At 64.4% G+C, this 56176-nt stretch carries 55 protein-coding genes (1 of these 55 cut by a window edge); 21 read left to right on the forward strand and 34 right to left on the reverse strand.

The features are described from left to right. The first annotated feature begins 143 nt into the window (after positions 1–143). Positions 144–1430: a DNA recombination protein RmuC gene (locus LB547_RS30025; protein ID WP_140582827.1), complete on the forward strand. Its 1287-nt coding sequence runs from the start codon at positions 144–146 to the stop codon at positions 1428–1430. A 19-nt stretch (positions 1431–1449) separates the two neighbouring features. Here LB547_RS30025 and LB547_RS30030 read toward each other — a convergent pair whose 3' ends face one another. Both LB547_RS30030 and LB547_RS30035 read right to left on the reverse strand, forming a co-directional pair. Next, positions 1450–1854 (reverse strand): GFA family protein, encoded by a 405-nt coding sequence (locus tag LB547_RS30030; protein WP_140491431.1) that lies wholly within the window; start codon positions 1852–1854, stop codon positions 1450–1452. Positions 1855–1977: 123 nt separating this feature from the next. After that, positions 1978–2931 (reverse strand): cation diffusion facilitator family transporter, encoded by a 954-nt coding sequence (locus LB547_RS30035; RefSeq protein ID WP_140524219.1) that lies wholly within the window; start codon positions 2929–2931, stop codon positions 1978–1980. A gap of 273 nt (positions 2932–3204) precedes the next feature. On the opposite strand from LB547_RS30035, the gene LB547_RS32445 reads away from it, so the two are divergent. Both LB547_RS32445 and sugE read left to right on the forward strand, forming a co-directional pair. Further along, complete coding sequence (locus LB547_RS32445; RefSeq protein ID WP_140491427.1) at positions 3205–3330, forward strand: hypothetical protein; 126 nt, start codon at positions 3205–3207, stop codon at positions 3328–3330. A 233-nt stretch (positions 3331–3563) separates the two neighbouring features. After that, entirely contained in the window at positions 3564–3878 is a 315-nt protein-coding gene (sugE, locus tag LB547_RS30040; protein ID WP_140491423.1) for a quaternary ammonium compound efflux SMR transporter SugE, read from the forward strand. A 182-nt stretch (positions 3879–4060) separates the two neighbouring features. Here the strand turns inward: sugE and LB547_RS30045 are convergent, their stop codons facing one another. After that, the gene (locus LB547_RS30045) at positions 4061–4489 is read right to left on the reverse strand and encodes a DUF6481 family protein (RefSeq protein WP_140491421.1); all 429 of its coding nucleotides are present in this window, start codon (positions 4487–4489) and stop codon (positions 4061–4063) included. A gap of 220 nt (positions 4490–4709) precedes the next feature. Between LB547_RS30045 and LB547_RS30050 the strand changes: the two genes are divergently transcribed. From LB547_RS30050 to LB547_RS30065, 4 genes are all read left to right on the forward strand, one after another. Further along, on the forward strand, positions 4710–5768 hold the full coding sequence (locus tag LB547_RS30050) for an LLM class flavin-dependent oxidoreductase (protein ID WP_140763976.1): 1059 nt from the start codon (positions 4710–4712) through the stop codon (positions 5766–5768). Between the two features lie 151 nt (positions 5769–5919). Further along, positions 5920–7086, forward strand: a complete 1167-nt coding sequence (locus LB547_RS30055) for an AI-2E family transporter (protein ID WP_140491417.1) — start codon at positions 5920–5922, stop codon at positions 7084–7086. Positions 7087–7159: 73 nt separating this feature from the next. Further along, positions 7160–7408 (forward strand): hypothetical protein, encoded by a 249-nt coding sequence (locus LB547_RS30060; protein WP_140763979.1) that lies wholly within the window; start codon positions 7160–7162, stop codon positions 7406–7408. A 23-nt stretch (positions 7409–7431) separates the two neighbouring features. Further along, on the forward strand, positions 7432–8433 hold the full coding sequence (locus LB547_RS30065) for an LLM class flavin-dependent oxidoreductase (protein WP_140628662.1): 1002 nt from the start codon (positions 7432–7434) through the stop codon (positions 8431–8433). Positions 8434–8481: 48 nt separating this feature from the next. Here LB547_RS30065 and LB547_RS30070 read toward each other — a convergent pair whose 3' ends face one another. Continuing rightward, on the reverse strand, positions 8482–9501 hold the full coding sequence (locus tag LB547_RS30070; RefSeq protein ID WP_140491411.1) for a LacI family DNA-binding transcriptional regulator: 1020 nt from the start codon (positions 9499–9501) through the stop codon (positions 8482–8484). Positions 9502–9721: 220 nt separating this feature from the next. Between LB547_RS30070 and LB547_RS30075 the strand changes: the two genes are divergently transcribed. From LB547_RS30075 to LB547_RS30085, 3 genes are read left to right on the forward strand one after another with little or no spacing between them, the layout of a single operon-like run. After that, complete coding sequence (locus LB547_RS30075) at positions 9722–11305, forward strand: sugar ABC transporter ATP-binding protein (protein ID WP_140764030.1); 1584 nt, start codon at positions 9722–9724, stop codon at positions 11303–11305. Further along, on the forward strand, positions 11302–12612 hold the full coding sequence (locus tag LB547_RS30080; protein WP_140559058.1) for an ABC transporter permease: 1311 nt from the start codon (positions 11302–11304) through the stop codon (positions 12610–12612). The genes LB547_RS30075 and LB547_RS30080 overlap by 4 nt, the downstream gene beginning before the upstream one ends. Continuing rightward, a complete protein-coding gene (locus tag LB547_RS30085) occupies positions 12609–13577 on the forward strand; it encodes a substrate-binding domain-containing protein (RefSeq protein ID WP_140551609.1) in 969 nt (322 codons plus the stop codon). The genes LB547_RS30080 and LB547_RS30085 overlap by 4 nt, the downstream gene beginning before the upstream one ends. A gap of 236 nt (positions 13578–13813) precedes the next feature. Here the strand turns inward: LB547_RS30085 and LB547_RS30090 are convergent, their stop codons facing one another. Genes LB547_RS30090 through LB547_RS30115 form a run of 6 tightly spaced genes read right to left on the reverse strand, consistent with a single transcriptional unit; the run spans position 13814 to position 20956 of the window. After that, on the reverse strand, positions 13814–14275 hold the full coding sequence (locus LB547_RS30090) for a MarR family winged helix-turn-helix transcriptional regulator (protein ID WP_140493433.1): 462 nt from the start codon (positions 14273–14275) through the stop codon (positions 13814–13816). Beyond that, positions 14272–14856, reverse strand: a complete 585-nt coding sequence (locus LB547_RS30095) for an amino acid synthesis family protein (RefSeq protein ID WP_140673666.1) — start codon at positions 14854–14856, stop codon at positions 14272–14274. Before LB547_RS30095 ends, LB547_RS30090 begins: the two co-directional genes overlap by 4 nt. Next, complete coding sequence (locus LB547_RS30100; protein ID WP_140764033.1) at positions 14849–15730, reverse strand: UPF0280 family protein; 882 nt, start codon at positions 15728–15730, stop codon at positions 14849–14851. Before LB547_RS30100 ends, LB547_RS30095 begins: the two co-directional genes overlap by 8 nt. 2 nt (positions 15731–15732) lie before the next feature. Further along, positions 15733–17274 carry a 6-hydroxynicotinate reductase gene (locus LB547_RS30105; RefSeq protein WP_140763982.1) on the reverse strand — a complete coding sequence of 514 codons (1542 nt, stop codon included), beginning with the start codon at positions 17272–17274 and terminating at the stop codon, positions 15733–15735. Further along, complete coding sequence (locus LB547_RS30110) at positions 17271–20096, reverse strand: molybdopterin-dependent oxidoreductase (RefSeq protein ID WP_140763985.1); 2826 nt, start codon at positions 20094–20096, stop codon at positions 17271–17273. Before LB547_RS30110 ends, LB547_RS30105 begins: the two co-directional genes overlap by 4 nt. Beyond that, positions 20093–20956, reverse strand: coding sequence for an FAD binding domain-containing protein (locus LB547_RS30115; RefSeq protein WP_140763988.1), 864 nt, complete (start codon positions 20954–20956; stop codon positions 20093–20095). The genes LB547_RS30110 and LB547_RS30115 overlap by 4 nt, the downstream gene beginning before the upstream one ends. A gap of 332 nt (positions 20957–21288) precedes the next feature. Between LB547_RS30115 and pncA the strand changes: the two genes are divergently transcribed. Next, positions 21289–21903: a bifunctional nicotinamidase/pyrazinamidase gene (gene pncA / locus LB547_RS30120; protein WP_140491392.1), complete on the forward strand. Its 615-nt coding sequence runs from the start codon at positions 21289–21291 to the stop codon at positions 21901–21903. Between the two features lie 73 nt (positions 21904–21976). Then, complete coding sequence (locus LB547_RS30125; RefSeq protein ID WP_140583056.1) at positions 21977–23359, forward strand: sodium:proton antiporter; 1383 nt, start codon at positions 21977–21979, stop codon at positions 23357–23359. A 49-nt stretch (positions 23360–23408) separates the two neighbouring features. On the opposite strand, the gene LB547_RS30130 is transcribed toward LB547_RS30125, so the two are convergent. From LB547_RS30130 to pncB, 7 genes are all read right to left on the reverse strand, one after another. After that, complete coding sequence (locus LB547_RS30130; RefSeq protein WP_140582849.1) at positions 23409–24131, reverse strand: ABC transporter ATP-binding protein; 723 nt, start codon at positions 24129–24131, stop codon at positions 23409–23411. After that, positions 24128–24853 carry an ABC transporter ATP-binding protein gene (locus LB547_RS30135; protein WP_140582852.1) on the reverse strand — a complete coding sequence of 242 codons (726 nt, stop codon included), beginning with the start codon at positions 24851–24853 and terminating at the stop codon, positions 24128–24130. Before LB547_RS30135 ends, LB547_RS30130 begins: the two co-directional genes overlap by 4 nt. Next, positions 24850–25812 carry a branched-chain amino acid ABC transporter permease gene (locus LB547_RS30140; protein ID WP_140582854.1) on the reverse strand — a complete coding sequence of 321 codons (963 nt, stop codon included), beginning with the start codon at positions 25810–25812 and terminating at the stop codon, positions 24850–24852. The genes LB547_RS30135 and LB547_RS30140 overlap by 4 nt, the downstream gene beginning before the upstream one ends. Continuing rightward, a complete protein-coding gene (locus tag LB547_RS30145; protein WP_140554619.1) occupies positions 25809–26690 on the reverse strand; it encodes a branched-chain amino acid ABC transporter permease in 882 nt (293 codons plus the stop codon). The genes LB547_RS30140 and LB547_RS30145 overlap by 4 nt, the downstream gene beginning before the upstream one ends. A 184-nt stretch (positions 26691–26874) precedes the next feature. Then, positions 26875–28179 carry an ABC transporter substrate-binding protein gene (locus LB547_RS30150; RefSeq protein ID WP_140514345.1) on the reverse strand — a complete coding sequence of 435 codons (1305 nt, stop codon included), beginning with the start codon at positions 28177–28179 and terminating at the stop codon, positions 26875–26877. 156 nt (positions 28180–28335) lie between these two features. Continuing rightward, positions 28336–29775 carry a hypothetical protein gene (locus tag LB547_RS30155; RefSeq protein ID WP_140763991.1) on the reverse strand — a complete coding sequence of 480 codons (1440 nt, stop codon included), beginning with the start codon at positions 29773–29775 and terminating at the stop codon, positions 28336–28338. Between the two features lie 200 nt (positions 29776–29975). After that, positions 29976–31280, reverse strand: coding sequence for a nicotinate phosphoribosyltransferase (gene pncB / locus LB547_RS30160; RefSeq protein WP_140514349.1), 1305 nt, complete (start codon positions 31278–31280; stop codon positions 29976–29978). Positions 31281–31474: 194 nt separating this feature from the next. On the opposite strand from pncB, the gene speB reads away from it, so the two are divergent. Then, a complete protein-coding gene (speB, locus tag LB547_RS30165) occupies positions 31475–32530 on the forward strand; it encodes an agmatinase (protein WP_140491375.1) in 1056 nt (351 codons plus the stop codon). Positions 32531–32578: 48 nt separating this feature from the next. On the opposite strand, the gene LB547_RS30170 is transcribed toward speB, so the two are convergent. Further along, positions 32579–33982 (reverse strand): MATE family efflux transporter, encoded by a 1404-nt coding sequence (locus tag LB547_RS30170; protein ID WP_140491373.1) that lies wholly within the window; start codon positions 33980–33982, stop codon positions 32579–32581. Between the two features lie 254 nt (positions 33983–34236). On the opposite strand from LB547_RS30170, the gene LB547_RS30175 reads away from it, so the two are divergent. From LB547_RS30175 to LB547_RS30200, 6 genes are all read left to right on the forward strand, one after another. Continuing rightward, positions 34237–35154, forward strand: coding sequence for an AraC family transcriptional regulator (locus LB547_RS30175; protein ID WP_140559037.1), 918 nt, complete (start codon positions 34237–34239; stop codon positions 35152–35154). A gap of 242 nt (positions 35155–35396) precedes the next feature. Then, a complete protein-coding gene (locus LB547_RS30180; protein WP_140524194.1) occupies positions 35397–36668 on the forward strand; it encodes an ABC transporter substrate-binding protein in 1272 nt (423 codons plus the stop codon). 155 nt (positions 36669–36823) lie between these two features. Then, entirely contained in the window at positions 36824–37690 is an 867-nt protein-coding gene (locus LB547_RS30185; RefSeq protein ID WP_140671577.1) for a carbohydrate ABC transporter permease, read from the forward strand. Positions 37691–37701: 11 nt separating this feature from the next. Next, on the forward strand, positions 37702–38514 hold the full coding sequence (locus LB547_RS30190) for a carbohydrate ABC transporter permease (protein WP_140491365.1): 813 nt from the start codon (positions 37702–37704) through the stop codon (positions 38512–38514). A gap of 15 nt (positions 38515–38529) precedes the next feature. Further along, on the forward strand, positions 38530–39576 hold the full coding sequence (locus tag LB547_RS30195; RefSeq protein ID WP_140559031.1) for an NAD(P)-dependent alcohol dehydrogenase: 1047 nt from the start codon (positions 38530–38532) through the stop codon (positions 39574–39576). 2 nt (positions 39577–39578) lie between these two features. Continuing rightward, positions 39579–40667, forward strand: coding sequence for an ABC transporter ATP-binding protein (locus tag LB547_RS30200; protein WP_140491360.1), 1089 nt, complete (start codon positions 39579–39581; stop codon positions 40665–40667). 8 nt (positions 40668–40675) lie between these two features. Here the strand turns inward: LB547_RS30200 and LB547_RS30205 are convergent, their stop codons facing one another. The 9 genes from LB547_RS30205 to gcvA form a co-directional block, all read right to left on the reverse strand. Next, the gene (locus tag LB547_RS30205) at positions 40676–42262 is read right to left on the reverse strand and encodes an FGGY-family carbohydrate kinase (RefSeq protein ID WP_140763994.1); all 1587 of its coding nucleotides are present in this window, start codon (positions 42260–42262) and stop codon (positions 40676–40678) included. After that, on the reverse strand, positions 42259–42942 hold the full coding sequence (locus LB547_RS30210; RefSeq protein WP_140491356.1) for an HAD family hydrolase: 684 nt from the start codon (positions 42940–42942) through the stop codon (positions 42259–42261). Before LB547_RS30210 ends, LB547_RS30205 begins: the two co-directional genes overlap by 4 nt. A 9-nt stretch (positions 42943–42951) precedes the next feature. Further along, a complete protein-coding gene (locus tag LB547_RS30215) occupies positions 42952–44430 on the reverse strand; it encodes a mannitol dehydrogenase family protein (RefSeq protein WP_140763997.1) in 1479 nt (492 codons plus the stop codon). A gap of 159 nt (positions 44431–44589) precedes the next feature. After that, positions 44590–45360 carry an L-iditol 2-dehydrogenase gene (locus LB547_RS30220; protein WP_140764000.1) on the reverse strand — a complete coding sequence of 257 codons (771 nt, stop codon included), beginning with the start codon at positions 45358–45360 and terminating at the stop codon, positions 44590–44592. Further along, positions 45357–46361 (reverse strand): ABC transporter ATP-binding protein, encoded by a 1005-nt coding sequence (locus LB547_RS30225; protein WP_140764003.1) that lies wholly within the window; start codon positions 46359–46361, stop codon positions 45357–45359. Before LB547_RS30225 ends, LB547_RS30220 begins: the two co-directional genes overlap by 4 nt. 60 nt (positions 46362–46421) lie before the next feature. Continuing rightward, entirely contained in the window at positions 46422–47246 is an 825-nt protein-coding gene (locus tag LB547_RS30230) for a carbohydrate ABC transporter permease (protein WP_140491348.1), read from the reverse strand. Positions 47247–47258: 12 nt separating this feature from the next. Then, positions 47259–48131, reverse strand: a complete 873-nt coding sequence (locus tag LB547_RS30235; protein ID WP_140491346.1) for a carbohydrate ABC transporter permease — start codon at positions 48129–48131, stop codon at positions 47259–47261. Between the two features lie 124 nt (positions 48132–48255). Next, the gene (locus LB547_RS30240) at positions 48256–49566 is read right to left on the reverse strand and encodes an ABC transporter substrate-binding protein (protein WP_140491344.1); all 1311 of its coding nucleotides are present in this window, start codon (positions 49564–49566) and stop codon (positions 48256–48258) included. A gap of 212 nt (positions 49567–49778) precedes the next feature. Next, complete coding sequence (gene gcvA / locus LB547_RS30245) at positions 49779–50684, reverse strand: transcriptional regulator GcvA (RefSeq protein WP_140655335.1); 906 nt, start codon at positions 50682–50684, stop codon at positions 49779–49781. 110 nt (positions 50685–50794) lie between these two features. On the opposite strand from gcvA, the gene LB547_RS30250 reads away from it, so the two are divergent. Continuing rightward, positions 50795–50980, forward strand: a complete 186-nt coding sequence (locus LB547_RS30250; RefSeq protein WP_140493424.1) for a hypothetical protein — start codon at positions 50795–50797, stop codon at positions 50978–50980. A 47-nt stretch (positions 50981–51027) separates the two neighbouring features. On the opposite strand, the gene LB547_RS30255 is transcribed toward LB547_RS30250, so the two are convergent. Continuing rightward, positions 51028–51987 carry a sugar-binding transcriptional regulator gene (locus LB547_RS30255; protein ID WP_140491340.1) on the reverse strand — a complete coding sequence of 320 codons (960 nt, stop codon included), beginning with the start codon at positions 51985–51987 and terminating at the stop codon, positions 51028–51030. A gap of 255 nt (positions 51988–52242) precedes the next feature. Here LB547_RS30255 and LB547_RS30260 point away from each other — a divergent pair, with 255 nt between their 5' ends. Beyond that, complete coding sequence (locus LB547_RS30260; RefSeq protein ID WP_140524182.1) at positions 52243–52875, forward strand: HAD family hydrolase; 633 nt, start codon at positions 52243–52245, stop codon at positions 52873–52875. 3 nt (positions 52876–52878) lie between these two features. On the opposite strand, the gene LB547_RS30265 is transcribed toward LB547_RS30260, so the two are convergent. From LB547_RS30265 to LB547_RS30290, 6 genes are all read right to left on the reverse strand, one after another. After that, positions 52879–53646 carry a class II aldolase and adducin N-terminal domain-containing protein gene (locus LB547_RS30265; protein ID WP_140524180.1) on the reverse strand — a complete coding sequence of 256 codons (768 nt, stop codon included), beginning with the start codon at positions 53644–53646 and terminating at the stop codon, positions 52879–52881. 77 nt (positions 53647–53723) lie between these two features. Further along, positions 53724–54365, reverse strand: a complete 642-nt coding sequence (gene ureG, locus LB547_RS30270) for an urease accessory protein UreG (protein ID WP_140491334.1) — start codon at positions 54363–54365, stop codon at positions 53724–53726. Continuing rightward, entirely contained in the window at positions 54362–54802 is a 441-nt protein-coding gene (locus tag LB547_RS30275) for a DUF3995 domain-containing protein (RefSeq protein ID WP_140563595.1), read from the reverse strand. Before LB547_RS30275 ends, ureG begins: the two co-directional genes overlap by 4 nt. Then, positions 54799–55479: an urease accessory protein UreF gene (locus LB547_RS30280; RefSeq protein ID WP_140764006.1), complete on the reverse strand. Its 681-nt coding sequence runs from the start codon at positions 55477–55479 to the stop codon at positions 54799–54801. Before LB547_RS30280 ends, LB547_RS30275 begins: the two co-directional genes overlap by 4 nt. Further along, a complete protein-coding gene (gene ureE, locus LB547_RS30285) occupies positions 55463–56035 on the reverse strand; it encodes an urease accessory protein UreE (RefSeq protein WP_140764009.1) in 573 nt (190 codons plus the stop codon). Before ureE ends, LB547_RS30280 begins: the two co-directional genes overlap by 17 nt. Further along, positions 56032–56176, reverse strand: partial view of a glutathione S-transferase family protein gene (locus tag LB547_RS30290; protein WP_140554598.1) — the 3' portion only. The gene runs 461 nt beyond the window's last position; only the last 145 of its 606 coding nucleotides appear in the window; its start codon lies beyond the right edge, outside the window; the stop codon is at positions 56032–56034. The genes ureE and LB547_RS30290 overlap by 4 nt, the downstream gene beginning before the upstream one ends.

A 56176-nucleotide genomic window follows, 5' to 3' on the forward strand; every position in this document is an offset into this window, starting at 1 on the left:
TGAACCGCTTCGACGCCAAAACAGAAGCGGACAGATCATGTGCTACCAAACCGGACAACTTGATTAGCTACCGACACCGGTACGCCGGGGGATCGTTCACGTTTTGATCTGTGCTGGCCGGCCGAATCGTCTATGCTATGTGCATGAACGACCTGACATCCATCCTTTCGGAACCTGTCGCCCGGCTTGGCGCGACCACGATCACGCTCGGCCATGCGCTGGCGTTCGGGGCCTTTGTGTTTCTTGGCATGTTCGTGGCGCTTGTCGTCGCGCTGTGGCGCTCGGCCAAGGCGCGCGCCGTGGCCGCTGCCGAAGCCGCCGACCATGCCCGCGACGCCGAGGCGCGGATGGCCGGCATATTGCAAAGCCAAGCCGAGATGCAGGGCCGCATGGGCGCCATCGCGGAAGTCTTCGGCGCGCGGCAGGCGGAACTGACGCAATCGATCGGCCAGCGCCTCGATGCCATGACCGGCCGCCTCGGCCAGACCATGACCGAGCAAACCAAATCCACTCATGAGAGCCTGGCCAAATTGCAGGAGCGGCTGGCCGTCATCGACACCGCGCAAGGCAACATCCAGTCGCTCGCCGGCCAGGTCGTGCAATTGCAGGCGATCCTCTCCAACAAGCAGACGCGCGGCGCCTTCGGCCAGTCGCGCATGGAAGCGATCGTCGCCGACGGTCTGCCGCACGGCGCCTACGAGTTCCAGGCGACCTTGTCCAACGGCAGCCGTCCCGATTGCCTGGTGAAGATGCCCAACGGCGCGCCGGCGCTTGCCGTCGACGCCAAGTTTCCGCTGGAAGCCTGGAACGCCATCCGCGCCGCCGAAGGCGCCGAACAGCAGAAGGTCGCGTCGCAGGCCTTCCGCCGCGACATCGAGGTGCATGTCCGCGATATCGCGGATAAATATCTGATCCAGGGCGAGACGCAGGATACCGCCTTCATGTTCGTGCCGTCGGAATCGGTGTTTGCCGAGATCCACGAAAATTTCGAGGCGGTGGTGCAGAAGGCGCACCGCGCCCGCGTCGTCATCGTCTCGCCGTCGCTCCTGATGCTGTCGATCCAGGTCATCCAGGCGATCCTGAAGGATGCCCGTATGCGCGAGCAGGCACACCTGATCCAGGGCGAGGTGATCCGGCTGATGGAGGATGTTTCGCGCGTCGACGAGCGGGTGCGCAAATTGCAGGGCCATTTTGCCCAGTCGGCCAAGGATATAGACGACATCCTCGTCTCGACGTCGAAGGTGACCAAACGCGGCCAGAAGATCGAAGCTCTGGAGTTTGGGGCGCAGCCCGGAGGCGATGCCGACCCTGACATGGCGTCACCAGCCCCTGCGAAGCCGGAACCCGGCCCGCGCGTTGTCGATTCCCCACGCGTTGCCGATTCAAAGACCGGCCAGCTCAGGCTGAGGGTCGTCGAAGGCGACGAATGAGGCGCCGCACCGGACGGCGCTACTGCTCCTCCACTGTGGTCATGCCGTGAAATTCAGGTAGCCAGTGAAGCGCCGAGCGGTGCCATTTTTGCAGTGTCGGAATCAAATCCTGGCGTTGCCGCGCGGTTCCCACTCGAATGCCGTAGACCTTTGGGCCATCTCCGACCGACGTGGCGTAAAGGTGCGAACCGCAGTCGGCGCAAAAGGCCTGGACGCGCTTGGCGCCGCTTGCCACGGTCTTGATGTAGACCTTCGGTGTACCCTTTGTGATCCGGTAGTGATCTTCAGGCGCCGGAACGGTGACGCGAAAGGCCGTACCGGTCAACTGTTGGCAATCGGTACAATGGCAGATCGAGGTCTTTTCCGGTTCGACCTCCGCCTCATAGGTGATGGCACCACAATGACAGCCGCCGTCGATCTTCATAATCAGTCCTCCAAAACTCGATCGGCTGATTTTAGCGGCGCAGCGTCGCAAGGCAACGACGCGACGCTGGTCCAAGACATAATCCCGAGGAGTGGAATGTGGTTTCGAGACCTGCTCAAAACTCTACTCGGATGCCGATTCGATCAGCTTGCGCCGCTGTTCCCAGGTGCCTGTCGTCTGCGGCTTGACGAACAGCCGGGTGATCTCGGGCATTTCCTTCCTTAGCCGCGCTTCGAGGCGCTCGACGCAGGCTTCGATTTCCGGCGCGGACAGATGGTCCTCGAATTCGATGCTCAGGCCGGCAACGATTTCTTCCGGCCCCAGGTGGACCGTCAGGACGCCGTTCGCCCGCTGCACCGCCGGATCCTGCTGCGCGATCGCCAGCACTTCTTTCTGCACCGCAGGCGAAGCAGGCTCGCCGATGAGCAGCCCCTTGCTCTCGCGCGCCAGGAAGGCCGCGGTCGCACCCAGGATCAGCGCAATGCCGATCGAGGCGGCGCCGTCCAGTTCCGGCATCTCGAAAATCTCCGCCGCCAATATGCCGGCAAAGGCGACGATCAGGCCGAGAAGCGCGGCACTGTCCTCGAACAGCACTGTGTAGACGCTTGGATCCTTGCTCGATTGCACGGCCTGCAGCCAGCCCTGCTGGCCCTTCTGCCGGCGGAATTCCCTCAGCGCCACCAGCCATGAGCTGCCCTCGAACAGAAACGACAGGCCGAGCACGATGTAATTGACCCTGACATTGGCGGCCGGTTCGGGCGCAATGATGTGCGTCACGCCTTCGTAGAACGATACGCCGGCGCCGAGCGCGAAGACGAGAAGCGCCACGATGAAGCTCCAGAAGTAGAGCTCGCGGCCATGGCCGAGCGGATGCGCGCGGGTGGCCGGGCGTGCGGCGCGATGCATGCCATAAAGCAGCAGGCTGCCATTGCCGGTATCGACCAGCGAATGCACGCCTTCCGAAAACATCGCCGAACTGCCGGTGAAGAAGGCTGCGACGAATTTGGTCAGCGCGATCGCGAGATTGCCGGCGAGCGCCGCGTAAATGACCGTTCGAGAGCCGCCATGCCCCGCCATTGCTTCCCTGTCGTCCTGTCCGACACGCGAAGTCTAGAGTAATTGCAGGAAAAGTGGGAGCCGATTTCCTTGAGATCATGCTGCGGGCCCGCCGAAATTCCGCGGCCATCGCGACGCACCAACACCCCGTCCGTTCAAGTCGCTGCGCGCCGGTTCGGATTCATAAGGCCGCCGAAACAGGTTGCCGGTTTTCGCGGCCGTCACCGCGAACGGCCCTTGCCTACAGGCATTTCTCTTGTTTCACTTCACTTCCCGCAACTGGAGGAACGAATCATGGCAAAAGGTGCGATGAAGGCAGGCAAGGAGGCCCGCAAGCCAAAGAAGGACGCCAAGAAGCCGGCCGCTGCTCCCACGCTCAAGGCGCCGCCGGTCAAGGCAACGAGGCTCAAGGAAAAATAGTCGCGTGCCTCGGATGGAGTTCGCCGGCGGCGTTCGGAACACCGCCGGCAGTTTGTTGATCGGGCGTTAAGACACCCTATATCTGGTGCGGGGACGACCCCACATCTCCTGAAATCCGGTCGGGACGACCCGCCCACTGTCTGATAGGGCATCGGCTGCCGCGGTGCTCGGTCGATCGCGCATTGCATCGTCCTGAACGGACGTCGGTGCGATGCTTGGATGGAGCGTTCCCCATGTCATGGATTTTTCTGTTTTTCGCCGGCCTGTTCGAGATCGGCTGGGCAATCGGCCTCAAATATACCGACGGATTCACCCGCCTCGTCCCGACCGTGCTCACGGTCGCCTCGATGATCGTCAGCCTCACGCTGCTTGGACTGGCGCTGAAAGCGCTGCCCGTCGGCACCGCCTATGCGGTGTGGACCGGCATCGGCACGGTCGGCACGGCGCTGCTCGGTATCTGGCTGCTCGGCGAGCCGGCGACCGTCATCAGGCTCGCCTGCATCGCGCTCATCGTCTGCGGCATTATGGGGCTGAAATTCGCGGCGTAAAGCAATCCAGGAAGCGAAGCGGTTTTCCATCCGGAATTGCGTCGAAGCAAACAGAGCAATTTTGCGAAAGTCGCATCACGAACGGCGTCGGCAATCGCATGAATTGGCGCGCGGACAAACGCATGCAGGGCCGCTTCGCAGCGACCCTGATCCTCGAAGCAGCTTGCTCCGGCGGTCTGAGGCTAGCGGCCGGTAAAGCCTGGCGGTGTCCTGCCGGTGCGCGCCTTGCGCGCCGCATAGCGCGCGTCGCGCTTCGCCTTGCGCTCGGCCTCGTCGGCCAGCAGACGCGCGATGCGCTCGGCCTCTTCGGCTTCCCGAATCCTGGCTTCCGCCTGCGCCGCCTCTTCGGCCGCGACCCGTGCGGCTTCGGCTGCGGCCTCGCGCTCGGCCTTCTCGATTGCCTCGCGTGCCAGCCTTTCCTGCTTCAGCCTCGCCTTCTCGGCCTCGCGTATCTCACGCGCCGCAAGGATAGCCTTGCGTTCGGCCTGTCGCGCCAGCACCGCGGGATCGTCCGCCGCCGGCTTCGACTTGAAGCGCTCCAGAAGCGCCTTCTTTGCCTCGTTCGCGGCGTTGCGCCGCTCGAAAATGTCTTTTTCCCTGTAGATAGCCAAGTCCACTTCCCTGAAGTCAATTCGCGACGCTTACATACGCGCGAAAACCGGGAGTTCAAGCGCCAAAACGGTATGCCAGCCATGAAATTCCGTGCTGTTGCAGCCGGGAGACGCCTTCGCGGCCGAAACGGACACGCACTGTTCGCAGTCAGACCCTCTGGTGGTGATACGGGCTGATCGCTACCTCTAGCGCGAAAATCAAACGCCAGGATGACACCAGATGGAACTCGGTCTCTACACTTTCGCCGACGTCAGCCCGCAGCCGGGCCCCGGCGCAATCGGCCCGCACGAGCGGCTGCGCAACCTGATCGAGGAGATCGAACTGGCCGATCAGGTCGGCCTTGACGTTTTCGGCCTCGGCGAGCATCACCGGCCGGACTATGCCGCGTCCGCGCCTGTCGTGGCTCTGGCCGCGGCGGCCGAGCACACCAAACGCATAAAACTGACCAGCGCCGTCACTGTCCTGTCCTCGGACGATCCGGTCCGCGTCTTCCAGCAATTCGCCACGCTCGACCTTCTTTCCGGCGGCCGGGCCGAAATCATGGCCGGGCGCGGCTCGTTCATCGAGTCCTTTCCGCTGTTCGGCTACAATCTTGAGGATTATGACGAGCTGTTCACCGAAAAGCTCGACCTGCTGCTCGCCATCCGCGATCAGGTGAAGATCACCTGGTCGGGCAATCTGCGCGCGCCGATCAACGATCGCGGCGTCTACCCGCGCCCCTTGCAGGAAAAACTGCCGATCTGGATCGCCATCGGCGGCACGCCGCAGTCCGCCGCCCGCGCGGGCGCGCTCGGCCTGCCGCTGGCGCTCGCCATCATCGGCGGCGAGCCGGCGCGGTTCGCGCCGCTGTTTGACCTCTACCGCGAGGCCGCCAGGCGCGCGGGCGCCGATCCGAAGGGTCTTGCCACCAGCATCAACGTCCACGGCTTCATCGCCGACACGACCGAGAAGGCGGCCGACGATTTCTATGGCCCACAGGCCGAGGTGATGAACCGCATCGGCCGCGAGCGCGGCTGGGGTCCGACCTCGCGGGCGCATTTCGACCAGTCACGCGGCCCGAGCGGCGCCTTGTTCGTCGGCAATCCCGAGCAGGTGACCGAGAAGATCGTCACCCAGCACAAGATCTTCGGCAACGACCGCTTCCTGCTGCAGATGGCGATCGGCATCATGCCGCATGCCAAGATCATGAAGGCGATTGAACTCTACGGCACCAGGGTGGCGCCGATCGTGCGCAAGGAAACGGCTGACGCCGTCCCGGCCCCGGCGCCTGCCGCGTAGTGTTGCACTTCCGCGAAAAATTGCGCGGGAACAATAACCGCGACGGCGGGCCTCGTGGGCTCGCCGTCAACGCCGGCTAACGGAACCTTGGAACGGCAGGGGCGTTTTCTCAGCGGTTGCGCCAATTGCGGTGCGCCGCCGAGGGACCGTGATGAAAGCTGACCCCACCGCTTCGGTCGCGGGCGTTTCCGAAGCAGAAGAGGCGCGCATCGCCGCCCGCGCCGACACGCATCTGATACGCTCGCTGCTCGTCGGCATCTTCATCTTCATGGCCATCTACGCGCTCTATTTCGCCCGTGCCTTCTTCATGCCGGTCATACTGGCCTTTCTGCTGGCATTGACGCTGACGCCGATCGTCAGGCTTCTGCGCAAGCGCGGCATCCCCGAGGTGATTTCGGCGACGCTTCTGGTGCTTCTGTCCCTCTGCCTCTTCGCCAGCGCCGGCTACCTGCTGAGCGGCCCGGTGATCGATCTCATCAACAACACTTCGTCGATCGGCCAGCGGCTGACCGAGCGGCTGGCGCATTTGCGGCCTCCGCTCGAGAGGATGATGGAGGTTACACATCAGATCGAAGGCCTCACCGAGACGTCGCAGGAACCGGGCATACAGAAAGTCGCGGTAGCCCAGTCTGGCTTCCTGTCGTCGGCGGCCTCGAACATTCTTTCGGCGGGAACAAGCCTGACCATCATCTTCGTGCTGTCGCTGTTCCTGCTCGCTTCAGGCACGATGTTCTATGAAAAGATCATCCAGTCCTTCGCCAGCCTCACCGAGAAGAAGCGGGCGCTGCGCGTCGTTTACGACGTGGAACGGGAAATCTCGCACTATCTGCTCACCGTCACCATCATCAATATCGGCCTCGGCACGATCATTGGCCTTGGGCTGTGGGCACTCGGCATGCCCAATCCGCTCGTCTGGGGCGCCACGGCCGCTCTGCTTAATTTCCTACCCTATGTCGGCGCCATGATCACGCTCATCGTGGTTACGATCATCGCGCTGATCAGCTTCGACACGATCTCCTATGCGTTGTTGGCGCCTGCCTTCCTGCTTTTGTGCGACATCGTCGAAGGCCAATTCGTAACGCCGATGGTTGTCGGCCGGCGGCTCGAGATCAACGCCGTGGCGATCTTCATCGCCATTGCCTTCTGGTCATGGCTATGGGGCTTTGTCGGCGCGCTGATGGCGGTGCCGCTGCTGGTCCTCATCAAGGTGTTCTGCGATCACTTCGACGGTCTGAGCCATGTCGGCAACTTCCTGGCGGCACAACATCTCTCGGCGGTGGAAGATGAGGCCACCGAGGAAGGCAAGGCTCCGGCATAAAGCCGCGCGTCCGGTTTGCGGCGCCTGGCTCGAATGCCTATATCCGGCCGGTCCAATGGCCGGTGCCCTTCCCATGAGCGATGCTTCCTTCGACCTCGACGACTGTTTCGCTCGCATCGGCCATGCCGGCTTGCGCGATGCGCCGCTGGGCGCGTCGCCAACATTTGCTGTCGACAGATCCGGGCTTGCATTTCCTGTCCATCATCGCGGCACCCCCGCCGAGCAGAAGCGCATGGCCGCGGCCAGCGGATTTGCCGATGCGCTCGGGGGCGGCTTGGCATCCTCATTCCCGACCGCACGGCCTTCGAGGCAGGGTGCTTGAGATAAACCTCGTGGAGACCTGACATGGCAGTCCTTTCCGTCCTCGACCTGTCGCCGATCGTCGAAGGCAGCGATGCCTCGCAGTCGCTGGCCAATTCGCTCGATCTTGCCTGCCATGCCGAGCGGCTGGGCTACAAGCGCTATTGGCTGGCCGAGCATCATAACATGCCGGGCATCGCAAGTGCCGCCACCTCGGTCGTCATTGCCCATGTCGCGGGCGGCACCAAGACCATTCGCGTCGGCGCCGGCGGCATCATGTTGCCCAATCACTCGCCGCTGGTCATCGCCGAGCAGTTCGGCACGCTGGCCGCCTTGTTCCCCGGCCGCATCGATCTCGGCCTCGGCAGAGCGCCCGGCACGGACATGAACACGGCGCGCGCCTTGCGCCGCAATCTCGAGGCCGGTGCCGACAATTTTCCGCAGGACGTCGTCGAGCTGATGGGCTATTTCCTGCCGGCGGAAGAGGGCCAGCGGCTGCGCGCCGTGCCGGGTGAAGGCCAGACCGTGCCGGTCTGGATCCTCGGCTCCAGCCTGTATGGCGCCCAGCTTGCCGCCATGCTCGGCCTGCCCTACGCCTTCGCTTCGCATTTCGCGCCGGCCGAGCTAGACCATGCGCTGGACATCTACCGCTCCCGCTTCCAGCCGTCGGAACAGCTCGACAAGCCCTATGTCATGCTCGGCCTCAACGTCTTTGCGGCGCCCACCGACACTGAGGCACGACTGCTGTTCACCTCGCTGCAGCAGGCTTTCGTCAATCTGCGCACCGGCCGCCCCGGAAAATTGCCGCCACCGGTTGAGAATTATGACCGCGACCTCGATCCGATGGCCAAGTCCATGCTCGGCCAGGCGCTGTCCTGCGCCGTCGTCGGCTCGCCGGAAACGGTGCGGCAAGGCATCGACGCCTTCGTTCGCCGCACCGGCGCCGACGAATTGATGGTCACCGCGCAGATATTCGATCATGCGGCTCGGGTGAGGTCCTTCGAAATCCTGGCCGACGCCCACAAATCGCTGTCGCAAGCGGCGTGAGATTTCCAGCTCGGCGCTTGCCGATAGCGATTCAACCGCTGAACCGCTCTACGCACTCACGCTCTGCGCCACCGCTCCCAGCGGTCGGCATGAATTGCGGATCATCAGCCGGCCTTTGAGCACCAGCTTGCGCGGCGGCGCGTCGCGATTTCCGGCAAGGCGGTCGAGCAGCAAATTGGCCGCCTGTTCGCCGATCGCCTGCACCGGCTGTGCCACCGTGGTCAGTTGCGGGACAAACACGTCCGACCACGGAAAATCGTCGAAACAGGCGATCGAAACATCTTCCGGGCAGGACAGGCCGATATCGCGGATCGCCTTCATGGTGCCGATCACCATCGGATTGTTGGCGGAGAAGATCGCGCTCGGCCTGTCGTGCAGCGACAACAGCTGCATGGCCGCGTTATAGCCGTCGATCTCGTGAAAATTGCCGGAACGTACCAGCTCCTCGGCGACCGGCAGGCCGGCTGCCTGAAGCGCTTCGCGATATCCGGCCATGCGATCATGCATCGGTGAGATATCCGACGTTCCGGTGATGTAGCCGATGCGCCGGTGCCCGAGATGGATCAGGTAGGTGATGGCGTCGAACACGGCGCGCTGGTTGTCGAGCACCACGGCATCCGTGTCGACGCCGTCACAGATGCGGTCAAGCAGGACGACCGGCACGTTGGCGTCGTCGACGATGCGCTTGAGGATCGTCCCATCGCCGACGCGCGCCACGATCAGCCCGTCGACCATACGGTCGAGCAGCAGCCTGATCTGGTCGTCCTGGGTGTTGAGGTCCTCGTCCGTGCAGCACAGCATGACCGCATAGCCGGCGCGGTCGAAGGCCTGCTGGATGACTGACACGACATCGGTGAAGAACGGATTGGTGATGTGCGGGACAGTCAATCCAATGGTGCGCGTGGTGCCCATTTTCAGGCTGCGGGCGATCGCATTGCGCTTGTAGCCGATATCGCGGATCGCCTGCTCGATGCGCTGGCTGAGCTCCGGGCTGACGGTCGCCGTGCCGTTGATCAGGGCCGAAACCGTGGCGACCGACACGCGCGCCGCTTCGGCCACGTGAAGCATGGTCGGCGCCGTCGATTTTCGCTGCCTTGTCTTGCTTGGCCCTGCCATTTTCGAAACGTTTCGCCGCCTCACTATACCTCATACCTACGGAATATCGCGGTTTTTCGCAAGAATTGAAATGAGGCAATCTCGCTTAACCAGATAGAAGCTTGACAGGATCGAAACGTTTAGAATAGCGTTCATGAGGTCAGACGACGACGGAAGGGAGGCCGCCTTTGTCATGGAGCACGGAAATTCCATCGCGCGTCGGGATGTTGCGGCGGATCGTTCGGATGTCGTCCTAAGCGCTGAGCACGTATCCAAGAGCTTCGGCGGCATTGCCGCCTTGGTCGACGTCGGTTTCGAGCTGCGGCGCGGCGAGGTCCACGCCTTGATGGGCGAGAACGGCGCCGGCAAGTCGACGCTGATGAAAATCCTTTCCGGTGTCTACACGGGTTATGAAGGCACGGTTCGCGTCGACGGCGTAGCCGCGAATTTCGCCGGCGTGCGCGACGCCGAGGCCGCCGGCATTGCCATCATCCACCAGGAGCTCAACCTGGTTCCCGAACTCAGCGTCGCCGACAACATCTTTCTCGGGCGCGAGAAGCTGATCGCCGGACTGATCGTCGACCGCAAGGCGAGCAGCCGCGCCGCCAGCGCCCTTCTGCAGCGGCTGGGCATCGAGCTCGACCCGGAAGCCCGTGTCGGCACCTTGCGCGTCGGCGAACAGCAACTGGTCGAGATCGCCAAGGCGCTGTCGATGTCGGCGCGCATCCTGATCATGGACGAGCCGACTTCGGCGCTCTCTCCAGCCGAATGCCAGAGGCTGTTCCGCATCATCCGCCAGCTTGCCGACAGCGGCGTCGCCATCGTCTACATCTCGCACCGCATCGACGAGGTCATGCACCTGGCGGGCAGGGTCACGGTGTTTCGCGACGGACGCCACGTGCTGACGCGGCCGATGGGCGAGCTCGACGAGAACGCCATCATTTCGGCAATGGTCGGGCGAGACCTGCTGGCCTCCTCGGAAGAGGAGCGCCGTTCCGGCGGCGAAATCGTGCTTTCCGTCGAGAACCTGTCGCTGACGAAACCCGACGCCCATGGCTGGCGCACCGTGATCGACGGAGTCAGCTTCGAACTCGCCGAAGGCGAGATCCTTGGCATTGGCGGGCTGCTGGGTTCAGGGCGCACCGAAATCCTGGAGGCGATCTTCGGCTCGAGCGATGGCCGCACCGGCGGCGAGATCCGGCTCGACGGCGCGCCGGTCGAGATCCGCTCGCCGCGCGATGCCAGGCGCCTCGGCATTGCGCTCGTGACCGAGGACCGCAAGACCCAAGGCCTGCATCTCCAGGCTTCCATTACAGACAACGTCGCATTGCCGCTGGTCGGATCGCTGGCGCGCTTCGGCATCCGTTCTCTGGCCGGCGAACAGGAGCTGGCGCGCCACGCGATCCGGGCGCTCGGCATACGCTGCGAGGACATCGACCAGCCAGCCGGCACGCTGTCGGGCGGCAACCAGCAGAAGGTCGTCATCGGCAAATGGCTGGCGACACGGCCGCGCGTGCTTCTTCTCGACGAGCCGACGCGCGGCATCGACGTCGGCGCCAAGCGCGAGATCTACGATCTCATCTTCAAGCTTGCGCGCGACGGGCTGGCCATTGCCGTCATCAGCTCCGAATTGCCGGAACTGCTGCACCTCTCCGACCGCATTCTGGTGATGGCCGATGGCCGCCAGACCGGCATCCTTTCCCGCGATGCGGCGAGCGAGGAGGCCATCATGCGTCTCGCCGCGCCGCGCCGCACGATTTCGAGACCTGCCGCATGACCGCCTTGAAACTCCTGTCCCGCACCAAGCTCTATTGGGGTCTCATCGCCATCTTCCTGATCGGCGTGCTGGGCTCGCCGGTCAGCTCCAAGGGCAACAACATCTTCCTGTCCTACGGCAATCTGCTCGACGTGCTGCGCCAGGTGTCGACCACCGGCCTGATCGCCACCGGCATGACGGCGGTGATCATCACCGGCGGCATCGATCTTTCGGTCGGCTCGCTGATGGCAATCTGTTCGGTGGTCTGCGCCATGCTGCTGACGGTTCCGGGCGTGACGCCGGGAGTGGTGCTTGGCGTGCCCACCGTCGCCGTGGTGGCGCTCTGCCTCGGCTTCATCGTCACCCGCTTCATCTTCCTCAATCTCGAAAAGTCGCGCGCCGGCGCCGATGCCTCGCGCGACGCAAGGCTGGGCCGCGCCCGCGGCCTGGTCACGCCGGCAATCGTCGGCGTGGTCCTGTGCTGTCTTTCCCTGTGGTACCTGCTGCCGCAGGTCGAGCCCAAATTCGGCGTCCTCGGCGTGCTGCTGGTCGCGCCATGCGTGGGCCTGCTGTTCGGTGCGCTCAACGGCTTCATCATCGTTGCCGGGCGGCTGCAGCCCTTCATCGTCACCCTGGCGATGATGGTGACGGCGTTGGGCATCGCCCGGCTGACCGCCGGCCAGAACAATGCTGTGCTGCCGGTCTATACCGGCTCGAACGCCACCGAGGATTTCGAGCTGCTGCGCTCGATGGTGTTCGGCGTCATTCCGATGCCCGGCCTGTTCTTCCTCGGCGCCATCCTGATCTATGGCGCGGTGCTGCGCTTCACGCCGTTCGGCCGCTATGTCTACGCCATCGGCGGCAATGAGGAGGCGGCCAGGCTTTCCGGCATCGCCGCCGGCCGGGTCAAGATCGTCACCTACGCCGTTTCGGGCCTGCTCGCCGGCATTGCCGCGGTGCTCTATGTCGCGCAGTACCGGCAAGGCAAGCCCGATGCCGGCGCCGGCCTGGAGCTCGACGCCATCGCCGCCGTGGTCATCGGCGGCACCAGCCTGATGGGTGGGCGCGGCAGCCTCACGGGGACGTTCTGCGGCGTGCTGATCTTCGGGCTGCTGTCCAACATATTGCAGCTCCACAACATCAATTCGAACCTTCAGCTGGTGCTGAAGGGGATGATCATCATCGGCACAGTGCTCGTGCAGGAGCGCAATGCCGGTGATCTCCTAGCCTATCTGCGCCTGCCCGGAGCGGCGCACAAGGAAACGGCCGCGGCAAAACGGCCGTCGCAAGAGACCCGGTCTCTCAATCTCGGAGGAAACAAGAAATGAAACGACGTGACACGCTGAAGCTTGCCGCCCTTGGCGCGGCATTGCTGACCACCACCGCGCTGCTCTCCACCGGCCACGCCTTGGCCCAGGACAAGAAGTGGAAGATAGGCTTCTCGCAGGTGACGACCATCGAGCCTTGGCGCGCGCAGTTCAACAAGGACATACTGGCCGAGGCCGCAAAGCACCCCGAGGTCGAGCTGATCATCACCGACGGCGAGGACAAGACCGAGAAGCAGGTCGCCGATGTCGAGAACCTGATCCGCCAGGAGGTCGATGCGCTCTTGGTGTCGCCGAAGGAATCGGCCGGCCTGACCGGCGTCGTGCAGCAGGCGATCGACGCCAAGATCCCGGTCTTCGTGCTCGACCGCAATGTCGACACCAAGGACTACACCCAGTTCGTCGGCGGCGACAACAAGCTGATCGGCCGCGCGGCCGGCGAATATGCAGTCGAGCTGCTCGGCGGCAAGGGCAAGGCATCGGGCAATGTCGTCGAGATCTGGGGCGGCATGGGCACCCAGCCGGCGCATGACCGTCATGACGGGTTCCATGAGTTTACCGACAAGGAGCCGGGCATCAAGTACCTGCTCGACCAGCAGTCGGGCGACTGGAAGCAGGACCAGGCCTATAATCTGATGGCCAACGCGCTGAAGAGCAACGAGAAGATCGATCTCGTCTACGGCCACAACGACCCGATGGCCTATGGCGCCTATCTTGCCGCCAAGGATGTCGGCCGCGAGAAGGACATCAAGTTCATCGGCATTGACGGCCTGCCCAACGAAGGCGTGCAGATGGTGAACAAGGGCGAGCTGACGGCGACCTTCACCTATGTCACCCCGGGCGCCGAGGGCCTTCGGCAGGCGATCAAGTTCCTCAACGGCGAGAAGGTCGAAAAGACCATCACCTTGCCGACGCAGAAGATCACCAAGGAAAACGCCGCCCAGGTGCTGAAGGACAACGGCCTCTGAGATTTCGCCGGAGATAAGCGGCGCCCTTCCTCTCCCCCGTCGATCGGGGGAGAGGTGTCGAGCGAAGCTCGACGGAGTGGGAGTCGACCCTTGGCGCGGTGCAGGAAGATTCTTGCGCCCTGGTCCCTTTTCAATGTCCGTCGGCGGCGGTGGCCAGGTGGTTCCCCCACTCCGTTGCCGCTTCGCAGCGTCGCCTATTCCCGTCCGGAGGGAGAGGAAAGGACCTCGTCGCCGGCCTACGCCAATTTCGCCAGCAGCTTCATGAAGGTGGCGATCTCCCTGGCCGTGAGCGGTGCCAAGGTTTCCTCGGTAATCTCGCGCGCCAGCGGGATCAGGCGTTCGATCGCCTCGCGCCCTTCGGCGGTCAAATTGACCAGCAGCCGGCGCTTGTCGCCCTCGTGCTTGGAGAGTTCGACAAGGCCGCGCGCCTTCAGCCGGTCGATGACGCCCTTGACCGTCGCCGCATCCATGGCGATCAGCGTGCCGAGCTGGTTCTGCGAAGTCTCCCCGACATCGCGCAGCTTGGCCAATGCCGCGAATTGCGGTGGCGTCAGGTCGCCGATATGGGCAGCGAAGATCGAGACGTGGCGCTGATGCGCCTTGCGCAGGATGAAGCCGACCTGCTCCTGCAGGTGGTAGTCCTGATCGTCCGCCTCCTCGACCTCGACCAGCTTCAGCAGATTGTCCTCGCCGCTCACCGCAGCCCGTCCCATGCCTTGATGTCGTCGGCGGCCAGGCCGCCCATGCGATTGTGCACTCGCGGACCGCAGGTCATGGCGAGGCAGAACAGGATCTCGTCGGGACGCGGTCCGTCGCTGACGCCGACTTCCATCGCATCGAAATGGCTGCGCACATAGGCGGCGTTGATGTGGCCGAGAGGCACATCCAGCCGCGAGCCGAAGGCGCCGACCTTCTTGGCCGACGGCACGATCGCCTTGGCGTCGCCGAGCCGCTCGCGCATGGCGTAGCCGCCCGGCACATGCCAAAGCGCGCCATGCTCGAGTTCGCCCGATGTGCCGACGATGGCGCCTTTGCCATAGCCGTCGATCTGCTTCACGTCGCCACCCAATGCCGCGATCAGCCGGTCGGCGAGCAGCAGGCCAAGCGGCTTCAGATCGTCCATGGCGCTCTGCAACTCCTCGGCATAGCGCCCGGCGAACGGGTTCTTTACCAGCGCCATGGCGGCGGCACGGCGGCGCGGCACCTTGGGCGCCGGCCCGCCCTCATGAAAGATCTCTTCGGTCAGCACCACGATCTTGCGGAGCGGAAACTCAGGCATGGGCAACTTCCTTCCCTGGACTTTTGTCGGACGCGGCAAGCGCCATTGAGCCCTCGATGCGGGTCTGGCCGGCGAGGAACAGCGCCGATGCGGCGACCAGTCCCCTGCGGCGGAAATCTTCGGCGACGGCAAGTCCCCTGTCCAGCGCCGTGGCAATCTCTTTGGCAGAAAGCGGACCGACCTCCTGCGTCACCAGCCTGTCTCCAAGGTCGTTGTCCGGCGCCAGATCATGCGCGGGCACACGCCGAATAGCGGGATGGTTGGCCAAGTCGACGGCATTGGCGATCAGCGTCGCCGCGGCATCGGCCTCTGCGCCGGTCCTCGCCAGCACGGTGACGGCGTCGGCGATGCCCAAGGAAAACGAGCGCCCGCGCCAGCCGCTGGTGGCAACGCCTTGCACGCCGTCCTCGGCGCGGATGACGATGCGGTCGGCAAGGCCATGGCCGGTGCCGGCAATGGCAAGGGTGATCGACTGGCCGGTACCGAGATGAAGCGCGCTGTCGCCGCCATTGTTGACATACGCGCGATCGAGTTTTCGCCCGGTAATCAGTGCGGCAAGTATTTCGTCGGCTACCGAACCGGCGACGGCTGCCATCGGCGTGATGAAGTCGTCCGCCAACGGCGCGACCGCGACTTCCATGCGCCGCGCCGTCGGGCCGGCGAAGGCGCGCGGGCGCAACGTGGCCGGCCGGCGCAACTCGGGCAATTCCTCCACCAGTTCCGGCAGGATGGTCTGGAACCGCGCCACGGCCTGCTCATAAGCTCGCCGACATTCGCCTGGCGTCCCAAAGGCCTCGACGATCAGGTCGATCGGCCCGTGGTTGAGGTGCAGCCGCTTGCCATCCCCGAGCCAATGCGCTTGCGGGCCGTTCATCGTCATCCGGCCCCGTTCGCGGGCGCGCGCCGCAACTGCGCCAGCGGTGGCCACGGGTTGCCGGCCGGCGCACCGTCGCCCCGGCGCGCGTTCAGGTACTCGCCGCCCTTGGCGACGACATCCTCTACGCTGCGGATCTCGGCTTCGTAGCCGCCGAGCCTGATATAATCGTCGCGGCGCAGCGTGAATTCGATCGGCGCCACCAGCGCCGGCGTCGGCACATAACCGAAGGCGCCTTCCGGCACACGCGTCACATCCACCATCAGCGTGATGCCGCCGCCCGGCCAGACATAGACCGGCGCGCCGCCGACCGTCACATAGGTGGTCAGGCCCTGCACGGAACGCGTCAGGTTGACGGGATTCTCGGTGACGCCGGCGCGCAGCGAACCGCCGGCGCCGCCGATGAACAGCACGGTGCACAGCGCCGGTTCGCAATTGTCCTCGATCAGCCCCACGGATTTCTGCAATCGTTCGGGGAATGGCTTTTCGACTGGCTTCAACTGGTCGTCGAGTTCGTAATAGGCGAACTGCTCGCCGGTGGTCGAAACCATCAGCAGCGACAGGCCGGGCCGCGCGCCCTTCTTGGCGTTCCATTCGCCCAGGATCGACAGCGGGTCGGATATGCTGGTGCCGCCCCAGCCGAGGCCGGGCTCGGAGACCTTGAAATAGCGCCCAGGCGTCGAGCGGCGGCCGATGATCTTTATCCCCGTGTCCTGCCAGCCCAGCACCTTGCCGGCCTGATGCTCCGAGACGACGCCGGTTATGTGGTCGTCGACCACCACCACCTCGTCGACCAGCCCGCGCCATTGGGTGGCGAACATGCCGATGGTCGCCGACCCGCAGCCGACCCGCATGCGGTGCTCCTGCTTGCCGTCGATGACGGGCGGTTTGCCGGCTTCGACTGTTACGGTGGCGCCGCCATCGATGGTCAGTTCCACCGACTTGCGGTTGCACAGATCGAGCAGCGCATCGCAGGTGGCGCGGCCTTCGGCCTTGGAGCCGCCGGTCAGATGATGCACGCCGCCCAGCGACAGCATCTGCGAGCCATATTCGCCCGTCGTGACATGACCGATCGCCTCGCCTTGCGACCGCACGACAGCCGTTTCGGGTCCGATATGACGGTCGGTGTCGATCTTCACCTTGACGCCGCAATAGGAGAAGATGCCCTCCGTGACGACGGTGACGAGATCGACGCCCTCGACCTGCTGGCTGACGATGAAGGGCGCCGGCTTGTAGTCGGGATAGGTGGTTCCTGCCCCGATCGCCGTGACGAAGCGGCGGCCGGTGTTGACCAGTTCGCCGTCCCAGGCCTCGCCCTCGGCGACGAAGGGCACGACAGCGCCGCCGATCTCGGCGGTATGATCGAGAATGGTCAGCGGGTCCATGCGCACGATCCGGCCGCCGGCATTGCCGTAGCGGTCGCAAGCGCCGGTGCGGCCATCTGATATGTAGCACATCACAGGGCAGGCATCGCAGCGGATCTTCTCCGCCACCAGCTTCTCGCCGGGATCATGGGTTTCGAAGCGTTCGGCAAGCTCGCTCATCGGCATGCCTCCTTCTCGCGGATGGCGGCGCGGATGCGCGTCGGCGTTGCCGGAACTTTTGTGATCGTAATGCCGGTCGCATGGCGGATGGCGTTGAGGATCGCCGGCGCCGTCGGGATCAGCACATGTTCGCCCAGGCCCTTGGCGCCGAACGGCCCCTCCGGGTCTGGCACCTCGATCAATATCGTCTCGATCGGCGGCACGTCGCCGATGGTCGGAATGAGATAATCGTGCAAATTCTCGGTGCGGCCGGGAATATACTCTTCCATCAGCGCCATGCCGATGCCTTGCGCGATGCCGCCCTCGATCTGACCCTCGACCAGCAGCGGGTTGATCGCCTTGCCGACATCGTGCGCGGCTGTGATCTTGACCAGCTTGACCGTGCCGAGCTTGAGGTCGACCTCGAGCTCGGCGATCTGCGCGCCGTAACCATAGACCGCATAGGGCTTGCCCTGGCCCTTGGCGTCGAGCGGCAGCGTCGGCGGGTCGTAGGTCTCCTCGGCGCGGAAGACGAAGCCGTGGATATCCGCTTCGAGTGTGCCAAGATCGACACGGCGGACCGCCTCGCCCTCACGGATGACGATCGCCGGACCTTCGAGCTGAAGCGACGCTTTTTCCGAGACATTGGCAAAGCGCAGGATTTTTTCGCGCAAGGCGCGGCCGGCCTTCTCGGCCGCCTTGCCGGTGACGAAGGTCTGGCGCGAGGCCGAGGTCTTGCCGGCATCGGGAGTGATCGCGGTGTCGGCGTTTTTCAGCCGGAACCTTTCCAGGGGCAGGCCGAGCGCGTCGGCGCAGATTTGCGTGATGACGGTGTTGGAGCCCTGGCCGATGTCGACGGCGCCCTGGTGCAGGATGATCTCGCCTGACGCCGCGATGCCGACCCGGATGGTCGACGGATTGGGCAGCGAGGTGTTACCGCAGCCGTACCAGCAGGAGGCGATGCCGACGCCGCGCTTTTTATCCGTGTTGGCACCGTTGAAGGCATCCGCCTCAGCCGCTGCACGCGTCCAATGCGGCCGCAGGGCATCGAGGCATTCGGCAATGCCGACGCCCGACTCCAACCTTTGTCCCGTGACCGTTTCGGATCCGTTACGAAGGCAGTTTTTCAACCGAAAGTCGAGCCGATCGATACCGAGCTTGCCGGCCAGCTCATCGTACAAGGTCTCCTGCATGATGGTCGCCTGCGGCACGCCGAAGCCGCGGAAAGCGCCGGAAATCGGGCCATGCGTGTGGATAGCGCGGCCTTCGGCGCGGTAGTTCGGGGTCGCATAAGGACCCGAGGCATGCACCGGCACGCGGTTGGCGACGGTCGGTCCCCAGCTCGCGTACGCTCCGGTGTTGAAATCGCCTGAGAAAATCATGCCGGTGACATGGCCCTCGGCGTCGGCGCCAATGGTCGCTTGCATCTGCGCGGGGTGGCGCTTGGTGGTCGACACCATCGATTCATTGCGCGTATAGGCAAGCGCCGCCGGCCGCCCGGTCCTCATCGCCACAAGGCCGATCAGCGGTTGCAGGGACACGTCGAGTTTGGAACCAAAACCGCCGCCGGTCGCGGTCGGCACGATGCGCACCTTGTCGACGGGCAGGCCCAGCACCTTCGCCGTGTCGTCGCGATCCATATAGGGCGCCTGCGTGCAGGCGACGACGACCAGCGTGTCGCCATCCATATAGGCATGGCCGGCTTCCGGCTCGATATAGGCATGCTCGACATAGGACGTCTCGATCGCACCGGTCACGGTGACAGCGGCATCGGCAAGCGCCGTCTCGGGATCGCCGCGTTCGACGAAGCCCTTGGTCAGAAGGTTGGCCGGGCGGTTCACATGGATCAGCGCCGCTCCTTCGGCCTGTGCCTCGCAAGGCTGCAACAGATGTGGCAATTCGGTCCAGCGGATCGGGAAATCCGACAGGTCGAGATCGAGCATCGCCTCGCGCTCGCCGGCAACAAGCGCCACCGCCTCGCCGCGAAACCGCGCCAAGCCTTCGGCGAGAGCCGGCTGGTCGGCGAACGGACCGATGACGCCGAAACAGTTCTTTCCCGGGATATCGGCCGCCGTGAAGATACCGGCGATGCCGGGACGAGCTTTTGCCCAGCCATCGAGGTCGCCGAAGGCGAAGCTGGCATGGTAGTGCGGCGAGCGGATTACCAGCACCGCCAGCGCATCGGCCGGGAACGAATCGCCGCCGAATTTCTCACCGCCGGTCACCTTCGGCACGCCATCGAGCCGGATCGGGGAGGAACCAATGGCGTGACCGGACCGAGGCAGACGGAAATCCAGGCTTGCAGCCTGGGCGGACGCATCCATCACAGCAGCGACGATCTTCCGGTACCCGGTGCAACGGCAGAGGACACCACCAAGCGCGTCCTGCACTTCGATCTCGCTCGGCCTGGCTTTCTTCTCCAGCAGGGCCGTCGCCGCCACCAGCAGGCCCGGCGTGCAGATGCCGCACTGCGCCGCACCATGCGCCAGGAAGGAGGCCTGTAGTGCCGACAGCCGGCCATTGGCGAGCCCTTCGACCGTCGTTACCGACGCTCCGGCGGCCGACGCCGCAGGCATCAGGCAGGCGCAGACCGGATCGCCATCGACCAGCACCGTGCAGGCGCCGCAGTCGCCGGCGTCGCAGCCGACCTTGGTCCCGGTCAGCAGCAATTCATCGCGCAGCACCGAGGACAGCCGGCGCAGCGGCGGCACGTTGACCGAGACGGCGGCGCCATTGACCGCGAAGGTGATCTCCGCGCGTGCGAGGCCGGGCTGACCTGCGTCACTGTCGGAAAGGGCTCCGCCGGGTCGACCTTGGCTGATGTCAGGCTGTGCTTTGTTCATGCCGCCGCCGTCCTGTCACCATTCACCGGCCCCGCAGCCGCCAGCACGGCGCGGACAACGATTTCGCGCGCCGCGTCCTGCCGGTATTCGGCGCTGCCGCGCACGTCGCCGATCGGCGACAGCTCTTCCATCGGCGCGGCGAGGACCGCTGTGGCCAGCCCATGATCCGCCGCCAGTCCGCGCAGGGCCGCCTCGACCCCGCCGAGCCGCTTTGCAACAGCCGAGCAGGAACCGACGGCGACCGCCGCTTGCTCGACGCTGCCGTCCTGCACGACCAGGCGTGCCCCCACCATGGCGATCGAGATGACGAGATAGCGCCGCGCGCCGAGCTTGACGAAAGCCGACATACCCGCGCCGGCCGCTTTCGGCACGCGGATGGCGGTTACCATCTCGCCGGGCCGCAGGTCCGTGCGGCGATTTCCGAGGATGAATTCCCGGAGCGGCAGGTGGCGCACCGCTTGCGCCGAGCGCAGTTCTATCTCGGCGTCGAGCACCAGCAGCGCCGGCACGCCATCCGCGGCCGGCGAAGCGTTGCAGAGATTGCCGGCGATCGAGGCGACATTCTGGATCTGAACGGACCCGACCTCCCGCGCGGCCGCTTTCAGCGCATCGAAGGCCGGCGGCAAGGGATGGCGAACGATATCGGTCCAGCTGGTGCGCGCCCCGATCTGCCAGTGCGTTTCCGTTTCCGCAATGCCGCGCAGCGCGGCCAGCCCGTTGATGTCGAGCACATTGTCGCGGAAAGGCCTGTTGCCTTGCGCCGGGTAGAAGTCGGTGCCGCCGGCAAGGATGCGCCACGAAGCTTCGCCAAGCAGGGCGAGCGCCTCGTCGACCGTGGTGGGTTTCGCGTAACGGATCACGCTTTGCCTTCCCAGAAAAAGGGCCTTTCCGAGGGAACTTGCCGGCGTCCGGGCCCGGCTTAAATTCATTCGTATGCAAATGATATCAAGTCGGCGGAAATTGTCAAAGCCGGAGTTTGCGCAGCACCCGCACGGCTGCCGCCGCCACGCATTTGTTCTCCGCAAAATCTAGGTGCTGGGGCGCCCTTTGCGCGTTCGGGGTTGCGCCCGGCGCTCTAATGGTTGACGCGGCCCGCCATCTGGTCAAGTTTCTCCCTCCGGTCGCGCCAGCGGCTTTCTTTCGCCGGGATCCCCTTGGGAGCCCGCGCCCGATACCGACAGGAAGGAACCCCATGGCCGAAGAAGCGCTTGTCGTCATCGACCTGCAGAACGACTTTTGCCCTGGCGGCGCGTTGGCTGTGACCGGCGGCGACGAGATCGTGCCGCTGGTCAACGACCTGATCCGGCGAACCGATCATGTCGTGCTGACGCAGGACTGGCATCCAGCCGGCCATTCGAGCTTTGCCTCAAGCCATCCAGGCGCCCAGCCTTTTGAAACCATCGAGATGCCCTACGGCCAGCAGACATTGTGGCCTGACCATTGTATCCAGGGCAGCCTCGGCTCGGATTTTCACTCGGGTCTTGCCTGGACCAAGGCCGAGCTCGTCATCCGCAAGGGATTTCGGCCTGATATCGACAGCTATTCGGCCTTCTTCGAGAACGACCACACGACGCCGACCGGCCTTGCCGGCTATCTCAGGGAGCGCGGCATCGACAGTCTGACCCTGGTCGGCCTGGCGACCGATTTCTGCGTCGCCTTCTCGGCGCTCGACGCGGTCAAGCAGGGGTTCAGGACCACTGTCAGGCTCGATGCCTGCCGCGGGATCGACCTCAACGGTTCGGTCGAGACGATGTTGGCAAGGATGCGCCAAGCAGGCGTGACGCTCGAAGACCACGCGGCGGACTGACCTCATCGTGGGAGAAGAGAAGGGGTCGATAGGGGCGACGGCTTTGACGGCAAGTGCCGTGGTGGCTGTCGCGATGCTGTTACCGGGAACGGCCTTCGCCGCGGAAGAGCACGGCCTGCCAGGCCGGACGATGTCGCTGTGGTGGGCACTGCCCTTTGCCGGGCTGTTGCTTTCGATCGCCACGGGACCGCTGCTTTTCAACCATGTCTGGGAGCATCATTACGGCAAGATTGCTGCATTTTGGGCGGCTCTCGTGGTGGTGCCGCTCGCATCGGCCTTCGGCACGACGGTGGCAACGGAAGCGGTGCTGCATGCGCTGCTCACCGAATACATGTCGTTCATCATTCTCCTGTTCGCGCTGTTCACCATTTCGGGCGGCATTCTCGTGGCCGGCAACATCCACGGCACGCCATTGGTCAATGCCGGGCTGCTGCTCATCGGCGCCCTGCTCGCTTCCGTCATCGGCACCACCGGCGCCTCGATGATCCTGATCCGGCCGCTCATCCGCGCCAATGACAACCGGGCGTTCAACGCCCATGTCATCATCTTCTTCATCTTCCTGGTGTCCAACATCGGCGGTTCGCTGACGCCGCTCGGCGACCCGCCGCTGTTCGTCGGCTTCCTGCGCGGCGTCGATTTCTTCTGGACCACCGCCAACCTCTGGCGCGAGACCCTGTTCGTCAGCGTCGTCGTGCTCGCCGTCTTCCTGGCGATCGACACCACGCTGCATCGCCGCGAAATGGGCGCGCCAAAGATCAAGGACCCGACGCCGGACACGAAAGTGCGCATCCGCGGCCTGCCCAACCTGCCGCTGCTGGCCGGCGTGATCGGTGCGATCCTGCTTTCGGCCACATGGAAGCCCGGCATCAGTCTTTCCATTCAGGGGGTGGACCTCGAGTTGCAGAACCTTGTGCGCGATGTCGTCATCCTGGCGCTTGCCTTCGTTTCGCTGGCCGTCTCGCGCAAGGAGTATCGGCAGGCGAACGGTTTCAACTGGGGGCCGATCGCGGAAGTGGCGAAACTGTTCGCCGGCATCTTCGTCTGCATCGTGCCCGTGGTCGCCATCCTGAGGGCCGGCCACGAAGGCGCGCTTGCGCCGCTGGTCGCGCTCGTCACGTCAGCGCAGGGCATGCCCAACGATCTCGCCTATTTCTGGCTGACCGGAGCGCTGTCGTCCTTCCTGGATAACGCTCCGACCTACCTGGTGTTCTTCGAGCTGGCCGGCGGCGCTCCCCGGCATCTGATGACGGAGCTCGCTTCGACCTTGGCGGCGATCTCGGCGGGTGCGGTGTTCATGGGCGCCAACACCTATATCGGCAACGCGCCGAACTTCATGGTCTACGCCATTGCCCGGCACCGCGGCGTGAACATGCCGGGTTTTTTCGGCTACATGGCATGGTCGGGCGCGGTGCTGATCCCCACGTTCTTGATGGCGGGCTTCCTGTTCTTCGGGTGAGCCGGCGAGGACGCCAGGCCCTTACCTTCCACAAGGGGAGGGCAAATCCTCAGCCTACGCCGACATAGCGCCTGACCGCCGACGGGTCGGCGCGCAACGCCTCTACGTCGACCGTCTCACGGTTGCGGCCATTCTCGATGAAGGCGACGCGGTCGGCGACCGACAGCACGGCATCGACCCGCTGCTCCACCAGGATGGTGGAAACGCCCAGTTCGCGCAGCTTGGCCACCGTCTCGCGGATTTTTGCGATCATCGACGGCATCAGCCCTTCGGTCGGCTCGTCGAGCAGTAGCACCTGCGGTTCCAGGCAGAGCGCGCGTGCCATGGCCAGCATCTGCTGCTCGCCGCCCGACAAGGTGCCCGAGCGCTGCCTGAGCCGCTGGCGCAGCACCGGGAACAGGTTGAGCACGTTTTCGCGCACGGCCTTCCCCTTGCCGCGCGCCATCAGCCCGATCTCGATGTTCTCCGCCACCGTCATTTCGGCGAACAGCCGCCTGCCTTGCGGCACATAGGCAATGCCGGCTTTAGGCACCTCGTGGGCGGCCAGACCGGTCAATTCCTGGCCTGCGAGGCTGATCGAACCGGCACTCGCCCGGACCAGCCCCATGATGGCTTTCAGCGTCGTCGTCTTGCCGGCGCCGTTGCGGCCGAACAGGCACAGCACCTCGCCCTTGTTCAGCGCCAGGTCGAGCCCATAGAGCACCTGAACCTCGCCATAGAAGCAGTCCAGTCCCGCGATCCGCAACGCTTGCGTCTTGCTCGTCTCGGTCATGGGGCGGTCCCGAGATAGGCTTCCTGCACCGCCGCATTTTCGCGGATCGCCTCCGGCGTGCCCTCTGCCAGGATCTTGCCGGCGTTGAAGACGGTGATGCGGTCGGCCAGTTGCATGACGACAGGCATGTTGTGTTCGATCAGCAGCACCGTGGCGCGGTCGGCGATGTCGCGCACGAGTGCGATGAAATTGTCGATCTCGCTGTCGGCCAGCCCCTGCGTCGGCTCGTCGAGGATCAGCAGGCGCGGCTTCAGCGCCAGGCCCATCGCCACCTCCAGCAGCCGCTGGTGGCCATAGGACAACTGCCCGGCCTGCATATGGGCGCGGTCGGCCAGGCCGGTGCGTTCGAGCGCCGACATGACGCCTGCCTTGATCGCGCCCTTCGAAAGGCCGTCGCTCAGCGTGAGCTGCACCGGCAGCGCGACATTGTCGTAGACGCTGAGATTGGCGAAGACGCTGGTGATCTGGAACGTGTAGGCGATGCCCTGGCGGACCCTGACATAGGCCGGCAGGCCGGTGATGTCGGAGCCGTCGAAAACGATCGATCCGGACGAGGGCGGGATACGGCCGCTGATCAGGCTGACGAAAGTGGTCTTCCCGGCACCGTTGGGGCCGATGACGGCGCAGATTTCGCCCGGCACCAAGGTGAAATCGACGCTGTCGACGGCGCGCAGGCCGCCGAAATTGCGCGACAGGCCTTTGGTGGTCAGAAGCGGCGTCATGGCAGCCATCCGAGCCAGCGCTGCCGGATGCTGCCCAGAATGCCTTTCGGGAAGAACAGCACCAGCAGGATCAACGCGACGCCGACGATCAACAGGTAGGCGGAGGTGAAGCCGCTCGTGACGTCGATGACATAGTACATGAACAGCGTGCCGATCAGCGGTCCGAGCGTGGTGGCGGCGCCGCCGAGCAGCACCCACAGCAGCGGCAGGATCGAGTACTGTACCGAGGCGAAGCTCGAGCCGACATAGCCGAACAGCAGCGCATAGGCAGCGCCCGACGCCGCGCAGATGGCGCCGGAGACGACCACGGCGGCGAGCTTGTTGGAGAAGGTGTCGTACCCCAGCATTTTGGTCCGTTCCTCGTTCTCGCGGATGGCGACCAGCACGCGGCCGTATCGGGAGCGGACGACGGCCAGCGTGACCAGAAGCACGAGCGAGAACAGAGCCAGCGCGCTCATGTAGCGCACCGTCGGATTGGTGAGATCGAGCGACGTCGCGCCGAAATTCAGGACGCGTGCCGGCTGCGGCACCACCATGCCCTGGTCGCCGCCGGTCCACGCGGCAAAATAGAGGATGAGGAGGTAAAAGACCTGCGCGAACATCATGGTGACGATCATGAAGGCGACACCCGTGGTGCGCAGCGCCAGCAGCCCGATCACCAGTGCCAGCACCGCGCCGCAGGCGATACCGCTCAACAAAGCCGCCGGCACGCTCCAGCCAAGCTGGATGACGGCAAGGCCGGCGCCGTAGAGGCCGGCGGCAAAGAACATGGCATGCCCGAGACTGAGCAGTCCGACATAGCCGAACAGCATGTTGTAGCCCATGGCGAAGACCGTCAGCACCATGATACGAGCGACGAGGCCGTGATGATAATCCGGCAGCACGAAGCTCAGGACAAAAAGCAGCGCGATGACGCCGAGATGCAAGCCATAGGCTTTTGCCGGCGAGGTCTCGCTCATCGCGTCGTCGTCCCGAACAGGCCCTGCGGCCGGAACACCAGCACCATGGCGACCAGCAGCGTGGCGATGATCTTGGCCAGCGTCGGCGAGAAGAACATCGAGATGATGCCGTCGGACAGGCCGATCAGCACGGCGGCGATGACGGTTCCGCGCAACGAGCCGAGGCCGCCGATGATGACGACGATGAAGGACAGCAGCAGCGGGTCCTGCCCCATCAGGTAATGCGCCTGGCTGATCGGCACGATCAGCACCGCGGCGATGGCCGCGAGCATGGCGCCGAGCGCGAAGACGCCGCCATAGACTCGATCGACAGGGATGCCGAAGGCCTGCGCCGTCTCGCTGTCATACTGCGTGGCACGCATGACGAGGCCGACCCTGGTGCGCGTCAGCACCAGCCATGTCACCACGAGCAGAAGGACGGATGCCGCGATGATCGACAGCTTGTAGCCCGAATAGCCGAACCACGGCAGAAGGATGCGATAGCTGAAGGGCGGCTCTACCGGGCGCGCTTCCGGACCATAGAAGGTCAGCGCCAGCTGCTGGATGATGTAGAGCATGCCGATGGTGGCGACGATGGTGGCTTCCGGATTGTAGTTCAGCCGGCGCAGCACCAGCCGCTCGGCCACCAGTGCAAGGGCGCCGACGACCAGCGGTGCGATGATAAGTGCCGCCAGGAACCCGAGCGCCGGATGGCCTCCGATCGCAGTCGTGATCGCCCAGGCGAGCACGGCTCCCAGCATGAAGAACTCGCCATGCGCGACGTTGACCACGCGCATCACGCCGAACACCAGCGACAGGCCGAGCGCGGTCAGCGCCAGCACGGCGGATGTGACGAGCCCTTCGAGGGCGGCAAGGAGGAGGTGGGGTCCGAAATGCATGGGTTAGGCACTCACCGATAGCGCAATCGCGCCCCTTGAGGGGGGTGAGAAGTGGTCCGCGCAGCGGACGGAAAGCCAATTGCTTGGCTTTCCGAACGACGAACGCCCGGAGCGACAGCGAAGGGCCGGGTCCGGCAGGACAGAGGGGGGCGGCTTGGCGCTCACGCTTGTTAGATGGCTAAGCCTACAACGCCTGCGTCGTATAATCCCCCTCGGCCTCGTAAAGCCCGTCCTCGATCTTGGTCTTGTGCACCACCTTGAGCTTGCCGCCGTCGACCTTGGAGATGTTCTGGATGCCGAAGCACTGGTGGATCTTGCCGTTGAAGGTTTTTGGCCCCTGCGGATGCTCCGGACCTTCGGCGAATTCGGTCAGCGCCTCGGTCGCCTCGACCAGCTTGGCGCGGTCTTCCGGGCCCTTGTAGCCGGCGTCTTCCATCGCTTTCTTGACGACGTAGAGCGTCTCCCAGCAGCCGAACATGTGCGCGGCGGTGGAGACATCCTTGGGGTCGCCGACGGCCGCGCCATTGTCGTCGATGCCGACGGCGGCGCGATAGGTCTTCTGCGCCTCGGAATCGTCCGCCTGGGCATAACGCGGCGAGCCTTCCCAGAAATGACTGCCGTCCAGGAATTCGAGCCCGGGGCTGTTGATGTCGACGGCTTCGAGCGAATCGATGAAGCCGAACAGCTGCGGCCGGTTGGAGCCGTAGAACTCGCCAAGCTCCTTGACGAAGGTGAGCACCGCCGGGCCGACCATGACGTGGTAGATCACCTCGGTCTCGGCAGGGATCTGCGGGAAGTATTTGGTGAAGGAGCTCTCCGTCGGTGGAATGGCGATTTGCGCGATGACCTCTGCGCCTTGCGCCTTCAACGCCGGCGGGAGGTAGTCGCGGTGGTCGTAGCCGAAAGCAAAATCGGGGAAGATCTGCGTCACCTTCTTGCCGGCATTGGCCGCGATCCACGGCGCCATCGACTGGATCTGGCTCTTTACGTCGGTGATGCCGGGCTGGAAGACATAGCGGTTGAGCTTGGTCGAGGCGACATGGTGGCCTTCGCTGACGACGAAATAGGGCATCTTGGCTTCGCCGGCGGCGGGTGCCGAGCCGATGACGACATGCGAAAACAAGGTGCCGAACACGATGTCGGTCTTGTGCTGGGTGGCGAACTTGCCGACCACCTCGGCACCGCGGCCGGGATCGGTGCCGTCATCCTCGATGATGACCTCGACCGGCCGGCCATTGATGCCGCCGGCCGCGTTGATCGCCTTGACCGCCGCGGCCGTGGTCTTCTCGTACCAGCGGCCATAGGCGGCGCCGATGCCGGTTCGGTGCGACTGGAAGCCAATCTTGATCGGGGCGGAGCTTTGCGCCTGGGAGTAGCGGACGAAACCGGGCGCGACCGCCAGGCCGGCGCCGGCGGCCAGACCCTTCAGCGCGGTGCGGCGGGTGAGACCGGCCTTGGAGAGATCGAAAAACCCATTCTTGTCAGTCACGGCAGTTCCCCTGTTTTTGAGTTTTGACCAATGGCTGGAACGTAGCAGACCGCGTCCTGCGGACGGCCGAAATTGCATGTGTACAAACTAAATCACCAAAGTCCGGACACGGCAATGCCGTTTCCCCAGGGGGATCCCGGTTTATTTCCACCGCGTCTAGCCAACGGTCGGCGTGGCGAGCAGCCAGAGGCCGAAGACGGTGTAGGCGATCATCAGCAAGGTGAGCGGAAACTGGCTGAGCGCGGCGCGGGCGGGAACCGGATGCAGGCGTGCGGCGAAGCCGTGGGCGACGAGCACGGCAAGCAGATGACCGAGAATGATGGCACCGGCCTGGATGTTCCACAGCCACCATGCCGAGCCCGCGCCGGCGATGATGCCGGCTTCGATCTGCATGTCGGCGGTGCCGAAAAGGTTCCAGCCGAGCGCAAACGGATCGGACAGTGCCGCAAGCGCATACTGGCCGTCGACCAGCAGCGCCGTCAGGTAATGCGCGATGTGGTAGGCGAGCGCGATCGGCACGATCGACCAGACCAGCAGCCCCGTCGCCTCGCCAAGCCTGTGGCCGTCGCCGGCGAGCTTCTGGCCGACGACCACGGCAAGCAGGAAGACCGCCGCAAGCAGCATGAATGTCAGGACGAGGCCAAAACTGCCGCTGCCGATCACCGCCGTGCGGCCGGGGAATTCAAGCGGATTGATGCCGAACAGGCCCAGCCAGAAGAAGGTCTTCGACAGGCCGTCATAGGAAACCGAGGACAGGGCGAGCAGCAGGAAGGCCACGCCGCTTGCCGGCAAAGGCGCGGCGGTCAGCAGCTTGGCGCCCGGCCAGCATAGCGCAAGCCGGCCGCGCTCGTCGCGCACGAGCGGCGCGAAGCGTGCCACCATCGAGAAAAAGACGGTGAGGAATTCGCCGCTACGGGCCCACGCCCCATAACCGAACGACAGCATCGCCAGCAAGGTGAACAACCAGTAGAGGCCGGCGGCCCAGGCCAGCCGCGTCGGATCGTCGGGCGCTGGATCGATGAGTTCGAACCAGGCAAAAGCGAAGAACAGGACGACAGCCAGCCAGCAGCCGAGCCATGGCGGAAGGCGCCTGGCCGCTTCACCGCCTCTGCCGGTCAGACGCAACAGGAGACGCACCGGCCCGTACCAGGGATTGAGCCAGGACCAGAGATCGCCAAGGAAACCTTGCAGCAGCGTGAAGCCGGCCCACAGCAGTGTCCAGATCACCAAGGGCAGCGGGTTGGAGAGCGGATCGCGGCTGCCGAGAAAGCCGGCGGAGATGAGGAATGCCAAGCCGGCAAAGGATATCAGGCTGGCAGCGGTGCGGGCATCATCACCCAGTGTGAACAGTGGCAGGCGCCGCCGCCAGAAACGTTCGAGCCGATCCGCCGGCAGCAGCGCCAGCACGAGGAAGCTGGCGGCCACGGCAAAAGCGCCGCCGACAAGGTAATAGCTGGTCGGGAGAAGCAGGACGTGGCCGCGGTCCGAGGCGTGGGCGAAGGCTGGGGTGGGTGAGAGGAGCAATAGAGCGATAGGCAAAGATGCTAATGACCGACGACGGCACTCTACGGCGCCCCCCTCTGTCCTGCCGGACATCTCCCCCTCAAGGGGGGAGATTGGCGGTTTCTCTGTCGGCGCTTCCCTTGCAACGCCGGAGGTTCGCGAAGACGAAGATGACAGCATGATCTCCCCCCTTGAGGGGGAGATGTCCGGCAGGACAGAGGAGGGCGCCAAGGAACTCAGCCTATCCGACTTTGCCGTCTCGTATGGCGATGCCGGAAGCACCGGTCGTGCCCTCACACCTTGATCAACTGCTCCACCCGGTCCTTTTCACCGAAGATGCGCAGATACCGCTCGATCTCCTTGAGGTCGCCCGTCGCCTTGGCCGGATTGTCGGAGAGCTTGACCGCTGGCCGGCCGTTGGCCTCGGTCACCTTGCAGACCAGCGATATGGCGTCGAGGCTGTCGGTTGCCGTAGGCGCACAGCCCTCGAAATCATTGGTCAGGTTCGTGCCCCAGCCGAAGGACATGCGCACCTTGCCCTTGAAGTGGCGGTAGGTCTCCTCGATGGTCTCGACCTCGAGCCCGTCGGAGAAGATCAGCAGCTTCTGCCTGGGGTCCTTGCCCTTCTCGCGCCACCAGGACAGGATCTTCTCGCCGCCCTCGATCGGCGGCGCGCTGTCGGGGCGAAAGCCCGTCCAGTCGGCCACCCAGTCCGGCGCGTCGCGCAGGAAGGAAGCCGTACCGAAGGCGTCGGGCAGCACGATCAGCAAATTGCCGCCATAGTAGCGCTGCCAATCCTGCAGCACCTTGTAGGGCGCCTGTTTCAATTCCTTTTCCGAATTGGCCAGCGCCCCAAGCACCATCGGCAGTTCATGCGCGTTGGTGCCCAGCGCCTCGAGGTCGTTGTCCATGGCCAGAAGCACGTTGGAGGTGCCGGTGAAAGCCTCGCCGATGCCTTCCTTCAGCGCTTCCACGCACCAGCGCTGCCACAGGAAGGAATGGCGCCGGCGCGTGCCGAAGTCGGAAATACGGATGCCGGGCAGCGCCTTCAGCCGTTCGGTCTTGGCCCACATCTTGGCCTTGGCGCGGGCGTAGAGCACGTCGAGCGTGAAAGGCCCGAACGACCGCAAGGCGGCGCGCGAGCGCAATTCGTTGATGATGGCGAGTGCGGGAATCTCCCACAGCGTGGTGTACATCCACGGGCCGCTGAAGGAGAGTTCATACTGCCCGCCGCGCCTGGAAAGCTCGTACTCGGGCAACCGGAAATTCTCCAGCCAGGCCAGGAATTCCGGCTCGAATATCTGCTTGCGGCCATAGAAATTGTTGCCCCCCAGCCAGATCATCTCCTTCTTGGAGAAGCGCAAGGTGCGGGCGTGGTCAAGCTGTTCGCGCAACTCGCCCTCGTCGATCTCCTCGGCCAGCCGCACCGAAGTGGTGCGGTTGATCAGCGAAAAGGTGGCGTCGACCTTGGGGTACATGCCCCAGATCATCTGCAGCATCAGAAGCTTGTAGAAATCCGTGTCCAGCAGGCTGCGCACGATCGGGTCGAGCTTCCAGGTATGGTTGTAGACGCGCCGCGCAATATCGGTCCTGGCCATGTCTCGTTACCGCCTTCGCTGCCTGCCGCCCATGATCGCGACAGGCCTCATAGCATCGAATTGGCAAAAGCGCTGCCCGGTTTCAGGCTGGCCCGACAAAAAGAAAGACCTGCGGCAGCCAACCCGTCCGAACGCAATTGATTTTTCCAAAGCGCTACCGGACACTCCGGAGAAACAGACAGGAGAAAACCGACATGGGTTATGACAGCGGCAAGCTCGACGCGTTGCGCCGCAAATATGGCGAGAGCCATGGCGGCGAGATGTTCGACCCGAAGTTCCGCAAGGTCGCCGACAAGATATTCTCCAAGTCAGGCACGCGGCTGGCGCCCTATTCCGGTATCCCCACCTTCCTCGCCGCACCCTATCGCGAAATATCGGCCGACAACCCGGATTTCGGCGATTTGCAGGTGGCGATAACAGGCGTGCCGATGGATCTCGGCGTCACCAACCGGCCGGGCTCCCGCTTCGGGCCGCGGGCGCTGCGCGCCATCGAGCGCATCGGCCCCTACAATCACGTGCTGGAATGCGCACCGACGCATGAGCTCAGGGTCGCCGACATCGGCGACGTGCCGTTCCAGAGCCGCTACCGACTCGAGACCTGCCATGAGGACATCGAGCGCCGCACCAACCAGATCGTCGATGCCGGCGTCATTCCATTGTCGGTCGGCGGCGACCATTCGATCAGCCATCCGATCCTGAAGGCCGTCGGCAAGAAGGCCCCGGTCGGCCTCATCCACATCGACGCCCATTGCGATACAAGCGGCTTGTTCGACATGACCAAGTTTCACCATGGTGGCCCGTTCCGCAACGCGGTGCTCGATGGCGTGCTCGACCCGACGCGCACCATCCAGATCGGCATCCGTGGCTCGGCCGAATATCTGTGGGAGTTCACCTACGAATCCGGCATGACCGTGATCCATGCCGAGGAGGTGACCGGCCTCGGTATCCCCGCCATCATCGAGAAGGCGCGCAGAATAGTCGGCGACGGACCGACCTATGTCTCCTTCGACATCGACAGCGTCGATCCGGCCTTCGCGCCGGGCACCGGCACGCCGGAAGTCGGCGGCCTGACGACTCGGGAAGTGCTCGAACTGCTGCGTGGCCTCAAAGGCCTCAACATCGTCGGCGGCGACGTGGTCGAGGTGGCGCCGCAATATGATGCGACCACCAACACCGCGCATGCCGGCGCCCAGGTGCTGTTCGAAATACTGAGCCTGATGGTGTTCAGCCCGGCGCTCAAAAACAGCTGACGCCGACAATGACGGAAAGGCCACCGGACAACCCGGCGGCCCTCTGCATCAGTGTTCGAACACCAGCGGCGGCGCGAGGCGATCCCGCCGTAGCCAGCGCGCCAGAAGCAGCGCCGCCACCACCGCCAGTCCGCTGGACAGCCCGATCCAGATGCCGACGCCATGGAAGCCGAACGGGAAGGCGAGCAGCACGCCCAGCGGCAGGCCGACGCCCCAGTAGCCGATGGCGGCATAGATCATCGGCACCTTGGTGTCGTGCAGGCCGCGCAGCATGCCGGCGGCAACCGCTTGCGCGCCGTCGAAGACCTGGAACAGGGCCGCGAAGACCAGGAACGATACGGCAAGCGTGATCACCCTGGCATTGGCCGGATTGGTCAGATCGATGAAGGCGCTGATCAGGAGATGCGGCCACAGGATCATTACCAGGCCCATCAGGGCCATGAACGAGACGCCGATGACGAAGGCGGTCCAGCCGGCGCGCGAGACGCCTTCCGGATTGCCGGCGCCATGCGCAAGCCCGACGCGCACCGTCACCGCCTGGTTGAGACCGAGCGGCACCATGAAGGAGATCGAGGCGATCTGGATGGCGATGGCGTGCGCGGCAAGCGAATCCGCGTCGATCAGGCCCATCAGCAGCGCCGCGGCGTTGAAGATCGTCACCTCGAAAGCGAGGATGCCCGCGATCGGCAGGCCGAGCCGCAGCAGGCCCTTGAAGCGCGGCCAGTCGGACCGCCAGAAGCGGCCGAACAGATGATAGCGCCTGAATTTCTTCTCCCACATCACCACGGCGGCCATGCCGACGAACATCAGCGTTGAGGACAGCGAGGTGGCAAGGCCCGAGCCTGATATGCCCATGGCCGGAACACCGAGATTGCCGAACATGAACACCCAGTTGAAGAGCGCGTTGCAGGCGACGGCGACAAAGACGATTATCAATGCCCAGCCCGGCCGCTCCAGCGCCGAGATGAAGGAACGCAGCACAATATAGCCGTAGAAGGGCAGCACCGCCCATTCCAGCCAGCGCAGGTAGATGCCGGCGCTATGCGCCAGAGCGGGCTCCTGGCCCATGGCGAGCAGCACGTTCTCGCCGTGCCAGAGGAAGATCCAGATCGGGATGCAGATGAGGATCGCCAGCCACAGGCCCTGGCGCACGGTGCGGCGCAGGTCGCGCACCGAATGGCGGCGGCGGCCGAGCTCGGTCGCCATCATCGGCGAGGTCGCCAGCATCAGGCCGAGGCCGAAGATCAGCGGCATGAAATAGAGATTGGCGCCAAGCGCGCCGCTGGCCAGCGTGTCCGCCCCCAGCCTGCCCATCATCATGACGTCGGTGGCCGTCATGGCGGTCTGGCCGAGATTGGTCAGCACCATCGGCCAGGCGAGCGCCAGCGTCGCCCTGATTTCCTGACGCCAAAGATTTTCCGGCGCGCGAGCGCCGGCTTCGATCGCAGACATTGTTCCGCTCTTTCAAGGTCGCGGCGCGTCGGCAAAAAGCCGGAAGCCGCGTGTCAAACGGCAAAACCTTCAGTTTCGCGGCGTTTGCGCCGTCTCTTGAACGAAATGCGACATGAAGGCAAGGGAGGAGGCACTGGAAGAGATTGAGCCAGCGGCATGTCAGGGAGATGCCTGCGTCTCGTTCCCTTGCCGGCCAGGGGCTGCTACGGATCATCAAGAGACATGAGCAGCCGGCGAATTGCCGGGAGGGAAGGATGCAGTTCAGGCGCAGGAAAAATCCGGCCGCGATCCCGCGCACGGCGCCGGCCTTCGAACATATCGTCACCGAGGCGAGCGACAGTTTCCTGTGGCGGCTGGACGACTATCCCTGGGAGCGCAATGTCTGGAATTTCCATCCTGAGTACGAAATCCACCTGTTGCGAAAATCTTCCGGCGTCGTGCTGGTCGGCGACCACATCGGCGAGTTCGGGCCGGGTTATCTGACCATCGTCGGCGGCGGGCTGCCGCATGATTGGGTGACGGCGGTGCAGCCGGGCGAACTGATCGAAGGCCGCGACATCGTCCTCCAGTTCGATGCCGAGAGGCTGCGCGGCTCGGCTGGCCTGTTGCCCGAACTGCGCGAACTGGAGCCGTTTCTGGAGCGGTCGCTGCGCGGCATGGTTTTTCATGGCCGCACGGCATTGGAAGGCGCCGAGCTGATGGAACGGATGGGGGAGGTCAGCGGGCTAACCAGGTTCTGCCTGTTCCTGAATCTCGTCGATCTCCTCGCCAGGACCGACGAATACGAGCTGTTGTCCTCGCCGGATTTCTCCCCGGTTCTGGATGCCGCCTCGCTCGACATCATCCAGCGCACGCTGACCTATCTGTTCCAGCATTTCGCCGAGGATCTGAAGCTGCCTGATGTGGCGGCGCTCGCGGGAATGACCGAGAGCACATTCTCGCGCTTCTTCCAGAAGAACACCGGCAATTCCTTCAGTGACCACCTTGCCAAGCTGAGGCTCTGGCAGGCCTGCAAGCTGCTGGCCGATACCGATATTCCGATCACCGACATCTGTTTCCAGGTCGGCTACATGAACATCTCCAATTTCAACCGCGCCTTCATGCGCAAGCACAAGATGACGCCGTCATCCTATCGCAAGCTGTCGCGGCAGCGGCTGGCGATGCGCGCGTAAGCACGCCCTAAAAACCACCGCCCCCGAGTCCGTTCGATACTCATGTGAGATTGGCCGCAACGGGATGCCGGTTTTTGCGCCGCACAATGCATAAAAGTACAGGTCTTCTGCAACGGGGCTTCTAGCGTGAGCCGCTGCAACTCCGCATTTTGGCGATGGGTGGCAAGTCGCTCGGGCGATGGTGAGGATCGCGCAAGCCGAGGACGTCCGCTTCCTGCGACGTGTTCCTGGAGGAGAAAATAATGAAACCAATTCGGCTCGCTGCCAGCCTTGGTGCAGCTTTCATGCTTTCCGCTACCGTTTCCACCATCGCTTTGGCGCAGGCGCCGGTCTGCTCGGCGCCGGTCAAGGTGCTGGCGCAACCACGTGACGGCCTGACGCTTCTGGAGGACTCCAAGGCCGAGTTCGAGAAGCTTGCCGGCGCCGGCTTCCAGATCGATTACCTCAACGAGAACGACCGCCGCGCAAAATCACGCGCCGATGCGTCCACGGTCGGCAACTACAACGTCTACTATGTCGACGAAGCCAATGTCGCGCTGTTCGCGTCCTCGAAATGGATCGTGCCGCTGAGCGATTATTATCCGGCCGACTACGACTATGCCGATTTCGATCCGGGCCGCCAGAAGGTCGCCACCTATGATGGCAAGGTCTGGTTCGCGCCGCTGACCGGCGGCGGCGACCTGATGGTCTATCGCAAGGACGTGCTGGAGGCAGCCGGCATCCAGCCGCCGAAGACGCTCGACGAGCTGATCGCCGACGTGCCGAAGCTGACCAATCCGGACAAGGGCATGTATGGCATCGCGCTGCGCGGCGCGCGCGGTTCGGGCGCCAATGTCTGGCGCTGGATGCCGTTCTTCAAGGCCTATGGCGGCCAGTGGTTCGACGGCGACAAGCCGGTCTTCAATTCCGACGCCGCGGTCAAGGCGACCGAGACCTACCTGAAACTGTTCAAGGATTCGGCGCCCGGCACGCAGACCGGCAGCTGGGATGAATCGACCGGCGCCTTCCTGTCGGGCCAGGTCGCGATCCTGGTCGAATCGACGCCGCTGTCGGGCATGGCGGTCGACCCGAAGACCTCGCAGGTCGTCGGCAACATAGGTTTCCTGCCGCCCCCGTCGCCACTGCCCGGCGGCGGTTACGGCCATGGCCTCGCCATCGCAGCGAAGGCCAATGCCGACGACGCCTCGAAGAAATGCGCCGGCCTGTTCATCGCCTGGGCAACATCGAAGGAAAACGAGAAGCGCCGGCTCGACGCCCACCAGTTCGGCGAGCTGAACCGCACCAGCATTCTGGCCAGCAAGGAATTCGCCGATATTTACGGCGCCGATCTCGGCCAGGCACTGGCCGAAACCGGCAAGGTCACGGCGGTCAATTTCTGGCAGGACCCGCGTTGGCCCGATCTCGGCGACCGCTGGGGTATCATCCTCGAGGAATTGGTCACCGGTACCCGCACCGACATCAAGGGCGGCCTCAACGAACTCGAGGCCTATGCCAACGAGCTGGTGAAGAAATAAGCCATCCTCCCCCTGCGGCGCGCGGTCCACGGCATTCGGTGGAGCGCCGGAACCTGTGCGCCGCAGGTCTTGGTTTCATCATTGCGGTTTGAGCCAGCCTTCGCGCGAAAGGTCAGTCATGCTCAATCATTCGAGACGCAGCAGAGGTTAGACAGATGCCGCGACGCTCATCCCTGCCGGTCACCTTCGTCGTGCCGACACTCGCCATCCTTCTGGTGCTGTCGATGGTGCCGACGCTCTACGCGGTCGTCATCGCCCTGCAGAACCGTGAACTCAGCTCGACAGCCTATTCCTATGTCTGGTTCTCGAACTTCGCCGACCTGTTCGCCGACCGCCGCTTTCTCAACGCCGTCTGGGTGTCGGTGAAATGGGAATTCGTCACGGTTATCGCGACGATGACGGTCGCCATCGGACTGGGCGTCCTGATGTTCGAGGTCGCCTCGCCGCGCCTTCGCAACGTCTATTGCCTGCTGTTCATCATCCCGGTCCTGCTGCCGCGCGTCTCGGCGGCCTTCGTCTGGAAGTTCGCCTACCATCCGCTCTACGGCATCGCCACTTACCCCTACCGGCTGCTGACCGGTGGGCTGATCTTCGATCCGCTGTCCAAGCCGTCGACGGCGCTGTTCGCCGTCGCTTCGGTCGACGTCTGGCAATGGGGCCTGTTCTTCGCCGTCATCGTGCTGAAGCTCCTGGAAACGCTGCCGCCGCAGCCGATCGAGGCGGCCCGGCTCGACCATGCCAAACGCTGGCAGATCCACGCCTATGTGACCTTGCCGATGCTCAAGGCGCCGCTGATCAGCCTGATGTTCGTCAAGATGATCGAGTCGCTGCGCTCCTTCGACCTGATCTATGTGATGACCCGCGGCGGTCCGGGCGTGGCGACCGAAACGCTCGACATGTACGCCTTCTCGCAAGGCTTCATCGAGTCCGGCAAGGTCTCCTACGCCTCGGCGATGGCGGTGCTGATGATGATCGCCACGGTCATCACCTTCACCATGCTGTGGAAGCGGGTGCAGGCATGAGACCATATCGCATGAGACCCGGCCGCCTGATCGGCAAGACCGTGCTGGCGTTTGCCGGCTTCATGGCCGTGTTTCCGTTGCTGTGGACGGCGCTCAATTCGCTGAAGAACAATGTCGACATCATCACCCGCGTCCCGCGCCTGGTGTTCACGCCGACGCTGGCCAACATCAGCTATATCGTCGGCCGCGACAGCGTCATGACCGGCCTCTACAATTCGGTCGTCGCCTGCGGTTGCGCGGTGCTGATCGGCGTGGTGCTCGGCCTACCGGCGGCTTACGCGGTGGCGCGCTACCCGAACCGTTGGGCCGGCGACATCCAGTTCTTCGTTTTGTCGCTTCGCTTCCTACCGCCGGTGGCGGTCGCCATTCCGCTGATGGTGATCTGGCTGCAGCTCGGGCTTTACGACACGCTCGCCGCGCTGATCGTCACCTATTGCCTGCTCACCATCTCGGTGATCATGTGGCTCGCCATTCCCGCCTTCCAGGCCGTGCCGAAGGAGGTCGAGGAAGCCGCCTTCGTCGATGGCTACGGCGCCTATTCGGTGTTCTGGAGGATCGCGCTGCCGGTCGCGGCGCGCTCGCTGATCGGCGCGGTGGCTTTCAGTTTCGTGCTGGTCTGGAACGAGTTCCTGATAGCGCTGATGCTGTCGAGCTCCAACGCCAAGACCTTGCCGATCGTCGCCTCGGAACTCTCCCAGCAAGGCATGAACGTGCCATGGGGAATCCTGAACGCCTCGGTCGTGCTTCTGTCGCTGCCGCCGCTTTTGTTTCTCGGCGTGCTCAGCGGATTCCTGAATTCCGTTTTCCGGCAAAAAAAGACTTGAAGCGAGGACGACACGATGCGGGCACTGGTGCTTGAGAAAAAGGGCGAGCTGGCCCTGCGCGAGATCGCGTTGCCGCTCGACGTAGGCCCGGACGACGTCAGGATCGCCATCCATACGGTCGGCGTCTGCGGCAGCGACGTGCACTACTACACCCATGGCGCCATCGGCAGCTATGTCGTGCGCGCGCCGATGGTGCTCGGCCACGAAGCGTCCGGAACGATCGTCGAGATCGGCGCCAATGTCCGGACGCTGAAGGTCGGCGATCGCGTCTGCATGGAACCGGGCGTACCGAACCTGTCGTCGCGGGCGACAAAACTCGGCATCTACAATGTCGACCCGGACGTCACCTTCTGGGCGACGCCGCCGGTGCACGGCATTCTGGCGCCGCAAGCCGTGCATCCGGCGGCGTTCACCTACAGGCTGCCCGACAACGTCTCCTTCGCCGAAGGCGCGATGGTCGAACCTTTCGCCATCGGCATGCAGGCGGCGGCGCGCGCGCGCATCGTTCCGGGTGACGTGGCGGCTGTGGTCGGCTGTGGCCCGATCGGCATCATGATCGCGCTGGCCGCCCTGGCCGGCGGCTGCTCGAAAGTGCTGATTTCCGACTTCTCCGCGCCCAAGCTCGAAATTGCCGGGCGCTATCCCGGCGTCGTTCCGGTCAACATCGGCGAGCAGCCGCTGGTCGATGCGGTGCGCGCGGCCACCGATGGCTGGGGTGCGGACATCGTCTTCGAGGCCAGCGGCAGCCCCAAGGCCTTCGCTGATTTGTTCGACGTCGTGCGCCCCGGCGGCGCGGTGGTGCTCGTCGGGCTGCCGGTGGAGCCGGTGTCGCTCAACGTGCCGGCGGCCATATCGAAGGAAGTGCGCATCGAAACCGTGTTCCGCTATGCCAACATTTTCGACCGCGCTTTGCAGCTCATCGCTTCCGGCAAGGTCGATCTCAAGCCGCTGATCACCGGCACCTATCCCTTCTCCGACAGCATCGAGGCTTTCGAGCGGGCGGCGGCAGCGCATCCGCAGGACGTCAAGCTGCAGATCCTGCTCAGCGGCGAAAAGGGCTGACCATGTCCGCGATCACCTGTTCTCATGTCGACAAGGCCTATGGCACCACGACGGTCATCCGCGACCTCAATCTCTCGATCGAGGAGCACGAGTTCGTCGTGTTCCTTGGCCCGTCCGGCTGTGGCAAGTCGACCTTGCTGCGCATGTTGGCGGGGCTGGAGGACATCAGCGGCGGCGAGGTCTCGATCGGCGGCAAGGTGGTCAACGATCTCGATCCGGGCGACCGCGGCATCGCCATGGTGTTCCAGAACTACGCACTCTACCCCCACATGACGATCTTCGACAACATCGCCTTCGGGCTGCGGCGCCAGAAAGTGCCGGCGGCCGAGATCCAGAAGCGGGTCGAAGCGGTGTCAAGGACGCTCGGGCTGGAACCCTATCTCGGCCGCAAGCCGGCCGAGCTTTCCGGCGGCCAGCAGCAGCGCGTGGCGATCGCGCGCGCCATGATCAAGACGCCGAAAGTCTTCCTGTTCGACGAGCCGCTGTCCAATCTCGACGCCAAGCTGCGCAACCACATGCGCGTCGAGATCGCGCGGCTGCACCAGTCGCTGAAGACCACCACCGTCTATGTCACCCATGACCAGCTCGAAGCGATGACGCTCGCCGACCGCATCGTGCTGCTAAAGGACGGCGTCATCGAGCAGGTCGGCTCGCCGGCGGAAATCTACGAGCGGCCGGGCAATCTGTTCGTTGCCGGCTTCATCGGCACGCCGAACATGAATTTCATCGATGTGACAGTGGCCCGGAAAGAAAATGGCTGGACGCTGACCAATGGCGGAACTGTCTTCACCCTCGACGGCTCGCGCTTCAAGCTACAACATGGCGAGCAGGCGGTGCTTGGCATCAGGCCTCCGGATCTCAAGCCCGCGACCCCCGGCAGCGCCGGAAATTTCCTGGCGGGAACGGCCGATCTCATCGAGTTTCATGGCAACGATGCACTGGTGACATTCGCTCTTGGCGGCAAGGAGATCAGCGCACTCGTTCCCAGCCGCGTCTGCCCAACTATCCGCAGCGATGTCCGCTATACGTTTGACGAATCGGATATGCATCTGTTCGATGCCAAGTCCGGCCTATCCTTGTTGACACGGTAAGGCGCGTTCTACTGGATCGCGTCGAGCGCCTGGCGTTGCCGGTGCATCTCCAGGAAAATCCGGTAGTCGCGATCGAAGCGGGCGCCGGCGGCCGGGTTGGCGGCGCGCGTCCTGCCGCCCTGCTGCATGGCCAGACAGGCCGCGTTGAGGTCGGGGAAAAGCCCGGCGGCCGTCGCCGCCACCATGCCTGTGCCAAGCAACACCGCTTCGTCCGCCAGCGGCTCGACCACCGTGCAGCCGGTGGCGTCGGCATAGAGTTCCATCAAGAGCGGGTTTTTGGTGTGGCCGCCGGTGACATGCAGCGTGTCGATCAGATAGCCATTCTCGTTCAGCGCTTCCAGCACATGGCGCACGCCGAGCGCGATGCCGACGGCGGTGCGCCAGTAAAGCCGGCACAGGCTGTCGAAGGAGGAATCCAGCGTAAGGCCGCTGACCACGCCGACCGCATGTGGATCGGCGAGCGGCGAGCGGTTGCCGTGAAAGTCGGGCAGCACATGCAGCCGGCCGGCAAGTGCATCGCCCTCCGCCGTGCGCAGCTCGGCGACGCGGCTTGCAATCCTCGCATGCATGGCCGCGTTCGGCTCGCCGCCCGCGCCGTGCCAGCGGATGATGTGGTCGAGCAGGGCGCCGGTGGCCGACTGGCCGCCCTCCGACAGCCACAGCTTCGGTAGCGCGGCGCCGTAGTATGGCCCCCAGACCCCGGCGAAGGGCTGCGGATCGGGTGACATCGCCATGACGCAGGAGGATGTGCCGGCGATCAGCGCCAAATGACGGCCGATATTCCGCTCGTCGCCGGCAAACCCGCCGAGCACGCCAAGCGCACCGGCATAGGCATCGATCACCCCGGCGCCGACCCGGCATGTCTCCGTCAGGCCGAGCTCCGCCGCTGCTTGCGCGCTCAAAGAGCCGATGTAAGCGCCGACCGGACTGGCCCTTTCGGGCAGATTGCCGTGCTCGAAGAGGTCGCCGAGGCCGACGAGTTCGAAGAAATCGCGCTGCCATGCGGGTTCCCGGTGCGCCAGATAGGTCCATTTGGCGGTCAGCGTGCACTGCGAGCGGGCCAGCGACCCCGTCGCCTGCCAGGTCAGGAAGTCGGTAAGGTCGAATAGATAGCCGGCTTCATTCCAAGTCTTCGGCAGGTTTCGCTTCAGCCACATCAGCTTCGGCGTCGCCATTTCCGGCGACATGACGCCGCCGATATAGTTGAGCACCTCATGGCCGCTCGCCGTGCATTCGTCGGCCTCGGCGATGGCGCGGTGATCGAGCCAGACGATGGTGTCCCAGCGCTCCTCTCCGGTCACCGAAACGCTGAGCTGGCCGCCTTGCCTGTCGCGCACGACCAGCGAGCAGGTGGCATCGAAGGAAATGCCGGCAATGTCCTCGGCGGCAACACCGGATTTTTCGCGGGCCGCACGCACCGCGGCGCACACGGCTGACCAGATATCGCGAGAATCATGCTCGGCGTGATCGGCTTTCGGCTGGTGCATGGCGATCGGGTGCTCGGCGCGGCCGAGCAAGGTGCCACTGGTGTCGAGAATGCCCGCGCGGGCGCTCCCGGTGCCGACATCGACCGCGCAAACGAACTGTTTCGTCAAGATGCTCTGTCTCTCGCTCCCAGGCCTGCAATCAGATCGGGCAATTGCAGCATGTCAGCGAATATAAAGTCCGGCTCACTCGACGCAAGCCGCGCTTTCAGGGCAGGGTTGCCGGCATGCGCGCCGCCGGTGAAGGCGAACACGCGCATATCAGCCGCCCGCGCCGCCGCGACGCCGGCGGGGCTGTCCTCGATCACCAGGCATTTGCGCGGATGCGCCCGCATCGAGGCGGCGGCATGAAGGAACAGGTCGGGCGCCGGCTTGCCCCTGGCCACCATGCCGGCACTGAACAGATGCGGCTCCATCAATCCGAGCAATCCGGTGACGTCGAGCGCGTAGCGGATGCGGTCGAGCGTGCCCGAGGAGGCGACGCAGAACGGCAAGCCAAGCCTCGGCAGCACTTCCTTGACGCCGGCGATCGGCTTCAGCTCCTCGCGGAATTTGCGCATTAATTCGACGCGCATCGTGGTCAGGTGCTGATCGGTGATGGGCAGGCCGAAGTCGCGGGCGAGGATCTCGCGCACGCTTTTCATGCTCTTACCGAGGAAATGCTCGTAGGCCGTATCCTCGCCGATACTGCCGCCGGCAAGCGCGATCATGCCGAGCAGTGCCGAGACCGACAGCGCCTCGCTGTCCACCAGCACGCCGTCGCAGTCGAAAATGACCAGTTCCGGCGCCATGGTCCCGTTTCAGAGCTTGCCGGCGAGGTAGCGCGTCAGCGTGGCGCGCGTGCCATCCGTCCACAGCAGGTTCAATGCATGCGCGAAAGCCTCGACGAACGCGGTGGCGCGCCCGACATCGCCATAGATGTCTTCCATCGCAAGCCAGTCGGCGGGCGCGTCCTTTGCCGCCTTTGCCGTCGCCTGCACGCGGTCCCAGTTCGGATCGTTGGGCTCGATGACCGCGCCGCTGTCCGTCGTGCCGAAGCAGTAGCGGCACCACAGCGCCGATTCAAGTGCCAGGCCGGCGACTCTCTTTCCCGCCTTCAAGCGGTCGGCGATGGTCGGGATGATGAATTTCGGCTGGCGATTGGAACCGTCGAGACAGAGCCGGCGCACCGTGTCGCCGATCTTGGGGTTGGAAAAGCGCTTTTCGATGAGCTGGTAATAATCCTCCAGGACCGTGTCCGGCACCGGCGGCACAGTCGGGATGATTTCGTCATGCTCGAGCTTGTCGAGAAAGCCGCGCACCAGCGGCTCCTGCATCGCCTCATGCACGAAATGGATGTCCATCAGCCCGGCCGGATAGGCGATGGTGGCATGGCCGCCATTGAGGATGCGGATCTTCATCAGCTCGTAGGGCGCGACGTCTTTGACGAACTGCACGCCGACCTTTTCAAGCGGCGGCCGGCCGTCGGTGAAATGGTCTTCCAGCACCCATTGCCGGAAGGGTTCGCAAAAGACAGGCCAATTGTCCTCGACGCCGAAATCCTTGGCCAGGATCGCGCGTTCGCGGTCCGACGTGGCCGGCGTGATGCGGTCGACCATCGCGTTCGGGAAAGCGACATTGCCGCCGACCCAGGCCGCCAGATCCTCGTCGATCAGGCGGGCCAGCCCGATGACGCCATCCGAGGTGACATGGCCGTTGTGGGGAATGTTGTCGCAGGACATCACCGTGAACGGCACGATGCCGTCGCCGCGCCGCCGCACCAGGCCGGCGAGGATGATGCCGAACACGGTCTTCGGCGTCGCGCCCGGCTGCGCATCGGCGACGATATCGGGATGCGTCGGGTTGAACACGCCGGAGGCCGGGTCGATGAAATAGCCGCCTTCGGTGATGGTCAGCGACACGATCTTGATCGCCGGATCGGCCAGCCGTTCGATGATGGCGGCGGCATCGCCCGGCGTCAGGAAGTCGATCATGGCGCCGGTGACGCGGGCGCTCATATGACCCTCGTCCTGCTCGACCACCGTCGTCAGCCAGTCCTGCTCTTCCAGTTTGCCGCGGCCGATCTTCTCGCCCTCGAACACGCCGGCGCCGACCAGCGCCCAGTCGTGGCCGACGCCCGAATTGAACAGCTCGTCGAGATAGACGGCCTGGTGCGAGCGGTGGAAGTTGCCGACGCCGAAATGCACGATGCCGGCCTTCAGCGCTGCGCGGTCGTATTTCGGACCTGCGACCCTGGCCGGCAGGTTGGCGAGATTGGCGGAAGAGAGTTTCACGGTCATCTGTTTACCCTTTGGCCGGGTTGCGGCCTTCGTTACCCTTGTCCCCCTTCACCGGGAGAGAGTAGGGAGCGGCACATGCCTTCCGAGGCGATGCGGCCGCCATCTTGATGTTGGCCTCTTCTCCCCGCGGAGGCACGGGGAGAAGAGGCCGCCCCCGCCTCAACTCATCCACTGGCCGCCATCGACATTGTAGGTCTGGGCGACGATGTATTCGGCTTCGTCGCTGGCCAGGAACACGGCCATGCCGGCGAGGTCCTCCGGTCTGCCCATGCGGCCGTAAGGCACGCCTTCGCCGACCAGTCTTTTCTTTTCGCCCTTGGGCCGGTTTTCGTATTTGGCGAACAGCGCGTCGACCTGGTCCCACATGTCGCTGTCGACGACGCCAGGCGCGATGCCGTTGACGTTGATGCCGTGCTTGATCAGGTCGAGCCCGGCCGACTGGGTCAGTGAAATGACCGCCGCCTTGCTGGCGCAGTAGACCGCGACCAGCGCTTCGCCGCGCCGCCCGGCCTGGCTCGCCATGTTGATGATCCTGCCGCCCTTTCCCCGCGTGATCATCGAGCGCGCGGCCGCCTGCAGCATGAACAGCGTGCCTGCGACGTTGAAGGAAAACAGTTTGTCGTAGCTCGCTTTGGTGATGTCGACGATCGGAGCCAGGTCGAACAAAGCGGCGTTGTTGATCAGTATGTCCAGGCCGCCGGTCCTGGTTTCCACCGCCTGCACCGCGGCATCGATGGAGGCCTGGTCCGTGACGTCGAGCTTCACCGCATAGGCCTTGCCGCCGATCTCGGCGGCCGTCTTTTGCGCCGCCTCGAGATCGATGTCGGCAATCGCCACGATGGCGCCCTCACGGGCATAGGCTTCGGCGAAGGCCTTGCCGATGCCGCGCGCCGACCCGGTGATCAGCGCCGATTTGCCTTTCAGCCTCATGCCGCCAACGCCTTGCCGTCGGGGCCGAAGCGATGCAGCTTGGCCTTGTCGGGCGTGAGATAAATGCTGTCGCCATGGTGGACGCTGAGTTCGCCGTCGGCGCGCACCGTCAGCGGGCCGACACCGTCGGCCTGGACATGCAGGAAGGTGTCGGATCCCAGGTGTTCGGCGACGCCGACTGTTGCCTTCCAATCGCCCGCCGTGGTCGAGATCGCCATGTGCTCGGGCCGGATGCCGATGGTCTTGGCGCCGTACTTCGCCGCTGGGGCGCCTTCGATCAGATTCATTTTCGGCGAGCCGATGAAGCCGGCGACGAACAGGTTTTTCGGCGTCTTGTAGAGCTCCATCGGCGAGCCGACCTGCTCGACATTTCCGGCATTCAGCACGACGATCTTGTCGGCCATGGTCATCGCCTCGACCTGGTCGTGGGTGACGTAGATCATCGTCGTCTTGAGCTGGTGGTGCAGTTCGCTGATCTCCAGCCGCATCGTGCCGCGCAGTGCCGCGTCGAGGTTGGACAAGGGTTCATCGAACAGGAAGGCCGAAGGCTGGCGCACGATGGCGCGGCCGATGGCGACGCGCTGGCGCTGGCCGCCGGAAAGCTGGCCGGGGCGGCGCTCCAGATAGTTGGTGAGGTTGAGCACGCGCGCGGCGTCCTTCACCTTCCTGTCAATGGTCGCCTGGTTCTCGCCCGCCATCTTCAGTGGGAAGGCGATGTTCTTGGCTACCGTCATGTGCGGGTAAAGCGCATAGGACTGGAACACCATGGCAAGCTTGCGCTTGGCCGGCGCCTCGCCGGTGACGTCGCGGCCGTCAATGTTGATGGTGCCGCCGCTGGTGTCCTCCAGGCCGGCGATCAGGCGCAGCAGCGTGGACTTGCCGCAGCCCGACGGGCCGACGAAGACGACGAACTCGCCGTCCTCGATGACGAGATCGATGTTAGGAATGATCGAAGTCGAGCCGAAGGATTTCGAGACGTTCTTGAGCGTGATATTTCCCATGCTTTCCTCCCGGTGGATTTCCGTCCGCCGCCTGGCGCACGCTGCTACTTCACGGCGCCCCTACTTCACCGCACCGAAGGTCAGGCCGCGCACCAGTTGCTTCTGGCTGAACCAGCCCATGATCAGGATTGGCGCGATCGCCAGCGTCGAGGCGGCCGAGAGCTTCGCCCAGAACAGGCCTTGCGGGCTGGAGAAGGAGCTGATGAAGGCGGTCAAGGGTGCTGCTTCCGTCGTGGTCAGCCGGATCGTCCAGAACGCTTCGTTCCAGGCCAGGATGATGTTGAGCAGCATGGTCGAGGCGATGCCCGGCACCGCCATGGGTGTGAGCACATAGATGATCTCGTTCCACAGCGAGGCGCCGTCCATGCGCGCCGCTTCCAGGATCTCGCCGGGGATTTCGCGGAAATAGGTGTAGAGCATCCACACCACGATCGGCAGGTTGATCAGCATCAGCATCACCATCAGGCCGATGCGGCTGTCGAGCAGGCCGGTGTCGCGGAAGATCAGGTAGATCGGAAACAGTACGGCCACCGCCGGCATCATCTTGGTGGACAGCATCCACATCAAAATGTCCTTGGTCCGCTTGGTCGGCGAGAACGCCATCGACCAGGCCGCCGGAATGGCGACCAGCAGGGCCAGGATGGTCGAGCCGACCGAGAGCAGCACCGAGTTCAGGAAGAACTTGAAATAGCCGTTCTGCGCCTGGACCTCGGAATAGCTCTCGAAGGTCCCGGACGGGATCAGGTTGAAGCCCTGGATCGCCTCCTGTTCCGACTTGAACGAGGTGATGATCGTGTAGAGGATCGGGAAGAAGATCAGCAGGGCGACGATCCAGGCGGCAGCCGTCGCGATCGTCTTGTGCCGGGTTGTGACTGCGCGTGCCATCTTTTCCTCCCTTTATCTGTCCAGGTTCTTGCCGACGGCGCGCATGGCGAAGAAGGCGACGATGTTGGCGAGAATGACCGCGATGATGCCGCCGGCGGAGGCCTGGCCGATTTTGAATTCGAGCAGCGCCTTCTGGTAGACCAGGAAGGGCAGGTTGGTGGAGGCGTATCCCGGGCCGCCATTGGTGGTCACGAGGATCTCGGCATAGACCGAAAGCAGGAAGATCGTCTGGATCAGGATGACGACGGTGATCGCGCGCGACATGTGCGGCAGCGTCAGGTAGATGAAGCGGCTGATGAAGCCGGCGCCGTCCATCTCGGCGGCTTCCTTCTGCTCGCCGTCCAGCGACTGAAGCGAAGTCAAAAGAATGAGCGTCGCGAAAGGCAGCCACTGCCAGGCGACGATGATGATGATGGCGGTCAGCGGATATTGTCCGAACCAGTCTATGGGCTGGAGGCCAAAGAACCGCGCTATGTCGGCGAAGACACCGTATTGCGGATGCATGATCATGTTCTTCCAGACCAGTGCCGCCACCGGCGGCATGACGAAGAACGGCGAGATGACGAGGATGCGCACGATGCCCTGGCCCCACATCGGCTGGTCGATCAAAAGCGCCAGCAGGATGCCTCCGACCACGGTGATCACAAGCACGCTGACGACGATCAGCAGCGTGTTCAGGATCGATTGCAGGAAGGCCGGGTTGGAATAGAACAACGCGTAATTGGAGAAGCCGACGAAGCCGTCGCGGATCGGATTGAGCGGATTGTACTGCTGGAAGGAGAACCAGAGCGTGAGCGCCAGCGGAACGACCATCCAGACGAGCAGCAGGACGACGGATGGCGCCATCATGAAACGGGCAAGCGAACGGGTCTGCTGAGTAGCCATGACGGTCACCCTTCAAGGATCGGACGGAATTTTCTCGAGCTGTCGGAAGTGGCCGCCCGAACTGGGTTTCGGGCGGCCGTTGCCGGCCATGGTCGGCGACCGGCCTTAGGCACCGGGAGGAGCCTTACTGTATGTAGCCGCCCTCGGTCATCGCCGCGGTTGCGGCGTCCTGGGCCTGCTTCAGCGCGTCGTCGACGCTCGACTGGCCGGCAAGGGCTGCCGAGAACAGCTGGCCGACGGTGGTGCCGAGGCCCTGGAACTCAGGGATGGCGACGAACTGCACGCCGACATAGGGCACCGGCTTGACGGTCGGATGCGTCGGGTCGGCAGCATTGATGGAGTCCAGCGTCATCTTGGCGAACGGAGCCGCCTTCTGGTACTCTGGATTGGCATAGAGCGAGGAGCGCGTTCCCGGCGGAACGTTGGCCCAGCCTTCCTTCGAGGCGACCAGTTCTGCATAGTGCTTGCTGGTTGCCCATGACACGAACTTCTCGGCGGCATCGGCCTTCTGCGTGCCGGCGGGAATGGCCAGCGACCACGCCCACAGCCAGTTGCCGCGCTTGCCGAGCCCATTGTCAGGCGCCAATGCGTAACCGACCTTGTCGGCGACCTGCGAGGCCTTGGGATCGGAGACGAAGGAGGCGGCGACGGTGGCGTCGATCCACATGCCGCACTTGCCCTGCTGGAACAGCGCCAAATTCTCGTTGAAGCCGTTGGAAGACGCGCCCTCCGGCCCGTCGGCCTTCATCAGGTCGACATAGAACTGCAAGGTGTTCTTCCATTCGGGCTGGTCGAATTGCGGCTTCCAGTTCTCGTCGAACCAGCGCGCGCCGAAGGAGTTCGACATGGCGGTCAGGAAGGCCATGTTCTCGCCCCAGCCGGCCTTGCCGCGCAGGCAAACGCCGTTCACGCCATTGGCGCGGTCGGTCATCTTGTCGGCGGCCTGCTTGATGAAGTCCCAGGTCGGCGCGTCGGGCATCTTCAGCCCTGCCTTCTCCATCAGGTCCTTGCGGTACATGACGAAGGAGCTTTCGCCGTAGAAGGGCGCGGCATAGAGCTTGCCGTCGACCGAGAGGCCGCCGGCGATCGCCGGGATGATGTCCTTGGCGTCGTAGTCGTCGCCGAGCTTGTCGAGCGGCAACAGCCAGCTCTGCTTGGCCCAGATCGGGACCTCGTAGGTGCCGATGGTCATCACGTCATACTGGCCGCCCTTGGTGGCGATGTCGGTCGTCACGCGCTCGCGCAGCACGTTCTCTTCCAGCGTCACCCAGTTGAGCTGGATGTCGGGGTTCGCCTTGGTGAAGTCGTCGGTCAGCTTCTGCATGCGGACCATATCGCCATTGTTGACGGTGGCGATGGTGATGGATTCGGCATGTGCCGCGAACGCGAGCGCGCTGGCCGAGCACAAGCCCAGGATGAGCGTACGAAGTTTCATCAAATTCCTCCCATGGACCAAGATGAGCATTTGCCTTGGCTGTGAGCAATTACTCATTAAGAATGAATTATGTCAAGCCAGATTCGATGGTGCAGCGCACACTCGATGGAGGAGCGCCGACCTGGCGCGTTGCAAATGGCCGTCCCGCAGGCACGGATCGGGCGACAACGGTGATCTGGATGGAGCGCGGTTTTGATCCTGGAGTTAGCCGGTCAGCAGGCGATCTCGGCCAGGATCCAGTCGCGGAAAGCGCGGATCTTCGGCACGTTGCGGCGCGCCTCCGGATAGACCAGCCAGTAGGCGTGGCCGTCGTCGCCGACCAGGTCGAAGGGCTGGATCAGGCGGCCGTCGGCGAGTTCCGCCTTGAACAGCGCCCTGGTCAGGATCGCCACGCCATGGCCTGCGATGGCCGCATTGGCCTCATAGGCCTGCGCGCCCATGCTGCTGCCGGGGCGCTTGGCAAGGTCATGGCTTTGCACGCCCGCGGCCTCGAACCATTGCGTCCACCAGATGTCGCCGGGATCGAGGATAGGCAGCTTGAGCAGATCGGCCGGTTCCTTGACGCCGCCGATGCTCGCGGCGAGCTTGGGGCTCAGCATCGGCGTGAAATCGGCGTCGAGCAGCTTGTAGGCCTCCAGTCCCGGCCATTTGCCGCCGCCCGAGCGGATGGCAAGGTCGACATCCTCGCGGGCGAAATCGGTCAGGCGGCTCGATGTGTCGAGCCGCACGGCAAGGGCGGGATGCGCGATCTGGAACGAACCCAGATGATGCGCCAGCCAGTTCGAGGCAAAGGTCAGCACCGTGGTGACGCACAGCAGACCGTCCGCCCCGCCGCGCGCCGCCGCATAGGCCTGGCCGAGTATGGCGAAGGCCTCGCTGACCGCCGGCGCCAGGCGCTGTCCGGCTTCAGTGAGCTCGATCTGTCGCGGCCGGCGCAGGAAAAGCGGCGCGCCGACCCGCTCCTCCAGCACCTTGATCTGATAGCTGACCGCTGCCTGCGTCATCGCCAGTTCCTCGGCCGCTTTGGTGAAGGACAGATGCCGAGCCACCGCTTCGAACACCCGGATCGCCTGCAGCGGCGGAAGCTGCGCAACCTGTCGCGAGCTGAGATCCGGCATAAAGCCTCCTTATGGGTCCTTATCGACGTTCGATTGGCAAAGGCGGCCGGCAAGACCGACATTCATCCTCAGCCCGTCACTCGGGTTGAAGATAGCGAAGGTTGACGATCATGACCATGGCGCAGCAAAAATGCACTCCCGCTCCGGATCATCGCTGGATTTCATGGCTTGCGGACGGATTCGGCTGGTTCGCGACCAGGAAAAAGGCGCATCTCGACATCAGGGATCTGTCACCGCACTTGCAGCGGGACCTTGGCTTCCTCGACGGCAACGACCCCTTCGGACGGCATGGATAGCCCGCCCGGATTTTATCGCAAATCGATGTTGCCTCGAGGCTTTTGGCTCATCCGCTCGCCAGCAGGGCGGCGGCGGTTCGTTCGTCGGTGATGAGGCCGTTGACCAGCCGGCGGTTCACGGCCGCCAGGATGCCCGGCAGCTTGCGTTCACCCATGGCGAGCGCGATGACCAGCGACTTCTCGCGTGACGGCAGGGCCGCCGACGACACCCGGTCGTTGGTGATGCCCTCGATCATGCGGCCGTCGCGATCGAACACCCAGCCGACGATTTCGGCGACGCCGCCGGCCTTCTGCAAAGCCTTCAGCTCGGCGTCGGAGATGAAGCCGTCCTCATAGAGCGGCGCCTTCGGGCCGAGGTCGCCGATGCCGACGAAGGTGACGTCGGCCTCCGCGGCCAGCGCCAGCGTCGGCTGGATCATCGGCTGGCTGAGCAGCATCTCGCGCTCCTGCGGCGAGGAGGCGATGACCGGCAACGGCATCGGGAACGACCGCGCCTTGACCCTGTCGGCCATGGTGAAGATGACGTTGTAGAAAGCGGCCGAACCGTCGGGCGAGATATTGCCGGTCAGGGACACCACCTTGTGCTGCGGGCACTCCATCGGCGGCAGTTGCTCGATCGCCGCCTTCAGCGTACGGCCGGTGCCGATCGCCAGCACGATCGGCGCCGGCGATCTCAGCCGCCTCTCGATTTCCGCTGCCGCCGCCTCGGCGATGCCGATCGTCGTCGATGACGAGGTCGGGTCGCTCGGCACCACCTCCACCAGGTCGAGCGCGAAGCGCGACTTCAGGCGGGCGGCGAGGTCGAGGCAGTTGGCGATCGGATGGTCGACGCGCACCTTGATCAGGCCTTCCGACACTGCCAGCGACACCAGCCGCTGCGCGGTCTGCCGCGAGATGCCGAGCGTGGCGGCGATCTGGTCCTGCGTGTTGCCGGCAACGTAATAAAGCCAGCCCGCGCGCGCGGCATCGTCCAACCTGTTGCTGCCGCCCTCCTGCCGGTTATTCACGTCCTGCCTCCCGAAACCGCCGGTCATGGAACCGGTAGCGCCTACTTTCGCAGGGAACCGCGCGCTGCGCAATTGTCAAATCGCCAGGGCAATTGCTTGCGCATGCGGGCGTGGGATCGGCCGGATCATCGTCGGCCTGGGGATTCCACGGCAGGCAAAAGGAGGATTTCCGTTCCGACAGGTGGCACGTTCTGCCGTCCGGATGGTTTATCTCGCGGGGTAAACCCTTTAAGGGAACGCCAAAAGGAGCGTTGCATGACACCGAAAGCGGTTTTCTGGGACATGGACGGCACGCTGGTCGACAGCGAACCGCTGCACGAAGCAGCCCTGGTGGCGGCGATGCGCAATGTCGGCCTTCAGCCTCCGCCCGACCTGCATGAGCGCGTTCTCGGGGTCGCTGCCTGGCCGGTCTACCTGATGATGCGCGACGAGTTCGGCCTGGATCTGCCCTTCGACGAGTGGATCGTCCATAAATACGAGCATTATCTGCCGCTTGTCGCGACATTGAAGCCGCGCCCCGGTGCGATCGAGATCTTCAACGAATTGCGCGCGCTTGGCGTGCAGCAAGCCGTGGTCTCGAATTCCGACCGCATGATCGTCGACGCCAATCTGCACATGGTCGGCCTGATCTATCCAGGCATGAAGACCATCAGCCGCAACGACGTGCGCGAAGGCAAGCCGCAAGCCGAGCCGTTCCTGCGCGCCGCCTATCTGGCCGATGTCGATCCCGCGCACGCGGTGGCGGTCGACGACAGCTGGCCGGGCGCCATGGCGGGGCTGGCGGCAGGCATGAAGACGATCTTCTGGCCGGAAAAACCGATGGACGGCCCGCCCGGTGCGGTGGTCATCAACAGCGCCGAGGAATTGCGGGCTGAACTGGGGCTTTAAACCTCAGTTCCGGTAGACCGGCTCCTGCTCGTCGAGGATCGCCTTCAGCTCGCTGAGATGCCGCTCGGCCTGGCCGGGATAGTCGTCCATTTCGCTTGCCGCCTTCTCGGCGATGGCGTCGGAAAGCGTGCGTAGCGGCCGCCCTGTCCACAGCGCCTTGATGTAGGTCTCGGCGGCGCGTTCGAAATAGAACATGCGATTGAAGGCGTCGGCCACCGTGTCGCCGATGACCAGCACGCCGTGATTGCCCATCACCATTACCTTGACCTTGGGGTCGGTCAGGAGCTGCGAGCAGCGCTCGCCCTCTTCCTCGAAGGCCAGACCGCCATAATGGGCGTCGACGACGTGGCGGTTGAAGAACATCGCCGAATTCTGGTCGATCGGCGGCAGCCTAGAATCGGCGAGCGAGGCCAGCACGGTGGCGTGGATGGAATGCACATGCATGACGCAGCGCGCATGGCGGACGTTGCGGTGGATGGCGCCGTGCAGGCCCCACGCCGTCGGGTCGGGCGCATTCGGGCCGGACAGCGTCTCGGGATCGTTGGCGTCGATCATCAAAAGGTCGCTCGCCTTGATGCGCGAGAAGTGCACCTGATTGGGGTTCATCAGGAATTTTGTGCCGTCCTCGTTGACCGCCAGCGAGAAATGGTTGGCCACCGCCTCGTGCATGTTGAGCCGCGCCGTCCAGCGGAAGGCGCAGGCAAGATCGACGCGCTCCTCGTAGAAGGGCAGGTTGGTCAGCGGTTCCTTTTGCAGGCGGGCGATGCTCATCGAAAAATCCTCCGGGTTTTAGGAACAATGCCGTGCCCTGCTTGTGCCCGCAACCGGTTTCGGTTGGTGCAGCCGGCTCACGCCGCCGTGCTTGCGGCGGTCCCGAGCCTCAAGCCGCCATGCTCGACGATGAAATCGATCACCTCCCGCAACCCCTTGCCGCGCGACAGGTCGGTGAAGCCGAACGGCCGCTTGCCGCGCATGCGGGTGGCGTCGCTCTCCATCACGTCGAGATTGACGTTCACATAGGGCGCCAGGTCGCTCTTGTTGATGATCAGGAAATCGGAACGGGTGATCGCCGGGCCGCCTTTCCGCGGGATCTCCTCGCCCTGGCAGACGGAGATGACATAGAGCGTGAGATCGGCGAGATCCGGCGAGAAGGTGGCGGCAAGGTTGTCGCCGCCGGATTCGATGAAGATGATGTCGAGATCGGGGAATTTGCGGTTGAGCTCCGCGATCGCCTGCAGATTGATCGAGGCGTCCTCGCGGATGGCGGTGTGCGGGCAGCCGCCGGTCTCGACGCCGACGATGCGCTCTTCCGGCAGCGCCTGCAGCCGCGCCAGCATCATGGCGTCTTCCCTTGTGTAGATGTCGTTGGTGACGACGGCGATGGAGAATTCCTCACGCAGCGCCTTGCACAGTTTCTCGGTGAGCGTCGTCTTGCCCGAACCGACGGGGCCGCCAATGCCGATGCGAAGGGGACCGTTGGGCTGCGTCATGTCGGGAACTCCGTGATGGCGAGAACTGCGAAGCCGAGCCCGATCAGCAGGCACAGCGGCGAATAAAGGCTCCTATCGAGCCGCGCGAAAGGCTGTTCCGGTGCCAGCCGGCGCCACCGGGGCGTGAAGCCGGCAATGCCGCGTCCGAGAAACACCAGCCCGATCAGCAGCGCGGTGGCGGCGAGGCCTTCCCTGGGAAAGGGCGAGGCAAACACACCCTCCAGAGCCATCGGCCAGAGCGTTGCCAGCGCCAGGCAGGCGGCGACGGCAAAGCAGGCGAACGGCGCCGGCATCTCGTCGACGCCGCGAAAGCCGACGACCGCATGCGCGCAGGACGCCGCATCCTTGCCCGGCCATATCCCGCCAATGCCCCAATAAACGTGCAACGCGGTGATCACCAGCAGGACGAATGAGAGGACGAAGGCAAGGACGATCATGAGCGGAACAATCGCGAATACTGGGTTTCGTGCTGCATCGCCACGATATCAGAGACAAAGGCGCAACCGCCGAGATCGTCCAATGTCGAGCGGGATGCGCGGGCGGCCGTCGCAAGGGCCAGTACTTCGAAGCTGGCGAGCAGCATCACGGCGTCGCTCTGGCCGATGACACCCAGCCGGATTGCAGCCTGGACGAGATTGGAGAAGAAGGCCTGCAGGAAGGCGGACAGGGCGTCCGGCAAGGCGATGCCGTTTCCGCCGGCGACCGCGCCTACGGCGACGCAATAGGCACACTCCGCCGGCAGGCGCGCCCGCACCGGGTTGGGCCACGCCGCCGCGGCCTTCAGGAAAGCAGCACCTTGCAGCATCGTCTCGGCATGGCGCTCGCGCGACCCGGCCAACGCCTCGGCCAGTGCGGCGACTTCGGCCAGATCGCCGCCGTCGCGGGCGTTGCGCCAGCTCTCCGCGAACAGCACGGCATCGTTCCAGGCGGAGCCCATCTCGACCAGCGTTTCAAGCCAAGCGGCGAGGCCCGCCGCATCGGTCACCAGCCCATCATGCACGGCGCGTTCGAGGCCATGGCTGTAGGAAAAGCCGCCGACCGGAAAGACCGGCGACAGCCATGCCATCAATCGCAGCAGGGCGATGCCGGATGGCTGATCAGTCGTGGTGATCATGGTGGTCGTGCGAATGGTTGTGCGAATGCGACCCGCCGTGGCTGTGCGCTTCGGCGTGGCTGTGGGCGTGCGCATGGCCGTGGTCATGGCCGCCGGAATACGCGCCCCGCACCGGCTTGAACGGTTCGGAAACCTCGCTCACCGTGGCCCCGAGCCCCTCCAGCATCGCCTTGATGACATGATCGCGCAGGATGAGGATGCGCTCCGCCTCTATCACCGCCGCGAGATGGCGGTTGCCGATATGCCAGGCAAGCTCGGCCAGATGCACGGCGTCGCGGGCGCGGATATCATAGACCTCCTCCGGCGCCGCGATGATCTCGACGTGGCGGCCGTCTTCCAGCACCAGCCTGTCGCCGTCGTTGAGGGTGACGGGCTCCGGCAGGTCAACCAGTACCTTGCTGCCATCGGACAATTCGATCGCCCGGCGGCGCAGATGCCGCTCGTCATGGGCAAGAACCGCGCGGCCGGATGGCGCCGTGGTGCCGGCATTGCCGGAGGTCAGCACCGAGATGGCGCGCGGGAACTTCGTGAAGTCGGTGTTGAGGTTGAGCTTCATTTCATGGCTCCGCCATTGGCTTGCGCCCGGGCACGGGCAGGGCGTGAAAGCACGCGGTCGAAATAGGCGTTGACGCGTTCGGATTCTATTGGAAAGCGGCCGGCTCTGGCCCAGCCGCCCATGTCGCCGAGCAGCACGTCG

It is taken from the genome of Mesorhizobium sp. B264B1B, from assembly GCF_020165765.1.
In the GTDB taxonomy this organism is placed as follows: Bacteria; Pseudomonadota; Alphaproteobacteria; order Rhizobiales; family Rhizobiaceae; genus Mesorhizobium.

Excerpts from the sequence above, each read along its gene's own strand:
- LB547_RS30025 (WP_140582827.1), top strand. The coding sequence starts at position 144 with ATGAACGACCTGACATCCATCCTTTCGGAACCTGTCGCCCGGCTTGGC.
- LB547_RS30030 (WP_140491431.1), bottom strand. The coding sequence starts at position 1,854 with ATGAAGATCGACGGCGGCTGTCATTGTGGTGCCATCACCTATGAGGCG.
- LB547_RS30035 (WP_140524219.1), bottom strand. The coding sequence starts at position 2,931 with ATGGCGGGGCATGGCGGCTCTCGAACGGTCATTTACGCGGCGCTCGCC.
- LB547_RS32445 (WP_140491427.1), top strand. The coding sequence starts at position 3,205 with ATGGCAAAAGGTGCGATGAAGGCAGGCAAGGAGGCCCGCAAGCCAAAG.
- sugE (WP_140491423.1), top strand. The coding sequence starts at position 3,564 with ATGTCATGGATTTTTCTGTTTTTCGCCGGCCTGTTCGAGATCGGCTGG.
- LB547_RS30050 (WP_140763976.1), top strand. The coding sequence starts at position 4,710 with ATGGAACTCGGTCTCTACACTTTCGCCGACGTCAGCCCGCAGCCGGGC.
- LB547_RS30055 (WP_140491417.1), top strand. The coding sequence starts at position 5,920 with ATGAAAGCTGACCCCACCGCTTCGGTCGCGGGCGTTTCCGAAGCAGAA.
- LB547_RS30060 (WP_140763979.1), top strand. The coding sequence starts at position 7,160 with ATGAGCGATGCTTCCTTCGACCTCGACGACTGTTTCGCTCGCATCGGC.
- LB547_RS30065 (WP_140628662.1), top strand. The coding sequence starts at position 7,432 with ATGGCAGTCCTTTCCGTCCTCGACCTGTCGCCGATCGTCGAAGGCAGC.
- LB547_RS30070 (WP_140491411.1), bottom strand. The coding sequence starts at position 9,501 with ATGCTTCACGTGGCCGAAGCGGCGCGCGTGTCGGTCGCCACGGTTTCG.
- LB547_RS30075 (WP_140764030.1), top strand. The coding sequence starts at position 9,722 with ATGGAGCACGGAAATTCCATCGCGCGTCGGGATGTTGCGGCGGATCGT.
- LB547_RS30080 (WP_140559058.1), top strand. The coding sequence starts at position 11,302 with ATGACCGCCTTGAAACTCCTGTCCCGCACCAAGCTCTATTGGGGTCTC.
- LB547_RS30085 (WP_140551609.1), top strand. The coding sequence starts at position 12,609 with ATGAAACGACGTGACACGCTGAAGCTTGCCGCCCTTGGCGCGGCATTG.
- LB547_RS30095 (WP_140673666.1), bottom strand. The coding sequence starts at position 14,856 with ATGCCTGAGTTTCCGCTCCGCAAGATCGTGGTGCTGACCGAAGAGATC.
- LB547_RS30100 (WP_140764033.1), bottom strand. The coding sequence starts at position 15,730 with ATGAACGGCCCGCAAGCGCATTGGCTCGGGGATGGCAAGCGGCTGCAC.
- LB547_RS30105 (WP_140763982.1), bottom strand. The coding sequence starts at position 17,274 with ATGAGCGAGCTTGCCGAACGCTTCGAAACCCATGATCCCGGCGAGAAG.
- LB547_RS30110 (WP_140763985.1), bottom strand. The coding sequence starts at position 20,096 with ATGAACAAAGCACAGCCTGACATCAGCCAAGGTCGACCCGGCGGAGCC.
- pncA (WP_140491392.1), top strand. The coding sequence starts at position 21,289 with ATGGCCGAAGAAGCGCTTGTCGTCATCGACCTGCAGAACGACTTTTGC.
- LB547_RS30125 (WP_140583056.1), top strand. The coding sequence starts at position 21,977 with ATGCTGTTACCGGGAACGGCCTTCGCCGCGGAAGAGCACGGCCTGCCA.
- LB547_RS30130 (WP_140582849.1), bottom strand. The coding sequence starts at position 24,131 with ATGACCGAGACGAGCAAGACGCAAGCGTTGCGGATCGCGGGACTGGAC.
- LB547_RS30135 (WP_140582852.1), bottom strand. The coding sequence starts at position 24,853 with ATGACGCCGCTTCTGACCACCAAAGGCCTGTCGCGCAATTTCGGCGGC.
- LB547_RS30140 (WP_140582854.1), bottom strand. The coding sequence starts at position 25,812 with ATGAGCGAGACCTCGCCGGCAAAAGCCTATGGCTTGCATCTCGGCGTC.
- LB547_RS30145 (WP_140554619.1), bottom strand. The coding sequence starts at position 26,690 with ATGCATTTCGGACCCCACCTCCTCCTTGCCGCCCTCGAAGGGCTCGTC.
- LB547_RS30155 (WP_140763991.1), bottom strand. The coding sequence starts at position 29,775 with ATGTCCGGCAGGACAGAGGGGGGCGCCGTAGAGTGCCGTCGTCGGTCA.
- pncB (WP_140514349.1), bottom strand. The coding sequence starts at position 31,280 with ATGGCCAGGACCGATATTGCGCGGCGCGTCTACAACCATACCTGGAAG.
- speB (WP_140491375.1), top strand. The coding sequence starts at position 31,475 with ATGGGTTATGACAGCGGCAAGCTCGACGCGTTGCGCCGCAAATATGGC.
- LB547_RS30170 (WP_140491373.1), bottom strand. The coding sequence starts at position 33,982 with ATGTCTGCGATCGAAGCCGGCGCTCGCGCGCCGGAAAATCTTTGGCGT.
- LB547_RS30175 (WP_140559037.1), top strand. The coding sequence starts at position 34,237 with ATGCAGTTCAGGCGCAGGAAAAATCCGGCCGCGATCCCGCGCACGGCG.
- LB547_RS30180 (WP_140524194.1), top strand. The coding sequence starts at position 35,397 with ATGAAACCAATTCGGCTCGCTGCCAGCCTTGGTGCAGCTTTCATGCTT.
- LB547_RS30185 (WP_140671577.1), top strand. The coding sequence starts at position 36,824 with ATGCCGCGACGCTCATCCCTGCCGGTCACCTTCGTCGTGCCGACACTC.
- LB547_RS30190 (WP_140491365.1), top strand. The coding sequence starts at position 37,702 with ATGAGACCCGGCCGCCTGATCGGCAAGACCGTGCTGGCGTTTGCCGGC.
- LB547_RS30195 (WP_140559031.1), top strand. The coding sequence starts at position 38,530 with ATGCGGGCACTGGTGCTTGAGAAAAAGGGCGAGCTGGCCCTGCGCGAG.
- LB547_RS30200 (WP_140491360.1), top strand. The coding sequence starts at position 39,579 with ATGTCCGCGATCACCTGTTCTCATGTCGACAAGGCCTATGGCACCACG.
- LB547_RS30210 (WP_140491356.1), bottom strand. The coding sequence starts at position 42,942 with ATGGCGCCGGAACTGGTCATTTTCGACTGCGACGGCGTGCTGGTGGAC.
- LB547_RS30215 (WP_140763997.1), bottom strand. The coding sequence starts at position 44,430 with ATGACCGTGAAACTCTCTTCCGCCAATCTCGCCAACCTGCCGGCCAGG.
- LB547_RS30220 (WP_140764000.1), bottom strand. The coding sequence starts at position 45,360 with ATGAGGCTGAAAGGCAAATCGGCGCTGATCACCGGGTCGGCGCGCGGC.
- LB547_RS30225 (WP_140764003.1), bottom strand. The coding sequence starts at position 46,361 with ATGGGAAATATCACGCTCAAGAACGTCTCGAAATCCTTCGGCTCGACT.
- LB547_RS30230 (WP_140491348.1), bottom strand. The coding sequence starts at position 47,246 with ATGGCACGCGCAGTCACAACCCGGCACAAGACGATCGCGACGGCTGCC.
- LB547_RS30235 (WP_140491346.1), bottom strand. The coding sequence starts at position 48,131 with ATGGCTACTCAGCAGACCCGTTCGCTTGCCCGTTTCATGATGGCGCCA.
- LB547_RS30240 (WP_140491344.1), bottom strand. The coding sequence starts at position 49,566 with ATGAAACTTCGTACGCTCATCCTGGGCTTGTGCTCGGCCAGCGCGCTC.
- gcvA (WP_140655335.1), bottom strand. The coding sequence starts at position 50,684 with ATGCCGGATCTCAGCTCGCGACAGGTTGCGCAGCTTCCGCCGCTGCAG.
- LB547_RS30250 (WP_140493424.1), top strand. The coding sequence starts at position 50,795 with ATGACCATGGCGCAGCAAAAATGCACTCCCGCTCCGGATCATCGCTGG.
- LB547_RS30260 (WP_140524182.1), top strand. The coding sequence starts at position 52,243 with ATGACACCGAAAGCGGTTTTCTGGGACATGGACGGCACGCTGGTCGAC.
- LB547_RS30265 (WP_140524180.1), bottom strand. The coding sequence starts at position 53,646 with ATGAGCATCGCCCGCCTGCAAAAGGAACCGCTGACCAACCTGCCCTTC.
- ureG (WP_140491334.1), bottom strand. The coding sequence starts at position 54,365 with ATGACGCAGCCCAACGGTCCCCTTCGCATCGGCATTGGCGGCCCCGTC.
- LB547_RS30275 (WP_140563595.1), bottom strand. The coding sequence starts at position 54,802 with ATGATCGTCCTTGCCTTCGTCCTCTCATTCGTCCTGCTGGTGATCACC.
- LB547_RS30280 (WP_140764006.1), bottom strand. The coding sequence starts at position 55,479 with ATGATCACCACGACTGATCAGCCATCCGGCATCGCCCTGCTGCGATTG.
- ureE (WP_140764009.1), bottom strand. The coding sequence starts at position 56,035 with ATGAAGCTCAACCTCAACACCGACTTCACGAAGTTCCCGCGCGCCATC.